Origin of the sequence: Paenibacillus pabuli NBRC 13638, from assembly GCF_001514495.1 — a bacterium.
Classification (GTDB): Bacteria; Bacillota; Bacilli; order Paenibacillales; family Paenibacillaceae; genus Paenibacillus; species Paenibacillus pabuli.
Window position 1 is genome coordinate 1 of sequence record NZ_BCNM01000017.1, and the last position, 57,671, is coordinate 57,671.

Annotated in this window: 59 protein-coding genes and 1 pseudogene (1 of these 60 running past the window's edge); 59 read left to right on the forward strand and 1 reads right to left on the reverse strand. The window is 45.7% G+C overall.

Going from position 1 to position 57,671, the window contains the following annotated elements; translation table 11 throughout:
* The 4 genes and pseudogenes from PPA03S_RS33395 to PPA03S_RS21485 form a co-directional block, all read left to right on the forward strand.
* A pseudogene (locus tag PPA03S_RS33395) lies at positions 1 to 743 on the forward strand (DNA ligase); the annotation flags it as partial.
* Entirely contained in the window at positions 740 to 1,048 is a 309-nt protein-coding gene (locus tag PPA03S_RS21475; RefSeq protein ID WP_062326034.1) for an EscU/YscU/HrcU family type III secretion system export apparatus switch protein, read from the forward strand. The pseudogene PPA03S_RS33395 and the gene PPA03S_RS21475, both read left to right, overlap by 4 nt.
* Positions 1,042 to 1,440: a YraN family protein gene (locus tag PPA03S_RS21480; RefSeq protein ID WP_062326035.1), complete on the forward strand. Its 399-nt coding sequence runs from the start codon at positions 1,042 to 1,044 to the stop codon at positions 1,438 to 1,440. The genes PPA03S_RS21475 and PPA03S_RS21480 overlap by 7 nt, the downstream gene beginning before the upstream one ends.
* A gap of 513 nt (positions 1,441 to 1,953) precedes the next feature.
* On the forward strand, positions 1,954 to 2,505 hold the full coding sequence (locus tag PPA03S_RS21485) for a nitroreductase family protein (RefSeq protein WP_062326036.1): 552 nt from the start codon (positions 1,954 to 1,956) through the stop codon (positions 2,503 to 2,505).
* A gap of 226 nt (positions 2,506 to 2,731) precedes the next feature.
* On the opposite strand, the gene PPA03S_RS21490 is transcribed toward PPA03S_RS21485, so the two are convergent.
* Positions 2,732 to 4,336 (reverse strand): YifB family Mg chelatase-like AAA ATPase, encoded by a 1,605-nt coding sequence (locus PPA03S_RS21490; RefSeq protein ID WP_062326037.1) that lies wholly within the window; start codon positions 4,334 to 4,336, stop codon positions 2,732 to 2,734.
* 525 nt (positions 4,337 to 4,861) lie between these two features.
* Here PPA03S_RS21490 and PPA03S_RS21495 point away from each other — a divergent pair.
* The 55 genes from PPA03S_RS21495 to PPA03S_RS21765 all read left to right on the forward strand — a co-directional run.
* Positions 4,862 to 5,317 carry a MarR family winged helix-turn-helix transcriptional regulator gene (locus tag PPA03S_RS21495; protein WP_062326038.1) on the forward strand — a complete coding sequence of 152 codons (456 nt, stop codon included), beginning with the start codon at positions 4,862 to 4,864 and terminating at the stop codon, positions 5,315 to 5,317.
* Positions 5,318 to 5,564: 247 nt separating this feature from the next.
* On the forward strand, positions 5,565 to 6,725 hold the full coding sequence (gene sucC, locus PPA03S_RS21500) for an ADP-forming succinate--CoA ligase subunit beta (RefSeq protein ID WP_053783785.1): 1,161 nt from the start codon (positions 5,565 to 5,567) through the stop codon (positions 6,723 to 6,725).
* 79 nt (positions 6,726 to 6,804) lie between these two features.
* Positions 6,805 to 7,734, forward strand: coding sequence for a succinate--CoA ligase subunit alpha (gene sucD, locus PPA03S_RS21505; RefSeq protein ID WP_024630202.1), 930 nt, complete (start codon positions 6,805 to 6,807; stop codon positions 7,732 to 7,734).
* A 244-nt stretch (positions 7,735 to 7,978) separates the two neighbouring features.
* The gene (dprA, locus tag PPA03S_RS21510; RefSeq protein WP_062326039.1) at positions 7,979 to 9,109 is read left to right on the forward strand and encodes a DNA-processing protein DprA; all 1,131 of its coding nucleotides are present in this window, start codon (positions 7,979 to 7,981) and stop codon (positions 9,107 to 9,109) included.
* 120 nt (positions 9,110 to 9,229) lie between these two features.
* Positions 9,230 to 11,320 carry a type I DNA topoisomerase gene (topA, locus tag PPA03S_RS21515; RefSeq protein ID WP_062326040.1) on the forward strand — a complete coding sequence of 697 codons (2,091 nt, stop codon included), beginning with the start codon at positions 9,230 to 9,232 and terminating at the stop codon, positions 11,318 to 11,320.
* Between the two features lie 32 nt (positions 11,321 to 11,352).
* Entirely contained in the window at positions 11,353 to 12,687 is a 1,335-nt protein-coding gene (gene trmFO / locus PPA03S_RS21520) for an FADH(2)-oxidizing methylenetetrahydrofolate--tRNA-(uracil(54)-C(5))-methyltransferase TrmFO (protein WP_062326041.1), read from the forward strand.
* A 27-nt stretch (positions 12,688 to 12,714) separates the two neighbouring features.
* A complete protein-coding gene (gene hslV, locus PPA03S_RS21525; protein WP_062326042.1) occupies positions 12,715 to 13,257 on the forward strand; it encodes an ATP-dependent protease subunit HslV in 543 nt (180 codons plus the stop codon).
* 138 nt (positions 13,258 to 13,395) lie between these two features.
* Positions 13,396 to 14,796: an ATP-dependent protease ATPase subunit HslU gene (gene hslU / locus PPA03S_RS21530; protein WP_062326043.1), complete on the forward strand. Its 1,401-nt coding sequence runs from the start codon at positions 13,396 to 13,398 to the stop codon at positions 14,794 to 14,796.
* 983 nt (positions 14,797 to 15,779) lie between these two features.
* Entirely contained in the window at positions 15,780 to 16,187 is a 408-nt protein-coding gene (gene flgB, locus PPA03S_RS21535) for a flagellar basal body rod protein FlgB (RefSeq protein ID WP_062326044.1), read from the forward strand.
* A 5-nt stretch (positions 16,188 to 16,192) separates the two neighbouring features.
* Positions 16,193 to 16,645, forward strand: coding sequence for a flagellar basal body rod protein FlgC (gene flgC, locus PPA03S_RS21540; RefSeq protein WP_062326045.1), 453 nt, complete (start codon positions 16,193 to 16,195; stop codon positions 16,643 to 16,645).
* 59 nt (positions 16,646 to 16,704) lie between these two features.
* Positions 16,705 to 17,016: a flagellar hook-basal body complex protein FliE gene (gene fliE, locus PPA03S_RS21545; RefSeq protein ID WP_062326046.1), complete on the forward strand. Its 312-nt coding sequence runs from the start codon at positions 16,705 to 16,707 to the stop codon at positions 17,014 to 17,016.
* Between the two features lie 136 nt (positions 17,017 to 17,152).
* Complete coding sequence (gene fliF / locus PPA03S_RS21550; protein ID WP_062326047.1) at positions 17,153 to 18,736, forward strand: flagellar basal-body MS-ring/collar protein FliF; 1,584 nt, start codon at positions 17,153 to 17,155, stop codon at positions 18,734 to 18,736.
* Positions 18,737 to 18,738: 2 nt separating this feature from the next.
* Positions 18,739 to 19,764 carry a flagellar motor switch protein FliG gene (gene fliG / locus PPA03S_RS21555; protein ID WP_411835243.1) on the forward strand — a complete coding sequence of 342 codons (1,026 nt, stop codon included), beginning with the start codon at positions 18,739 to 18,741 and terminating at the stop codon, positions 19,762 to 19,764.
* Positions 19,757 to 20,608, forward strand: coding sequence for a FliH/SctL family protein (locus PPA03S_RS21560; RefSeq protein WP_062326049.1), 852 nt, complete (start codon positions 19,757 to 19,759; stop codon positions 20,606 to 20,608). The genes fliG and PPA03S_RS21560 overlap by 8 nt, the downstream gene beginning before the upstream one ends.
* Positions 20,595 to 21,914 (forward strand): flagellar protein export ATPase FliI, encoded by a 1,320-nt coding sequence (gene fliI / locus PPA03S_RS21565; protein ID WP_062326050.1) that lies wholly within the window; start codon positions 20,595 to 20,597, stop codon positions 21,912 to 21,914. Before PPA03S_RS21560 ends, fliI begins: the two co-directional genes overlap by 14 nt.
* 11 nt (positions 21,915 to 21,925) lie before the next feature.
* The gene (fliJ, locus tag PPA03S_RS21570; RefSeq protein ID WP_062326051.1) at positions 21,926 to 22,378 is read left to right on the forward strand and encodes a flagellar export protein FliJ; all 453 of its coding nucleotides are present in this window, start codon (positions 21,926 to 21,928) and stop codon (positions 22,376 to 22,378) included.
* A gap of 41 nt (positions 22,379 to 22,419) precedes the next feature.
* Positions 22,420 to 23,358, forward strand: a complete 939-nt coding sequence (locus PPA03S_RS21575; RefSeq protein ID WP_062326052.1) for a MotE family protein — start codon at positions 22,420 to 22,422, stop codon at positions 23,356 to 23,358.
* Between the two features lie 41 nt (positions 23,359 to 23,399).
* On the forward strand, positions 23,400 to 24,782 hold the full coding sequence (locus PPA03S_RS21580; RefSeq protein ID WP_062326053.1) for a flagellar hook-length control protein FliK: 1,383 nt from the start codon (positions 23,400 to 23,402) through the stop codon (positions 24,780 to 24,782).
* Positions 24,783 to 24,802: 20 nt separating this feature from the next.
* Complete coding sequence (locus PPA03S_RS21585) at positions 24,803 to 25,360, forward strand: flagellar hook capping FlgD N-terminal domain-containing protein (RefSeq protein WP_062326054.1); 558 nt, start codon at positions 24,803 to 24,805, stop codon at positions 25,358 to 25,360.
* Positions 25,357 to 25,740, forward strand: coding sequence for a TIGR02530 family flagellar biosynthesis protein (locus PPA03S_RS21590; RefSeq protein ID WP_062326055.1), 384 nt, complete (start codon positions 25,357 to 25,359; stop codon positions 25,738 to 25,740). The genes PPA03S_RS21585 and PPA03S_RS21590 overlap by 4 nt, the downstream gene beginning before the upstream one ends.
* 81 nt (positions 25,741 to 25,821) lie before the next feature.
* A complete protein-coding gene (gene flgG / locus PPA03S_RS21595) occupies positions 25,822 to 26,640 on the forward strand; it encodes a flagellar basal body rod protein FlgG (RefSeq protein WP_062326056.1) in 819 nt (272 codons plus the stop codon).
* Between the two features lie 66 nt (positions 26,641 to 26,706).
* Positions 26,707 to 26,928, forward strand: coding sequence for a flagellar FlbD family protein (locus PPA03S_RS21600; RefSeq protein ID WP_056700597.1), 222 nt, complete (start codon positions 26,707 to 26,709; stop codon positions 26,926 to 26,928).
* The gene (locus PPA03S_RS21605; RefSeq protein WP_062326057.1) at positions 26,928 to 27,389 is read left to right on the forward strand and encodes a flagellar basal body-associated FliL family protein; all 462 of its coding nucleotides are present in this window, start codon (positions 26,928 to 26,930) and stop codon (positions 27,387 to 27,389) included. The genes PPA03S_RS21600 and PPA03S_RS21605 overlap by 1 nt, the downstream gene beginning before the upstream one ends.
* 39 nt (positions 27,390 to 27,428) lie before the next feature.
* Positions 27,429 to 28,427: a flagellar motor switch protein FliM gene (fliM, locus tag PPA03S_RS21610; protein ID WP_062326058.1), complete on the forward strand. Its 999-nt coding sequence runs from the start codon at positions 27,429 to 27,431 to the stop codon at positions 28,425 to 28,427.
* Positions 28,417 to 29,691 carry a flagellar motor switch phosphatase FliY gene (gene fliY, locus PPA03S_RS21615; protein WP_062326059.1) on the forward strand — a complete coding sequence of 425 codons (1,275 nt, stop codon included), beginning with the start codon at positions 28,417 to 28,419 and terminating at the stop codon, positions 29,689 to 29,691. Before fliM ends, fliY begins: the two co-directional genes overlap by 11 nt.
* A 28-nt stretch (positions 29,692 to 29,719) precedes the next feature.
* Positions 29,720 to 30,085 (forward strand): response regulator, encoded by a 366-nt coding sequence (locus tag PPA03S_RS21620; RefSeq protein ID WP_017689175.1) that lies wholly within the window; start codon positions 29,720 to 29,722, stop codon positions 30,083 to 30,085.
* An 11-nt stretch (positions 30,086 to 30,096) separates the two neighbouring features.
* Positions 30,097 to 30,633, forward strand: coding sequence for a flagellar biosynthetic protein FliO (locus tag PPA03S_RS21625; RefSeq protein WP_062326060.1), 537 nt, complete (start codon positions 30,097 to 30,099; stop codon positions 30,631 to 30,633).
* Positions 30,630 to 31,385 (forward strand): flagellar type III secretion system pore protein FliP, encoded by a 756-nt coding sequence (gene fliP, locus PPA03S_RS21630; protein WP_062326061.1) that lies wholly within the window; start codon positions 30,630 to 30,632, stop codon positions 31,383 to 31,385. The genes PPA03S_RS21625 and fliP overlap by 4 nt, the downstream gene beginning before the upstream one ends.
* Positions 31,386 to 31,410: 25 nt before the next feature.
* Positions 31,411 to 31,680 carry a flagellar biosynthesis protein FliQ gene (gene fliQ, locus PPA03S_RS21635; protein WP_024630226.1) on the forward strand — a complete coding sequence of 90 codons (270 nt, stop codon included), beginning with the start codon at positions 31,411 to 31,413 and terminating at the stop codon, positions 31,678 to 31,680.
* A gap of 10 nt (positions 31,681 to 31,690) precedes the next feature.
* Complete coding sequence (gene fliR, locus PPA03S_RS21640; protein WP_062326062.1) at positions 31,691 to 32,479, forward strand: flagellar biosynthetic protein FliR; 789 nt, start codon at positions 31,691 to 31,693, stop codon at positions 32,477 to 32,479.
* A gap of 23 nt (positions 32,480 to 32,502) precedes the next feature.
* The gene (gene flhB, locus PPA03S_RS21645) at positions 32,503 to 33,585 is read left to right on the forward strand and encodes a flagellar biosynthesis protein FlhB (RefSeq protein WP_062326063.1); all 1,083 of its coding nucleotides are present in this window, start codon (positions 32,503 to 32,505) and stop codon (positions 33,583 to 33,585) included.
* A 25-nt stretch (positions 33,586 to 33,610) separates the two neighbouring features.
* Positions 33,611 to 35,644 carry a flagellar biosynthesis protein FlhA gene (gene flhA / locus PPA03S_RS21650; protein ID WP_062326064.1) on the forward strand — a complete coding sequence of 678 codons (2,034 nt, stop codon included), beginning with the start codon at positions 33,611 to 33,613 and terminating at the stop codon, positions 35,642 to 35,644.
* A complete protein-coding gene (flhF, locus tag PPA03S_RS21655; protein WP_062326065.1) occupies positions 35,641 to 36,987 on the forward strand; it encodes a flagellar biosynthesis GTPase FlhF in 1,347 nt (448 codons plus the stop codon). The genes flhA and flhF overlap by 4 nt, the downstream gene beginning before the upstream one ends.
* Positions 36,984 to 37,871 (forward strand): MinD/ParA family protein, encoded by an 888-nt coding sequence (locus PPA03S_RS21660; RefSeq protein ID WP_062326066.1) that lies wholly within the window; start codon positions 36,984 to 36,986, stop codon positions 37,869 to 37,871. Before flhF ends, PPA03S_RS21660 begins: the two co-directional genes overlap by 4 nt.
* 33 nt (positions 37,872 to 37,904) lie before the next feature.
* A complete protein-coding gene (locus PPA03S_RS21665) occupies positions 37,905 to 39,344 on the forward strand; it encodes a protein-glutamate methylesterase/protein-glutamine glutaminase (RefSeq protein WP_062326067.1) in 1,440 nt (479 codons plus the stop codon).
* 33 nt (positions 39,345 to 39,377) lie between these two features.
* On the forward strand, positions 39,378 to 41,456 hold the full coding sequence (locus PPA03S_RS21670; RefSeq protein WP_062326068.1) for a chemotaxis protein CheA: 2,079 nt from the start codon (positions 39,378 to 39,380) through the stop codon (positions 41,454 to 41,456).
* A 42-nt stretch (positions 41,457 to 41,498) separates the two neighbouring features.
* The gene (locus PPA03S_RS21675; RefSeq protein WP_062326069.1) at positions 41,499 to 41,960 is read left to right on the forward strand and encodes a chemotaxis protein CheW; all 462 of its coding nucleotides are present in this window, start codon (positions 41,499 to 41,501) and stop codon (positions 41,958 to 41,960) included.
* A 37-nt stretch (positions 41,961 to 41,997) separates the two neighbouring features.
* A complete protein-coding gene (locus PPA03S_RS21680; RefSeq protein WP_157284312.1) occupies positions 41,998 to 42,591 on the forward strand; it encodes a chemotaxis protein CheC in 594 nt (197 codons plus the stop codon).
* Positions 42,584 to 43,081, forward strand: coding sequence for a chemotaxis protein CheD (locus PPA03S_RS21685; RefSeq protein ID WP_062326071.1), 498 nt, complete (start codon positions 42,584 to 42,586; stop codon positions 43,079 to 43,081). The genes PPA03S_RS21680 and PPA03S_RS21685 overlap by 8 nt, the downstream gene beginning before the upstream one ends.
* Positions 43,082 to 43,085: 4 nt before the next feature.
* A complete protein-coding gene (locus PPA03S_RS21690) occupies positions 43,086 to 43,529 on the forward strand; it encodes a hypothetical protein (protein WP_062326072.1) in 444 nt (147 codons plus the stop codon).
* Between the two features lie 15 nt (positions 43,530 to 43,544).
* Positions 43,545 to 44,333, forward strand: a complete 789-nt coding sequence (locus PPA03S_RS21695; protein WP_062326073.1) for a FliA/WhiG family RNA polymerase sigma factor — start codon at positions 43,545 to 43,547, stop codon at positions 44,331 to 44,333.
* Positions 44,334 to 44,400: 67 nt separating this feature from the next.
* Positions 44,401 to 45,804, forward strand: coding sequence for a flagellar assembly protein A (locus PPA03S_RS21700; RefSeq protein ID WP_062326074.1), 1,404 nt, complete (start codon positions 44,401 to 44,403; stop codon positions 45,802 to 45,804).
* Positions 45,805 to 45,856: 52 nt separating this feature from the next.
* The gene (locus PPA03S_RS21705) at positions 45,857 to 46,171 is read left to right on the forward strand and encodes a hypothetical protein (protein ID WP_062326075.1); all 315 of its coding nucleotides are present in this window, start codon (positions 45,857 to 45,859) and stop codon (positions 46,169 to 46,171) included.
* Between the two features lie 65 nt (positions 46,172 to 46,236).
* Positions 46,237 to 46,809: a hypothetical protein gene (locus tag PPA03S_RS21710; RefSeq protein ID WP_062326076.1), complete on the forward strand. Its 573-nt coding sequence runs from the start codon at positions 46,237 to 46,239 to the stop codon at positions 46,807 to 46,809.
* Positions 46,810 to 46,812: 3 nt separating this feature from the next.
* On the forward strand, positions 46,813 to 47,442 hold the full coding sequence (locus tag PPA03S_RS21715; RefSeq protein WP_062326077.1) for an endolytic transglycosylase MltG: 630 nt from the start codon (positions 46,813 to 46,815) through the stop codon (positions 47,440 to 47,442).
* Positions 47,443 to 47,717: 275 nt separating this feature from the next.
* Positions 47,718 to 48,416, forward strand: a complete 699-nt coding sequence (gene rpsB / locus PPA03S_RS21720) for a 30S ribosomal protein S2 (RefSeq protein ID WP_024630243.1) — start codon at positions 47,718 to 47,720, stop codon at positions 48,414 to 48,416.
* A gap of 116 nt (positions 48,417 to 48,532) precedes the next feature.
* Positions 48,533 to 49,183 carry a translation elongation factor Ts gene (tsf, locus tag PPA03S_RS21725; protein WP_062326078.1) on the forward strand — a complete coding sequence of 217 codons (651 nt, stop codon included), beginning with the start codon at positions 48,533 to 48,535 and terminating at the stop codon, positions 49,181 to 49,183.
* Between the two features lie 229 nt (positions 49,184 to 49,412).
* Positions 49,413 to 50,141 carry a UMP kinase gene (gene pyrH / locus PPA03S_RS21730; RefSeq protein ID WP_024630245.1) on the forward strand — a complete coding sequence of 243 codons (729 nt, stop codon included), beginning with the start codon at positions 49,413 to 49,415 and terminating at the stop codon, positions 50,139 to 50,141.
* Positions 50,141 to 50,695, forward strand: coding sequence for a ribosome recycling factor (frr, locus tag PPA03S_RS21735; RefSeq protein WP_062326079.1), 555 nt, complete (start codon positions 50,141 to 50,143; stop codon positions 50,693 to 50,695). Before pyrH ends, frr begins: the two co-directional genes overlap by 1 nt.
* A gap of 88 nt (positions 50,696 to 50,783) precedes the next feature.
* Positions 50,784 to 51,551 carry an undecaprenyl pyrophosphate synthase gene (gene uppS, locus PPA03S_RS21740; RefSeq protein WP_062326080.1) on the forward strand — a complete coding sequence of 256 codons (768 nt, stop codon included), beginning with the start codon at positions 50,784 to 50,786 and terminating at the stop codon, positions 51,549 to 51,551.
* Positions 51,552 to 51,567: 16 nt separating this feature from the next.
* Positions 51,568 to 52,362 (forward strand): phosphatidate cytidylyltransferase, encoded by a 795-nt coding sequence (locus PPA03S_RS21745; protein WP_062326081.1) that lies wholly within the window; start codon positions 51,568 to 51,570, stop codon positions 52,360 to 52,362.
* Positions 52,363 to 52,429: 67 nt separating this feature from the next.
* Positions 52,430 to 53,569 (forward strand): 1-deoxy-D-xylulose-5-phosphate reductoisomerase, encoded by a 1,140-nt coding sequence (locus PPA03S_RS21750; RefSeq protein WP_062326082.1) that lies wholly within the window; start codon positions 52,430 to 52,432, stop codon positions 53,567 to 53,569.
* A 113-nt stretch (positions 53,570 to 53,682) separates the two neighbouring features.
* The gene (rseP, locus tag PPA03S_RS21755) at positions 53,683 to 54,954 is read left to right on the forward strand and encodes an RIP metalloprotease RseP (protein ID WP_062326083.1); all 1,272 of its coding nucleotides are present in this window, start codon (positions 53,683 to 53,685) and stop codon (positions 54,952 to 54,954) included.
* A 62-nt stretch (positions 54,955 to 55,016) separates the two neighbouring features.
* Positions 55,017 to 56,471 carry a proline--tRNA ligase gene (gene proS / locus PPA03S_RS21760; protein ID WP_062326084.1) on the forward strand — a complete coding sequence of 485 codons (1,455 nt, stop codon included), beginning with the start codon at positions 55,017 to 55,019 and terminating at the stop codon, positions 56,469 to 56,471.
* Positions 56,472 to 56,623: 152 nt separating this feature from the next.
* Positions 56,624 to 57,671, forward strand: partial view of a PolC-type DNA polymerase III gene (locus PPA03S_RS21765; RefSeq protein WP_062326085.1) — the 5' end (the start) only. Its footprint extends 3,272 nt past the window's final position; the window shows 1,048 of its 4,320 coding nt (coding positions 1-1,048); it begins with the start codon at positions 56,624 to 56,626; its stop codon lies beyond the right edge, outside the window.

The window sequence follows — 57,671 nt, forward strand, 5'->3', positions numbered from 1 at the left end:
TGCCAGCCGGCGCGGATGCGCTGCCGGCTGGCGGTAGTGCCGCAGCTCCTGCAGGTGCTGCGGCGGTGCACGCGCCTGTCCCCCACGAGGGGGACCCGTGGGTGGGGCGCGTGCTGAAGCTGCTCGGTGCGGAGCACGAGCAGCAGGCGGTGCACGGCGCGGCTGCGCAGGCGCGCGTGGGGGATGTGGCGGGTCCGGGAACCGCGGACACGCTCAAGGGCTTGCTGCTGCAGCTTGCCAGCAGCGATGGTGCACCGGCGGCGCTCAAGGATGCCGCCGGGCAGGCCGTGCAATTTCTGACAGGTCAGCAGTTATTGCTGACAACCGACCGCAGTGCCACCTTTGCTCAGATGCACTGGTTTATCCCGATTACGGGACCTGACGGAGAAGAGACGGCTTCCGTCCAGATTCAGTCCCGCCGGGGACAACGTGGTGAATTGGATGCCTCCAACTGTCGTTTGTGGTTTGATCTGGATATGAAAAGTCTTGGTCCAACGCTAGTGGATGTGCATGTGGTTAATAATATCGTCAGTCTGCGCGTGCTGAATGACCGCGAAGGAATGGGACCGCTCCTGGAGAGTGGACGTGAAGAAATTCATCAAGCGCTGGACAAGTTGGGCTACCAGTTGCTGACCTTCAAGGCGGAACCATGGCCTGTTGGCCAGGAACCGGGAGCTGAACGGAAAATGACTGCCTCGGACTACAGTCCTGAACGTTACAAAGGGGTGGACATGCGGGTATGAAAGAGGATTCGCAACCGGACCTGGTGTCCAAAAAGGCTGTTGCCTTAAAATACGTCCCTGGTGAGAGTGAAGCGCCGGTTGTCGTAGCGAAAGGCCGCGGCAAAGTAGCAGAGGCTATTCTGGATAAAGCCAAAGAAAATGGTGTGCCTGTTCAGGAGGATGCTGCACTTGTCGAAGTGTTATCCAAGCTCGATTTGGACGAACAGATTCCATCGGAGCTGTATCAGCTGGTGGCTGAAGTGTTAACCTACATTTATCGTGCTGACCGTCTGGCTGCTGGACGAGAGGAAGATGAATCATGGTAGAGCGCAGATCAGAACAGGGTCCAGCTTCAAAACTGACACGTCAGCAAAAGGGACGATTGGGTGAAGAGGCTGCCTGTCACTGGTTACGGGAGCAGGATTATCGTATTGTGAAACGCAACTGGCGCTGCCGAAGCGGAGAGATTGATATCATTGCTTCCCGTGAAGGCATGATCATTTTTATTGAAGTCCGGAGTAGAAGCGGAACTGGGCAGTATGGAACACCCCAGGAGTCGGTGGATATCCGTAAAATGCAGCAGGTACGCGCAACCGCATCTGTATATTTGCAAATGATGGGAGAGACAAATCACCAGATCCGTTTCGATGTGATTGCTGTCATGCTGGACAATGCAGGGGATACTGTCTCGCTTGATCATATTATTAATGCCTTTTGAGTCCCTCTCATTAAGTATTTAGGGGAGGAACGACAGAGCCACAGGAAGGATACTTGTCTAAGTACATTTCTTGTGGTTCTTTTGTGTTCGGAAGAGAAACACCAGGCATGTTATTTCCTGATTTTTGTTGGGAAAACGCTACAAACTGCTGAGAGAACCCGCTTTGGCTGTGTCACACTTACTTGCTACGGACACGTCACGTCATGCTTTGGTTTCCGGACCGAGGTTTGAGGGACGACCTAGGAAACATATATGATTTACTCGTACATGGAGATAGAATATGAATCCTATAAAAAATAAAATCCCTATCGTAACTGTATATTTATAGGCATCCACCTACGTCAAAGATTCCTTTTGCGGGCATTCCTTTGAATCCGATGAACCGATCAGTGTATAATCAAGAGGGTAATCCAGTTTTGTTTGCATCATTGATATTTCATAAATGAGTTGATTCACATCGCAGGTTCTATATGCGGTCATGGATAATCTTTGTATAACCTGGGAGGCATGGTCATGAGTAAATCCACACAAACGGTTAATGCCGTAAGAGCGGCCATTCAAAATCGTCGTACCGTCAAAAAGTTTAAAAAAGAAGCTGTTCCTACACAACAAATTATTGATTTGCTGGACACGGCCGTATGGGCACCTAATCACAAATTGCGTGAGCCGTGGCGGTTTTTGTTGTTTAGCGGACTCGGACTGAACAAGCTGGCAGACGCCATTGATGCAGAGATGGGTGAGGATAACAAGTTCTCGGCAAATATCAAGCAGGTCCCTACCGTTATGCTTGTAGTGATGGAAGAAGATCCGCGCCAAAATATTTGGGATGAGGATTTTGCAGCAGCAAGTGCAATGGTACAGAACTTCCTGCTCGCGGCATGGAGTGAAGACATCGGCACGTTCTGGGTAACCAAGCCTTTCTTGTATGCACCGAAATTCCGTAAATCTCTGGGCATTCAGGCTGGGGAAAAAATTATAGGAATGGTCTACATGGGGTATCCAGATGTAATTCCTTCCGCCAAAGAGCGTACACCAGCCAAGGATAAGCTGACCATATTTGAATAATTGATTTCTTGTTCGCTATTCATTCGAACGTGTTGCTCTATGCAAAGCCCCTGCACGTATGCCTCTTCTTTTATAAAGAGGATGTATATGCAGGGGTATTTGATTTGTAAATCTATTTAACCATGAAATTTGAAATCTACAGATATCTCGCTTGTACCTTTCATGATGCTGAATGGCGAAGGCACGTATTTCACCTTATAGCCTTTATTTACTTGATGACCCTCTCTCAAAATAAATTCAAATCCAGTTGACGATACTGTATCGCCTCAGCCACATGGGCTGTCAATATTACCCCTTCATTATCCAGATCGGCAATTGTCTGGGCCATCTTAATAATTCGATCATGTGCACGCATGCTCAGGTTCAGTGCTTGCAGTGTCTGCTGGAGCAGCTGGTCTGCTTCTTCAGGCAGACGGATTGTTCGACGCAGAAGGGTTCCAGATAGCTGGCTATTCCAGCGAACTGAACTATTTGCATATCGTGCAGCCTGAATGTGGTGAGCATGAATGACTTTGGCCTGCATTTCTGCAGATGAAGGAGAAGCGCCAGCCTTACGCCACTCACCTGGGGATGGAACTTCGACCTGAAGGTCGATGCGATCCAGCAAAGGTCCAGAAATTTTGGCGCGGTACGCGGCCACGCGGGCAGGACTGCATATACAGCGCTGCTCCTCCGATTGGGCAGACGAATAGCCACAGGGACAGGGGTTCATCGAGCATGCAAGCATAAACTGGGCAGGAAAAGTGAATGCGGCTCTCGCCCGGCTAATGGTGACTTTGCGATCCTCCAATGGCTGTCTCAACACTTCTAGGACTTGCCGCTGAAACTCTGGCAGCTCATCTAGAAACAATATGCCTCGGTGAGCAAGGCTTACTTCACCTGGTTTGGGGATTCCACCACCTCCAATGAGACCTGATGTGGATATCGTATGGTGTGGAGAGCGAAAAGGTCTGTCTGCGATGAGACCATTAGATGTTTCCTTGAGCTTGCCTGCGGCACTTAGCACTTTGGTTACTTCCAACGCTTCCTCTTCGGACAAGGGTGGGAGAATCGTAGGAAGCCGTTTAATTAACATGGTTTTCCCTGTTCCTGGTGGTCCGACGAGCAAAATATTATGCATGCCCGCTGCGGCAATCATGAGTGCCCGTTTCACATGATGCTGTCCCAAAACATCACTATAATCATCGTCCAGGAATGAAGAGCGTATTGGGCGTTCAGAGTGCACCATTTTACCGGAATTGGGATTTAGAGCAGACAGATGAGCGTAATCTTTTAAAACAACAGGCCCCCTATTCTGCAGTAGTCCTTCCTTGTTCTTTGAATTCGTTTCCTGTTCAGGTACGATATCGTGCAAATGACGAATGCCATATACCTGAATGCCCCGAATTAGCGAAGCCTCTTCCAGATTATCCGCAGGCAGAAGAACAGAGGTAAAGCCTTGCCGTTTTGCCAAATCGACCATGGATAAAATGCCAGGCACGGATCTCACGGAACCGTCCAATGCCAACTCTCCCAGCACCAATGTTCGTTCCTGCACAGGAAGTACCAGCTGGGCACTTGTTGTAAGTAAGCCAATAGCAATGGCAAGATCAAAAGAAGAGCCTTCCTTACGCAGATCAGCAGGGGCCAGGTTAATCGTAATTCGCTGTAACGGGTACTGGTAGCCACAGTTTTTAATAGCAGCACGAACGCGTTCAACCGCTTCACGAATAGCTGAATCCGGCAATCCGATAATAGACGTCTGGGGTAGACCGTTCGACAAATCTGTTTCCACTTCAATCAAAACGCCATCAATGCCATACAAACAGGCACTATGCAGCTTTCCATACATACGAAAAGAAACACCTCACTTCGTCCTTGACGCGCATTATACGGGTCAGTTTACGAATTAAGGTGCTTCCTCATCTTCTAACAAGATTGTATATAAAAGGAATCAGGGCGTCAACCCGTCCTTGTCTAGCTGCTGTGTATCTCACCTGATTCCTGAATTGTTTCAAATTATCGCATTAAATGAAGTTTCCGTAGAATTAGACAATAGTTCTGCTTCAAATCAATATCAAGCTGTAGTGGGGGAGTATGTAAACGCTCGGTGATCTGTTCCACCGTATCAAACTTTTTTTGCAGCGTAGTCTTATGATTACATTATATTTAGTTCGCTATTATATTTTATAAAATTAAATTTAACACTATTAAATAGAAAAGTAAAATGATTTGTGCTCAATTATTCTGTTTTTTTTCTAATTTGTGATAAGATAGATGGAGAGTTCCTAATAATACGCATAATCTAACGGCAAAACAGGGGTGAAAACCTTTTTATTAGGAATTGAATGTATAAATAGGTAGGTGAGACAATCATATGCAGACTGACAGTTTGAAGCTGGATAACCAATTATGCTTTGCCATATACGCTTGTTCACGTGAAATTACGAAGATGTATCAGCCCTATCTTGAGGTGCTCGGCGTAACGTATTCCCAGTACCTGGTCTTAATGGTGTTGTGGGAACGTGAAGAATGTACGGTTAAGGAAATCGGAGAAGCGTTATATCTCGATTCGGGAACTTTAACGCCGCTTCTGAAACGATTGCAATCAGCAGGGCATATTCATCGCGAACGCTCAGCCCAGGATGAACGAAAAGTATTGATTACTCTCACTGAATCCGGGCGGGAACTACGTAATAAAGCCCTGTCCATCCCTGCAGCGATTCAGGATGATGCGTGCCTGAACAGCGCAGAGTTTGAGTCTTTACTGGGCCAGTTTAAGGACCTTTTGAAAAAGGTTCATGAGACCAATACCAAAGAATCCAGAAAATAAATCGGTATCGCATTATACACAAGAAACCTTGGCTATTTAGCTAGGGTTTTTTCCAATTATATCCAAGCATTCACAATATGGGATCATACTCATATCAAAATACTGTCTATTAACCATTACTTTTTTAAGGAAAGCGTTTTAAAAACGTGTTACAATGAATTGGGTTTAAGTGAAAATAGTCAACATTTGTCTTTTGTTAGTCTACCAACCCGCCTTGTTGCAGTCATGTTGATAGGAGGATTCGAGAATGAATATCCATGAATATCAAGGAAAAGAAGTACTGAAACAGTATGGAGTCACCGTTCCAAATGGAAAGGTTGCTTATACAGTCGATGAAGCGGTTGCGGCCGCAGAGGCACTGGGCAGTCCGGTGACTGTAGTCAAAGCGCAAATTCATGCGGGAGGCCGGGGGAAAGCCGGCGGCGTGAAAGTAGCGAAAAGTATCGACGAGGTTCGTGCTTACGCATCCGAAATTTTGGGAAAAGTACTGGTGACACACCAGACTGGACCAGAGGGTAAAGAAGTGAAGCGTCTTCTGATTGAAGAAGGATGCGATATTCGCAAAGAGTACTATGTGGGTGTTGTAGTGGATCGTGCCACAGGCCGTGTCGTTATGATGGCTTCCGAAGAAGGCGGCACCGAGATCGAAGAAGTAGCAGAAGCTACACCAGAGAAAATTTTTAAAGAAATTATTGACCCTGCAATTGGATTGCAAGTGTTCCAAGCGCGTAAACTGGCGTACAGCATTCGTATTCCGAATGAACTCGTGAACAAAGCGGTTAAGTTTATGCTTGCTTTGTACAAAGCATTTGTCGAAAAAGATTGCTCCATTGCCGAGATCAATCCACTCGTTGTTACCGGAGATGGAAACGTTATCGCTTTGGATGCCAAATTGAATTTTGATTCCAACGCCTTGTTCCGTCACAAAGACATTCTGGAACTGCGCGACCTGGATGAAGAAGACGAAAAAGAAATCGAAGCTTCCAAATACGACCTCAGCTACATAGCACTTGATGGCAACATCGGCTGTATGGTCAATGGTGCGGGACTTGCGATGGCGACGATGGATATCATCAAATACTATGGTGGCGACCCGGCCAACTTCCTTGACGTTGGGGGCGGTGCAACGACGGAGAAAGTAACTGAAGCTTTCAAAATTATTCTGTCCGACGCCAAAGTAGCGGGTATCTTCGTTAACATTTTTGGCGGCATTATGCGTTGTGATGTCATTGCCAATGGTGTTGTTGAAGCCGCGAAGCAGCTTGGCCTGACTAAGCCGCTGGTTGTTCGTCTTGAAGGAACTAACGTGGAGCTTGGTAAACGCATATTGGGTGAATCCGGCCTGAATATCGTTCCTGCTGATTCCATGGCCGATGGTGCACAGAAAATTGTTGCCCTCGTAAAATAAGTTCATTCCTGGGCAAATTGCTGCCTTAGTTCCGGAGCTGTCCGGCACTTGAAAAATAACCGTAAGGATGTGAAGCAACGTGAGTATTTTGATTGATAAAAATACAAAAGTCATTACGCAAGGCATTACGGGTTCAACGGGAATGTTCCACACGAAGGGCGCATTGGATTACGGAACCCAGATGGTAGGCGGCGTTACACCGGGTAAAGGCGGAACCAATGTGGATATTACACTGGAAGATGGCAAAGTCGTCAGTCTCCCAGTGTTCAATACGGTACAGGAAGCGAAGGAAGCTACTGGCGCAACAGCGAGCGTCATCTACGTTCCTCCGGCGTTTGCGGCGGATTCCATCATGGAAGCTGTTGACGCAGAGCTGGATCTCGTGATCTGTATTACCGAAGGTATCCCGGTACTTGATATGGTCAAGGTTGACCGTTTCATGGAAGGCAAAGATACCGTTCTGATCGGGCCTAACTGTCCCGGCGTTATTACACCAGGTGAATGCAAAATCGGCATCATGCCGGGTTATATTCATATGCCTGGCCACGTTGGTGTGGTTTCCCGAAGTGGAACGCTCACGTATGAAGCTGTTCATCAATTGTCTGCGCGTGGAATTGGACAATCTTCTGCTGTGGGAATCGGGGGCGACCCGGTTAAAGGCTCCGAGTTCATTGATATTCTGAAACGGTTCAATGAAGATCCACAGACGCATGCCGTCATCATGATCGGTGAAATTGGCGGTACGGCTGAAGAAGATGCTGCGGAGTGGGTACGGGATAATATGACCAAGCCCGTAGTAGGCTTTATCGGTGGTGTTACGGCGCCTCCAGGTAAACGCATGGGTCATGCGGGTGCTATTATCTCTGGTGGTAAAGGTACTGCCAAAGAAAAAATTGCAAAACTTGAATCTTGCGGAATCAAAGTTGCTCCAACACCGGCCGAAATGGGCTCAACGCTTGTGAGTGTACTTGAAGAACGCGGAATTCTGAATTTGTGCACGACACATTAATTCTTTTCCGTTATAATAGAAGAAACGGTTCAGAGAGCTAAGCTGTCTGGGAACCGACTATTGTTGATACGGAAAAGGTAAGCAACCTTTTGTCCATAACAGGGCGAAGGGTTGCTTTTTTGCGTTTTTTTACAGGTGGTAAATGAGAAGAATGATCCTCCTACAAAGTAAACGCTTGCATTCCGTTGTCACTTACCACACAATATGAGGGAAGATTTTCTTCCCGCTTCGGGAGGTTATGGATATGGAAGAAAGATGGATTTTGATTGGTTTACATGAGACAGAGGGCGTAGGTAAGAAAACAATCTCCAAGTTACTTTCAGGAAATCATCAACTGGCGGAACTAATGAGCTATGAAGAAGGGGACTGGACAGCGGCGGGTCTGCGTAAGGATCAGGCAGTGCGATTAGCGAAGCAGTTTAATGCGGACTGGATTGAACAGAGACAAGAATGTTTGTACAAACAGGGTATTGAGGTTATTACTTATCTGGACCATAACTATCCCATATTAATGAAGGAAACCGTTCAACCACCTTGGGTAATGTACGGGCGCGGCGATCTGAATTTGCTGCACAGCCAATCCATTGCAATGGTAGGGACCCGCATGCCTACCGTGTACGGACGTAAAATTGGTGAAAAACTGGCGGAGCAATTATGCCAGGCTGGGCTGACGGTTGTGAGTGGACTTGCAAGAGGAATAGATAGCGGGTGTCACGAGGCTGCGTTGCGTGCCAATGGCAGAACCATTGCGGTATTTGGAACAGGCATTGACAATATTTATCCTCCCGAAAATACAAGTCTCGCAGAACGGATAGCCCAAACAGGTCTGCTCTTGTCGGAATATCCCCCAGGTACACGTGCCCGTCAGGGCTTGTTTCCAGAGCGTAATCGGATCATCGCGGGATTAACCTTGGGTACGTTGGTTGTTGAGGCTGACATTCGAAGCGGCTCATTGATTACTGCGGATGCTGCCCTTGAAGCAGGAAGAGATGTATTTGCAGTCCCTGGTCCCATAACATCTCCCAAGAGTCGAGGTGCACACAACCTCATTCGTCAGGGGGCGAAATTGGTAACTTGCGCCGCGGATTTATTAGAAGAGTATCGATTGGACTTGCCAAATACGGAACAACTTCCTTACAATAGAGGACGTTCGACGCAAAGTAGTGAAACTTCCAAACAGGGAATATTTCCAGCGGTAAAACTATCTTCGGATGAACGATGTGTTATTCATTTACTGGAGCGGGAGGAGCATTCTCTGGATCAACTCGTTGAACAGCTTGATTGGGATTTTGGACATTTGCATTCAGTTCTGTTATCTTTAATCATAAAAAAGCAGATTAGCCAATTACCTGGAACCAAATACGCGAGGGTATGACACTGCTGCATTCAAGGCAGCATGTGAAAATAGATTATTAGCGGAAGTTAGTCCTGCTGCTAAGTGATGAATGAAACAAAAAAACAAGCAGCAGTTTCATGACTGAGAGGAGATGAACCTATGGCGGATGCACTCGTAATCGTGGAGTCGCCCTCAAAGGCGAAGACGATCGGCAAATATTTAGGCAGCAAGTTCATCGTAAAAGCTTCGATGGGACATGTGCGCGATTTGCCAAAGAGTCAGATCGGCGTTGAGGTGGAGAATGATTTTAATCCGAAATATATTACGATCCGCGGCAAAGGTTCTATTTTAAAAGAACTGAAGGATGCACGAAAGAAAGTAAAAAAAGTGTATCTCGCAGCTGACCCGGATCGCGAAGGCGAGGCAATTGCATGGCATTTGGCCCATGCGCTTGAACTGGATGAGACAGCAGACTGCCGGGTCGTATTTAATGAAATTACGAAACAGGCCGTCAAGGATGCGTTCAAAACGCCGCGCAAGATTAATATGGATCTGGTAAACGCGCAGCAGGCAAGACGTATTCTCGATCGACTTGTAGGCTATAAAATAAGCCCATTATTATGGAAGAAAGTCAAAAAAGGTTTGTCTGCTGGCCGTGTTCAGTCCGTAGCCGTCAAAATCATTTTGGATCGTGAAAATGAAATTAATGATTTTGAACCGGAAGAGTACTGGAGCATTACAGCTAAACTGACAGCAGACGGAAATCCGTTTGAAGCGAAGTTCCATCAATTGAACGGTACCAAAACTGAACTTGGCAGTGAAGCAGAAGTACAGGCAATTCTGAAACAGATCGAGGGCGCTTCGTTCACCGTCAAGGAAGTTAAAGAGAAGGAGCGCAGCCGTAACCCTTCTGCTCCGTTCACCACGAGTTCGCTGCAGCAGGAAGCCGCACGTAAATTGAATTTTAGAGCTTCCAAGACGATGTCTGTTGCCCAACAACTGTATGAAGGGGTAGACCTCGGAAAAGAAGGCACAGTGGGTCTCATTACGTATATGCGTACAGACTCCACACGGATTGCAGCATCAGCTCAGGAAGAAGCCAAGGAATACATTATAGGCAAGTACGGTGAGCCGTTTGCTCCCGAGACGCCTAGAAACTATTCCAAAAAGGCAGCCAATGCTCAGGATGCGCATGAAGCGATTCGTCCAACTTCTATTTTACGTGATCCGGATTCCATCAAATCGTTTATGAGTCGCGATCAATTCCGGTTGTACAAACTGGTTTGGGAACGTTTTATAGCGAGCCAGATGTCATCTGCCGTTCTGGATACGCTCTCCGTGGACATTGCTGCAGGAGATACAATTTTCCGGGCAGCGGGTTCGAAGGTTCGTTTCCAGGGATTCATGAAGGTATATGTCGAAGGTAATGATGACGGAACAACGGAAGAAGACCGCCTGCTGCCTCCGCTGAAAAGTGGAGATGTACTGGAGAATCGGGAGATCGAGCCAAAACAGCACTTTACACAGCCGCCCCCACGTTATACGGAAGCAAGGTTAGTTAAAACGCTTGAGGAACTGGGCATAGGGCGTCCGAGTACATATGCGCCTACGCTGGAGACCATTCAGAAGCGCGGATATGTTGCCATTGAAGAGAAAAAATTTATGCCAACCGAGCTGGGTGAACTGGTCATCGAGCAGATGGAAGAGTTTTTCCCGGAGATCCTGAATGTGGAATTCACCGCAAACATGGAAGGTGATCTTGACCATGTGGAGGAAGGTTCCGAGGATTGGGTCAAGGTACTCGCAGAATTTTATGAGTCTTTTGAGAAACGGCTTGAGTTTGCAGAAGAAGAAATGAAAGAAATTGAGATAGAAGATGAAGTTTCGGATGAAATATGTGAGAAGTGCGGTAAACCGCTCGTGTATAAACTGGGTCGTTTCGGCAAGTTTCTCGCGTGCTCCGGATTTCCGGATTGCCGGAATACCAAACCGATTATCAAGGACATCGGCGTAACTTGTCCGAAGTGTAAGGAAGGTCATGTTGTTGAACGCCGCAGTAAAAAGGGACGTATTTTTTACGGTTGCGATAAGTATCCTGAATGTGATTTTGTATCATGGGATAAACCTTCAGCAAAACCATGTCCAAGTTGCGGTTCACTAATGATCGAGAAACGAAACAAACAGGGAACGCGATTGCAGTGTACTTCATGTGATCATCAGGAGCCGGTGGAGGAACCGGAAGAAGAATGAATGGATTAGCATAATGGGGGTAAATGATTTCAATGAATGAACAACAAGTAACCGTTATTGGTGCCGGGTTGGCAGGAACTGAAGCGGCTTGGCAGATTGCAAGTCGTGGCGTACGTGTAAAATTATATGAGATGAGACCGGTTGTCAAAACGCCGGCTCACCATACGGATAAATTTGCAGAACTGGTATGCAGTAACTCGCTTCGTGCCAATGGTTTGACAAATGCAGTGGGCGTATTAAAAGAAGAAATGAGAATGCTTAATTCTCTGGTCTTGGGTGCTGCAGATCGTCATGCCGTTCCGGCAGGAGGAGCCCTTGCTGTTGACCGGGACGGATTCTCAGGTGAGATTACATCCACCCTTCATCAGCATCCCCTCATTGAAGTGGTCAATGAAGAGCTGACTTCTCTTCCGGAAGACGGTATCGTTGTTGTGGCAACAGGCCCATTGACTTCTCCGGCATTGTCGGAGCAAATCAAGGCACTTATGGGTGAGGAATACTTCTACTTCTATGATGCAGCTGCACCAATTATCGAAAAAGATTCCATTGATATGAATAAAGTTTATCTTGCTTCACGTTACGACAAGGGCGAAGCAGCATACCTGAACTGTCCGATGACAGAAGAGGAATTCGATGTGTTTTATGAAGCATTGATTACGGCTGAAGTTGCTCAATTGAAAGAATTTGAGAAAGAAATTTACTTTGAAGGCTGTATGCCGATCGAAGTCATGATGAAGCGTGGCAAACAAACGGCACTGTTTGGTCCGATGAAACCTGTAGGTCTCGTCAATCCGCATACCGGAGAGCTTCCGCATGCTGTTGTGCAGCTTAGACAGGACAATGCAGCTGGAACGCTGTACAATCTGGTTGGATTCCAGACACATCTGAAATGGGGAGAACAAAAGCGTGTCTTTTCTTTGATCCCTGGACTTGAGAATGCGGAATTCGTCCGTTATGGCGTAATGCACCGTAATACTTTTATCAATTCTCCCAAACTGCTACGTCCAACATATCAGTTCAAAGAGCGTCCGAATCTGTTCTTTGCAGGTCAAATGACTGGAGTAGAAGGTTATGTGGAATCGGCTGCATCCGGTTTAATCGCGGGTATGAATGCGGCCAAAGCAGCGCTTGGACAGGAACTGGTGGTATTGCCGGTGGAGACCACGCTGGGTAGTATGGCACAATATATTACAACAGCTGATTTCAAACACTTCCAGCCAATGAACGCAAACTTTGGATTGCTGCCGAAGCTGGAAACTAAAATACGCAATAAAAAAGAAAAAAATGAAGCACTTGCCAAGCGTGCACTGGATGGCATTGCCCGTTTTGCTGCAGCAGAAGGTCTAACCGTTCCGGAACGCGTATAAATTATTCGTGGGGGGGAGTGTGATAACATGGATATGTCATTTCATGCTACAACAATCTGTGCAGTACGTCATAATGGCAAGGCAGCGATTGCCGGAGATGGTCAGGTGACCATGGGGCAAAGTGTTGTGATGAAAAATACGGCCAAAAAGGTAAGACGTCTCTATCGTGGTCAGGTTGTAGCTGGTTTTGCTGGTTCCGTGGCGGATGCGATTACCTTGTTTGAGAAATTTGAAGGCAAGCTGGAGGAGCACCATGGTAATCTGCAGCGTGCTGCTGTAGAACTTGCCAAGGACTGGCGCCAGGATCGAATTTTGCGCAAACTGGAGGCACTCCTGATTGTTATGGATAAAACGGGAATGTTGCTCATTTCGGGTGGGGGCGAAATTATTGAGCCCGATGATGACGTTATCGCGATTGGATCGGGAGGAAACTTTGCCTTATCCGCTGCGCGTGCGTTAAAACGTCATGCGGTGAATCTGGAAGCGAAAGATATTGCTCGTGAATCGCTTCAGATTGCCTCAGAGTTATGCGTCTACACCAACAATAACATTATTGTTGAAGAGTTGTAAGCAAAAGCAATCTCCCGTAATGGAGCCTGATATTACGTCAGCTCAGTTCATTCGAGGAGATTCTTTGTCCTTGTAGGTAAGCCTTTATAAAGTGGTATCTCTAAAACAAAGTTCGCATACTGGTAGGAGGGAAGCTATATGCATACTCAAGCGTTAACACCCAGACAAATCGTTGCAGAGCTTGATAAATATATTGTAGGACAAAAAAAGGCTAAAAAATCGGTAGCAGTTGCCCTTCGCAATCGTTATCGCCGCAGCCTTTTGCCTGAACATACCCAAGATGACATTGTACCTAAAAATATCCTGATGATTGGACCTACTGGTGTTGGTAAAACGGAGATTGCACGCCGACTGGCCAAGTTGGTAGGAGCTCCGTTCGTAAAGGTAGAGGCTACGAAGTTCACAGAAGTGGGTTATGTTGGCCGAGACGTGGAATCGATGGTTCGTGATTTGATTGAAACATCGTTACGGATGGTCAAGCTGGAACGTACAGAAAAGGTCAAGGACAAAGCGGAAGAGGCTGCCAATGAACGGATCGTACATATTTTGGCCCCTTCACCATCCAAATCCAAAAATCAACGGAATCCGTTCGAAATGATTTTTGGGAATAATGGCAACAACACGCCAGAAACTGAAGAGCAAGAACCGGATACGGGAGTAGCTGAGCGGCGGCGCAAAATCAAATTCGACCTGTTATCTGGCAAGCTGGAAGATGACGTGATCGAGATTGATGTGGAAGATACGACGCCAAACATGATGGACATGTTCGCCGGTCAGGGAAATGATCAGATGGGGATGAACATGCAGGAGATGTTTGGCAGTTTATTGCCTCGTCGAACCAAAAAACGTAAACTGGCCATTAAGGAAGCTCGCAAGGTATTGATTCAGGAAGAAGCTGGAAAATTGATCGATATGGATGATGTTACGCAGGAGTCCATCCGCCGGGCGGAACAGACAGGTATCATATTCATTGACGAAATTGATAAAGTAGCCAGTCAGGGACGCGGTAGCGGCCCCGATGTATCACGGGAAGGGGTGCAACGTGACATTCTGCCCATCGTGGAAGGATCTACGGTAATGACCAAGTATGGTCCTGTCAAAACGGATTATATCCTGTTTATGGCGGCCGGAGCTTTTCACGTAGCAAAACCCTCGGATCTCATTCCAGAGCTCCAGGGGCGTTTCCCAATCCGTGTAGAACTGAGCAGCCTGACACTTGATGAATTTGTCTCGATCCTCACAGAACCTAAAAATGCGTTAACCAAGCAGTATGTGGATTTGCTGCGGACAGAGAATATTGAGATTGAGTTCTCGGATGACGCTATTCGTGAGATTGCCAAGCTCGCTGAGTCAGTGAATCAGAATACCGAAAATATCGGTGCACGTCGCCTGCATACTATTCTAGAGAAACTTCTTGAGGATTTATCCTTCGAGGCACCGGAGCTAACGCTGGAGCGCATGGTAATCACTCCGGAATATGTACGTGAGAAATTGAATGATATTGCATTGGATCGGGATCTAAGTCAATATATTTTGTAACTAACATTTATTGTTCTATTGAGCGCAGTTGAATGTGAATAACGGTATACAACGGATAGATGAAGATTTTGCAATTTCACGGGTAAGGACATTCGATCCTCATCGTTGTGGAATTGGCTTCATCCATTCAATGTATACCGTTTATTTTTTGCGAAGATCTAATATAATTTGGCCATATAGCCGATAAAAGAGTTGGAGTTGGCAAGAAAGTTGAGAGAATCTAGGACTTGTGCCGCATATATAGGTCTATTTGAAACAGAAGGCAAGAAGATAATACATATTTGATCATTCTAAAAATTCCAATAAAAGGATTTTTATTTTCCAAGTCTGGTTATCGGTTTAATCAGCAAGGAGAGAGAAGATTGCATAAATGCGCAAAATTTAATGAAATCGTATTATGGATGCGACAAAAACTTTCTCTGTTTTTAAAATCAGTTTACAAAGGTAGAAGTGTTAAGAAAGTGTTGCTTACAATTGGTGAATACTAGTAATTCAAGATACGCCTTTTGTCAATTATTAAATTAACAGCGTGGAAGAATAATACATTATTTTAGTTCAAAACCTTATTCTTACGGTAAGAATTACTAACTGGAACAAACATAAATGTTCTGGAATCTTCAGCGAACCACCAATTAAAAAAGCGATATGGAACAGAAACAGACTTTATAGATTTTAAGAATGTTTTAGCGAATATCAGAGGAGTGTAAGCTTCCATTTGTTTTGGGCCTCAACATTTACGAAAAAATTCATAATTTGCAGAAAATACACAAAAAGCCCTGTCTTTCAGAAAAGATAGGGCTTTTTTCTTATTGTAATATATCCCAATCTCGAAGAAACTTATGTTATACGACAACATCAGAGTTAATTCTACTTAAGTCCTAGAAAAACGTGTAAAAGCGAATGTTTTTGTCGAAAAAGCATAAGCAACTTGAAGGAAAAAGATTGAATCTTTTTCCATAATTTCTAAGGAGAGGAGGGAAAATATGAATCTTTTGAATGATATTAGTTTCCGAAGGTTACAAGGTGCACTCGATGCCTCCAACATCAGACAACGAACGATTGCTGACAACATCGCGAATGCCGACACCCCGTATTTCAAGCGCTCGGACGTTTCTTTCGAAGAAATGCTACAGGATCAAATGAATGGAGATATGCCTGCTCTTAAAGGGAAAGTAACGGATTCAAGGCATTTTGTCATAGGTCCTTCCTCTTCCATACCGACACCAGTAGTCAATATGGATCAGTCGACTTCCATGAATAACAACCAGAATAACGTCGATGTAGACAAGGAAATGAGTCTTCTGGCCGAGAACCAGTTGCGTTACAACGCTTATATCCAGCAAGTGAATGAACAGATCAAAATGATGCGTGTTGGAGTCGAAGGGAGATAGCTTAGGTGAACATCAGTAACAGTTTTAATATTAGTGCATCGGCTCTGACAGCTCAGCGCTTGCGAATGGACGTTATATCTTCCAACATTGCGAATGCGGAGACGACGCGCGCGAGCGTATCCAATGGTGAAGCCGTCCCTTATAAGCGGAAGATGGTCGTACTTGAACCGAATAAGACATCGTTCAACAGCTTGCTGCAAAATCAGATGAGAAGTAATGGTTCGGGAGACGGGGTTAGAGTATCAGAGATTCGTGAAGATCAATCCCCTTTGAAACCTGTCTATGACCCTTCTCATCCGGATGCCAACGCTGAAGGGTATGTGTACATGCCTAACGTTGACATTGCAAAAGAGATGGTAGACATGATCTCGGCATCGCGTTCATATGAGGCAAACGTCACAGCCTTAAATTCAACCAAGGCCATGATATCGAAAGCATTGGAGATTGGAAGGGCGTAGTTAACAGTATAAGGATGGTCCAATAAACCGAAGTACAGAGATGAATGGGAGGGACATTAATGATTCAGAACAACATGTTTAACACACAGGGGATTCAACCGCTTCAGATGCAAAGTACGGCACAAAGCAAGCCATCCACACCAGCCGAAACCATTCAGAGCTTCGGTACATACCTACAGGATGCGCTCGGGTCTGTAGCTGCACAGGAGTCCCAAGCGCATGAAATGTCAAACCAGTTCATGCTCGGAAAAGTAAACGTTGATCAGGTGATGATCGCTTCAGAACAGGCCCTGCTGAGTCTTCAACTTACGTCTCAAGTCCGAAACAAAGTGGTCGAAGCTTATCAAGAGATTATGCGTACGCAATTATAAAAAAAGGCATACTTGCGCTTCGATAGCAGCGCTGATCATTACAACAAGCAGCTGCGTGCTGCTCCTGACTTGATCTCTATGACCTAAAGAGATAACGGAAGGACAGACTAAGCTAAGTTTCGGATGGGGTGACAGAGTGAATGAGAGAATTGCCCAGTACAGGGACAAGGCATCCCAGTATTGGAATAGTTTTAGCAAAAAGCAAAAAGTATTATTTATATCGACCTTTCTGTTTTTGATTTTGGCTGCAGTCGTACTAACTATGCAATTGTCCAAAACGGAATATGAAGTTGCGTTTACGGATTTGAATGCAAGTGATTCTGCGGGCGTAATTAACTACCTGGATTCATCAAGTATTCCGTACAAATTAAGTGCAGATGGCAAGACCATATCCGTACCAAGCACGGATGTTGCGATTGCAAAAGTGAACATCGGGTCCCAAGGAATTATTCAGAATGGTTCATTAGGGTATAAGTCATTCGAGGAATCCTCATCACCAATCGGCATGACGGACAAAGAGTTTGATGTGAAGTATAACAACGCATTAAACGGAGAAGTGGAGCAATTGCTTCAACGGATGCAAGGGATACAAGATGCAAAAGTGCTGGTCAACATGCCAAAAGATAATATCTTTGCTGGCTTGGAAGAACAGGATAAAGCGTCAGCATCGGTGGCTCTCCAATTTAAACCCGGTTATCACCCAAATCAGGCAGCGGTAGATGGCTACTTTAATTTGGTTAAGACTGCCATTCCAAATCTACCTATTGAGAATATTACGATCACCAACACGGATGAAGCGGAACTGATTCCAACAGCACGTGGTGGCAGTGGCGGATTATCTACTGAAGTACAGGAAAACATGGCTTTACAGAAAAAATTTGAAAATGATGTTCGGAATAACGTGAAACAATTTCTTTCCCAGATTGTAGGGGATGAGAACGTTAACGTTTTGGTTGCTTCCAAACTGAATTTCGATAAGGAAACACGGAAAGAAAATCTGGTCACCCCGGTCGATGTAGATAATATGAAAGGCATCGAAATCAGTGTGCAAGAGATTCAAAAGAGCTACACTGGGGCTAGTAATCCAACAGGTGGTGTCGCGGGTACCGGTCAAGAGGAAGTTCCAGGGTATCCTTCATCAGATGCAGCTGGGAACTCCTCTTCAGAAGAAACATCAAGCACCAAAAATTACGATGTCAACCGTATTGTAAAAGATATCGTTTCTAGTCCATACACTGTAAAAGATTTAACCATTAATGTAGCGGTTGAACCACCTGCGGGAGAAACAGAATTGCAGGCACCTGTTCAGGATGCAATCCAAAACATTTTGGTTAACATTGTTCGTGCATCGTTAGCGGATTCAGGCACGGTAACCAGTGATGCGGATCTGGCCAAAAAAGTTTCAGTGATTTCCCAAGGATTCCAAACGGCTGCAGCAACAAATACTGGCTTCCAGCTTTCCACAGGAATGATGTGGGGCGCAGGAGCACTGGTGGCAGCGTTGATTGCAGCGGTAGTTATTTTGTTAGTACGCCGTCGTCGCAAACAAAACGAAATAGAAGAAGAGGAGATTCCTCTTCCAGTAGCAACAGAGTTTCCGTCCATTACGTTGGACAGTGTAACGAACGAAAGTCAAGTGCGCAAACAATTGGAGAGTTTGGCCAAGAAAAAGCCAGACGAATTCGTCAATCTGCTGCGTACATGGCTGGCTGACGAATAGAGGTGAACGCATTGGCGAAGGCAAGCAGTCAAGGTCTGACTGGAAGACAAAAAGCAGCAATTTTGTTGATTACATTAGGTCCGGAGGTATCTGCACAAATCTTCAAACATCTGCGTGATGAGGAGATCGAACAATTAACGTTAGAGATTGCCAATGTTCGCAAGGTGGATGCTTCCGAAAAAGATATGATTATGGCTGAGTTCCATCAGATCTGTCTCGCACAGGAATACATTTCTCAGGGCGGTATTACGTATGCAAGAGAAATTTTGGAGAAAGCACTCGGCTCGCAAAAAGCACTTGAAGTTATTAACCGTTTGACGGCTACGCTGCAAGTTAGACCATTTGACTTTGCACGCAAAGCAGATCCAAATCAGATTTTGAACTTCATTCAAAATGAAAGTCCTCAAACGATCGCACTGGTATTATCGTACTTGCAATTCGAGCAGGCGGCAGCCATCTTGTCCTCGCTACCACAAGAGAAGCAAGCGGACGTGGCACGCAGGGTCGCTGTGATGGACAGTACTTCTCCAGAAGTTATATCTCAAGTGGAGCGCGTACTGGAACAAAAGCTATCTTCTACTGTGACGCAGGACTACACGAATGCGGGTGGTATCGAATCCATCGTTCAGATCTTGAATGGAGTCGACCGGGGTACGGAACGTACCATTCTCGACTCACTGGAAATTCAGGATCCGGAACTTGCAGAAGAAATCAAGAAACGTATGTTTGTATTCGAGGATATCGTCAATGTGGATGATCGTTCAATTCAGCGCATTATCCGGGATATCGACAACGGAGATCTGCAATTGGCGCTCAAAGTGGCAAGCGAAGAAGTGCGGGATGCCGTATTCCGGAATATGTCGAAACGGATGTCGGAAACGTTCAAAGAAGAGATGGAATTCATGGGACCTGTGCGGTTGCGTGATGTTGAGGAAGCTCAAACTCGTATCGTAGGAACGATCCGTAGATTGGAAGAAGCCGGTGAGATCATTATCGCTCGCGGTGGAGGAGATGATATCATTGTCTAATTTGATTAAATCTTTCCAGTATGTACCGGTCGATGACCGCAAACGACTCGAAAATCACCATCATTATGGTGGAACTGAGTCTGAGACAGAATTAGATGGTGAAGGTTCTGAAGCTGAGGTGCTGCAGGCACGTGTAGACGAAGAAACACAACGTCTTACTGCGGAGATGCTGGAGGATGCCAAGGAGTTTGCAGAAAAGCAGGTACGTGAAGCTTCAGAGGAAGCGGAGCGAATGCTTCAAGAAGCCCGCGAACAAATCGATGCCTGGTGGCAGGAGCAGCGTCAGCAGGACGAACATCTGACTGAAGCGCTTCGTTCACAAGGTTTCCAGCAGGGTTTTGAAGAAGGCAAAGTACAGGCTGAACTGGATCTCCAGGTGCAGATCGAAGAGATGATGAAGGAAGCCCGTGAAGTCCTTGAGGAAGCATACGTAGCTAAAGATCAAATTATTCAGGAAGCAGAGCCGTTCCTTGTAGAGCTTGCATGCGGCATTGCTGAGAAAGTAATAGATAGACAACTTTCTGTTGAACCCGAACATACGTTAGAGCTGATTCGTCAGAACTTGCTACGCAAACGGGAGCAGGGGATGATCACATTATGTGTAGCACCTGATCAATTTGCTTTTGTACAAGCCGCGCGTGAGGAACTCGCTCTGGCGATTGACTCCCAGGCAGAATTGCAAATTCTGCCTGATGCTACGGTAAAAGATAAAGGATGTGTTATACGCTCGTCATTTGGAAGCGTAGATGCGAGAATCGATACACAACTTTCTGAAATCAAAAAAGAACTGGTCCGCATAGCACTTGAGGATGAGGAGCGAAAAAATCAACATGAAGGTTCTTAGTTCACAGCGTTATATGGAGCACTTGCGGCAGTTTGATCCCGTTCGCATTAACGGCAAAGTTACTCAGGTCATAGGTCTCATGGTTGAGTCTGAAGGTCCGGATGCGAGTATCGGTGATGTATGTTATATCTATCCAGGCAAATCCGCAAAGCCGCTTCAGGCAGAGGTCGTTGGATTTCGGGATAACAAAGTGCTGCTAATGCCGCTGGGTGAACTTCAATCCATTGGTCCAGGATGTGATGTGGTCGGAACGGGGAAACCGCTTGGGGTACAGGTTGGATCTGAATTGCTCGGTAAGGTATTAGATGGATTGGGAAAACCTTTGGACGGATCATTGCTACCGTCTAGAATGCCAATGTATTCTACGTCCAATACGCCAGTAAATCCGATGGACCGACCTCGGGTGCTCGAAACGATGGGTGTTGGTGTGAGAGCGATTGATGGTCTGTTGACGGTTGGGAAGGGACAGCGGGTCGGGATCTTTGCCGGATCAGGTGTAGGTAAAAGTACGCTGATGGGTATGATTGCCCGCAATACAGCAGCTGACGTCAACGTAATTGCTTTGGTTGGCGAACGGGGACGTGAGGTTCGTGATTTTATTGAGCGGGATTTGGGCCCGGAAGGTCTGGAACGATCCGTCGTTATTGTTGCTACGTCAGATCAGCCTGCATTGATTCGAATCAAGGGTGCTGTCATCGCAACCACCATTGCGGAATATTTCAGAGACAGAGGCATGAATGTGATGTTGATGATGGACTCCGTCACCCGTTACGCCATGGCTCAAAGGGAAGTGGGACTTGCCGTGGGAGAGCCACCTGCGATGAGAGGGTACACACCTTCTGTGTTTGCGAGTTTGCCCAAGTTGCTTGAGCGAGCAGGAACGGGGCCAACAGGTTCGATCACAGCTTTTTACACGGTCCTGGTGGACGGGGATGATATGAACGAACCCATCGCAGATGCGGTGAGGGGTATACTGGATGGTCATATTGTGCTGAATCGGTCCATTGCAAATAAAGGTCATTTTCCTGCCATTGATGTACTTGCCAGCATTAGTCGTGTCATGAAGGACATCGCTCCTGAAGAGCAGTTGGAAGCTGTTAATAATATGAAGAGACTAATGGCTGTATACAAAGAATCAGAGGATTTAATTAACATCGGGGCCTACCAAAGAGGTTCCAATGCAGCCATTGATGAGTCCATAGACCAGATTGATAGCATTTGGAACTTTACAAAACAGAAAGTCGATGAAAAAGTAACGCTAAGTGAAGTACAGGAACGTTTGATTCTTGAATTTGCAAGGAGATGAAAGGGTAAACGATGAAATTTCGATATCATTTCCAGAAGGTTGTTGACCTGAAAAGCAATGAAAAAACGCAAGCGGAGTGGATGTTATCCACAGCGATCGGAAAACTTCAGACGGAGGAAGAGCATCTTTTGCAACTTATGAATGATAAAAGGGAACTGATTGATGTCATTCAATCCGCTACGGAGAGCAAGGCTTCCGTATCCAGCATTCAGGAGATGCAGCGGTATGTCCATCACCTTGATGAGTGCATTTTACGAAAAAATAGTGATGTTCGACATGCTCAGGTCAATGTGCAACGGAATCAGACGTTTCTGAACGGCAAAATGATGGACGAAAAAGTGTGGCTTGGAGCGAGAGACAAGGCCAAAATCAAATTTCAGCAGGAGATGCTCCTCCGGGAACAGAACGATCTGGACGAGATGGCTACTGTACGCTTCGCTGCCAAAGCCGGACGCGCGAATTGAGTGGGCCGGCGCGAAGTTGTCTCGTGAAGGAGGAATGAACAATGGCTGTTAAAGACACGGATTTGGAAAAAGAGTCGAGCGGCGGTTGGGAAAAGTTTCTGATGATTTCAATCCCAATTGTGTTCACTGTGGTATTGCTGGGTGTAATGCTGACTCTATTTAATGTAGATATTCGCAACAACCTACTTGAAGTGGCTAACAAAGTTCCTGTCGTGAAGAACTGGTTACCCGATCCTGTTTTAGATCCAGAGAAAGAGAAACTGGAGAAAAGCGAGCAACAGGTCGAAAGTGCAGAAGCAACAATAGAAAAGCTGAAGGCACAAGTGAGCGCCAAAGAAACAGAGCTCAAAGAAGCGAAGAATGCTACAACGACAGAGACAAAAAAAGCCAGCGAACTGCAAAAGAAATTGGATGAGGCAGAAAAAGCTGCTGAAACTGCTGCATCGGTGACTCCGGAGACGGAGTCTGATTATCAGAAACAAATTAAAGATTTGGCAAAGATGTATGCGGACATGAGTCCCAGCAAGGCTGCGCCAATTTTGCAAAATATGACGAATGAAGAGATGGTACTGCTCTTAAGTGCGATGCAATCCGCAGCGCGGACCAAGGTGTTGGAGAAAATGGACCCCAAAACAGCGGCTGATGTCACGATGATGATGAAGGATGCCAAACCCTCCGGTGATCTGGCTTTGGATGCCATTCAATCTCGCTTAAAGAAAGAGACTGCAACCACATCAACGGCGTCAACGACCAACTCCAAAAATTTGGATAAAAATCAGCTTAGTCAAACGTTTGCTTCTATGTCGGCCTCGAGTGGCGCCAAGCTGCTGTTGGAGACTTATAAATTAAGTCCTGACAAAACCTTGACCATCCTGAATTCGGTGGACGATGCGACACGTTCTCAATTGCTTGAAAACATGTCGACAGAAAATTCAGTTGAAACTGCGAAAATCTTAAACAAATTAATGGGTAACAAGTAAGATCGTAGCTTCTGTTCACTATGGAGAGGAGGTGAAAACAAATGTCGATTGTATATCAAATGACATCTACGTCATCTGCCAAGACAACAGGTGCAACTCAGACGGCAGGAACTGGATCCAAAGGTGCAGCTGCTGGGACGAGTGGGGATTTTCTACAAACTCTGGCACAGTCTTTAAGTGGGGGTACAACAGAGGATAACAGCTCGGCTGCTGCAGGGAGCTTAACAGTGAATCCACTTATGTTTACATTTGCAACGAGTGAGGATGGCGAGCAAACGTCGATCACCGAAATGCTAAGTTCCCTATTCTCAGATTTGGATTCGCTTGACGAAGCTTTGGAGAACGATCCGTCACTACTAGGGGATATACAAACTCTGATTCAGCAGATGTACGCTCAATTAAATGCCAACACTGGAGTTCAAGCGGAAGGCTCTGATGAACCTACACTTGAAGCGGGAAATGCAGCCTCAACAATTGATCTGACGGAACATCCGGCAGCAGTGCGCTTTGTATTGCAGGATGTGCTTACACAGTTGATTTCGGGAATGAATGAGCCGGATAGTGCAGTTGCCAAAAATGCACCAGAATTCAAGCACTTGCTTCAATCTCTTCAAAGTCAGCTGCAGGATGCGGGTATTGACACCAGTCTTACTAAAGGTTGGACTGAGCTCAAATCCATTCTGGACACCTTAGCGGTGGCTAAAAATCAGGCTGTTCAAGTCGCTCCAACGAATTCAGGTCAATCGTCCAAGCAAGAATCGGTGGTACCGCAAGTTCTTGTTGCAACGGTTTCAAATGCTGGATCTAAAGGCACTGTAGAATCGGATGTAACAGCTTCTTCAAAGGAAGTCGGAGAAGTGGACCATTCAAGCATCATCACAGCAGGTGAGTTATCCTTGCGTTCATCAGGTACAGCGGCAGGTAAACCGGCTGAGCCTGTAATGCAGACATCTCAGTTTGCAAAAGAGATGACACAGTTTGTTGTGAACAAATTGGACATCGTGCAGCAAAAAGGATTTTCGGAGGCAACCATCTCGCTTCGTCCGGAACATCTGGGTAAGCTCGATGTGCAGATTACATTGCAAAATGGACAATTGGTTGCCCGTTTTATGACGGAACATTCAATGGCGAAAGACATGCTCGAACAGCAGATGATGCAGCTGCGTAGCTCGCTTCAAGCTCAGGGCATTCAAGTGGAACGGCTTGAGGTTACTCAAAACAGTTCACTAGGTTCACAGATGTATCAAGATGGGGGACGCCAGCCGGGAAGCAACTCTCAGCAGCAACGTCGTTCACGTGAACGTGAAGAACAATCGGATGATGCTGTAACTACAGCAAGTCTTCAGGAAGAATTACGCAACTGGCGCAGCGAGCATGAAGACGGAACCGACCTTCGAAGAGACACGTTTACAGCAGAAGCTTAAATCAGAAATGAGGTGAAAATATGGCTAATGAAGCTATTTCAACGAATAATACTTGGCCTAACTATTCGGCGGCGAATAAAGCCACAACAAGTGCTGCAACGAAGGAGCTGGGCAAGGATCAGTTTCTTAAAATACTGATTACTCAACTTCAGAACCAGGATCCTATGCAACCTATGGAAGATAAGGAATTTATCGCTCAGATGGCTCAGTTCAGTTCGGTAGAACAACTGGTGAATATCTCCACTCAGCTTAAGACGTTGAATCAATCTCTTGGGGCTGTATCTGGCATGATTGGCCGAGAGATCAGCTGGCTTTCTTCTAATAAAGAGGATAACGGAACCCTCCGTCAGGGTATTGTGGATTCCATCGTTGTAAGAGATGGTGTGCAGTATGCCAAAGTGGGCAAGGACGAAATCAAGTTGGATGAAATTATCCAGGTAACCAATCCGGCGCAGGCTGAAGGAAATGAGCCTCCGGTTCAGAATGTCGATGATGGAATTGAAGCTGAAGCGAACCAGGACCAGAGCAATCAGCCAGAATCCTCAGCGCAGCCTGAAGACAATGGAAACACACTATGAGTGATCGGATAACCGTAGGCCAATTGTATACAGGTCCAATTACGCCGAATTTGCTTAATCGCTCCAAAACAGGAGACACATCCAATGGACCGGAACGACCTTTTGCTCAGGTACTGGAAGACAATCTTCTGAAATTGAGTAATCATGCTGCCAAACGGTTGGAACAGCGTGGGATTGAACTCAAGACGGAGCAGATGCAGCAAATCGGAACTGCTCTGGATAAGGCTGCTGCCAAAGGTGCCAAGGAATCTTTGATTCTGTTGCAGGATATGGCCTTTATCGTAAATGTCAAAAACCGTACTGTCGTTACAGCTATGGATAGTGAAAGCATGAAGAACAATGTATTCACCCAGATTGATAGTGCTGTAATCATTTCTTGACCGGCTGGCCCTTCTCGGGAGCCGGAACGCCGCTGACCGACTGATGCGGCAACCAAATTAAGGCTGGGAGGCTTTTTAAACATGTTGAAATCAATGTACTCAGGCGTTTCCGGGATGCGGGGTTTTCAAACCAAACTCGATGTAATCGGTAATAATATTGCGAACGTAAATACGGTTGGATTCAAAGGTAGTCGTGTTATGTTCAAAGATATTATGAGTCAAACGACAGCAGGTGTAACTGCTCCGACGGAGGATCCGAGCGGTGGTGTGAATGCGAGGCAAATCGGATTGGGTGTATCTGTGGGATCTATAGATACGTTGCATCTTGCGGGAAGTCCTATGACAACAAACAATCCAACAGATTTACGTATTAATGGAGATGGGTTCTTTCTGGTTTCCATGGGAGGAGATCAGGAGGTTCCATTTCTAACGCGTGCTGGGGATTTTCACGTAGATGCGGCTCGTAATCTCGTTACATCTGACGGCCTCTTCGTATTAGACAGTGAAGGGGCACAAATCACAATTGGTGATGATGTTGTTTCCTTTACAATCGGCCAGAACGGTATGATTAACCAAACCATGGCAGATGGAACAGTTGAAGGTGAGACTCAACTGGGGATTGGGAAAGTGGTCAACCCTGAAGGTCTAGAAAAAATAGGGGGTAACCTTTACCGGATGACTGCCAATGCCAATCCTGACGGCGCACTTGTTTCTTTAACAGCAAATGATGCTGAGAATGGAACAGGCTCCATTATTGCAGGGCAACTTGAGATGTCCAATGTGGATCTGACAGGTGAATTTACAGAGATGATTGTAGCTCAACGTGGATTCCAGGCAAACTCGCGGATCATTACAACATCCGATGAAGTTCTTCAGGAAGTTGTTAACCTGAAACGTTAATAACTGAATTGTAATATTTAATGCGTGGGGGAGCCTGCTCCTCCACTCTGATCGAGGGGGCTTAGCATGATTTCGGTTACGCGGTTAAATGGTTCTCCCATGTGGTTAAATGCGCTGATGGTTGAGATTGTAGAAGAAACACCGGATACGTATATTACTCTGGTAACCGGAAAGAGACTCATTGTGCTTGAAAAAGCGGATGAAGTTATTTCCAAAATTAAAGAATACAACCGTGAAATCGGGGTTCAGGCAGCCACTATCAAAGTGCAGCAAACGGAGGAGTCCTGATGAAAAAGATGTTGCCCTGGCTTGCAACAAGCTTGCTAGCTATAACACTCATTGTGGTGGTTGTGTTTGTATTTATGCAAGGACAGAACGGGAATAAGTTGGATACAAATACGGCAGCTGCTGCGGAAGAGAAGAAAATGACAGCGGATGAGATTGTTGAAGTTTCTTCAGAGCTTGGTGAAATCAAAACTAACTTGGCTGATATAGACCATGTTGTCGTTGTAAGTTTTTCTTTTAAATTGTCTGACAAAAAGGCCAAAGAAGATTTTGAGAAAATCAAGGAAATCACGGTGAAACCTATTATCATCCAGACTTTTGCGGATACCAAGTCTGATGAGCTGGCTACAGCGAAAGGTCGTATTCAATTTAATAAGAAATTGACCGAGCTTATTAATGAAGCTTTGCCAGAAGGTAAGCTTGCCAGCACTAGCTTTTCTGCTTTTGTGATGGCGCCGATGTAATGAACAGAACACGCTGTAAATCTGTAAGGGGGTGAGAACATGGTGGATGTATTATCACAAAATGAGATTGACGCCCTATTAGCAGCCCTTTCCTCTGGTGAGATGGATGCTGAGGAATTGAAGAAGGAAGAAACTCAGAAGAAAATTAGATCGTACGATTTTAAGCGGGCCGTTCGATTTTCCAAAGATCATATTCGAAGCTTGACCCGTATTCACGAAAACTTTGCACGCTTTCTCACCACTTATTTTTCAGCCCAACTGCGGACGTTCGTTCAGATCAATGTCGTTCAGGTTGAACAGTTGCCTTATGACGAGTTTATCCGCTCTATTCCGAAGATGACGATATTGAACATATTTGAGGCGGAGCCATTACAGGGACGGATGGTGATGGAGGTTCATCCCAACGTGGGGTATGCAATGCTGGACCGCCTGTTAGGTGGAACAGGAAATGCACCAACAAAGATCGCATCGATGACGGAAATAGAGACGACGATTATGGAGCGGATTTTCAGCCGAGCGTTTGAGAGTTTGCAGGAAGCATGGAAGACCGTGTTGGATATTACTCCAAGGATGGAAGCGCTGGAGACCAATCCGCAATTTATGCAGATTGTATCACCCAATGAGACCATTGCTCTGATCTCGCTGAGTACCAAAATCGGTGACACCACAGGCATGATCAATTTGTGTATCCCGCATGTCGTTCTTGAACCTATTATGTCCCGCTTGTCGACTCATCAGTGGTTTGTTTCGGAGAAGAAGACAAGAGCTCCAGAAGAGTACGATGCTCTTAGAGAACGAGTGAACAAAGCCAAACTGCCTGTTGTTGCGGAATTGGGAGAATCCAGAATATCGATTGCTGAATTTTTGGGTCTGTCTGTTGGCGATGTCATTACGTTGAACAAACCGGTGGATGAGGGATTGTCCATTAAAGTGGGCGATAGGCTGAAGTATATGGGGAGCCCGGGAACGATTAAAGATCGTGTGGCTGTGCAAATAGACGAGATTGTCACCGAAGGAGTTGAAGAATTTGACGAGTAAGGATTATTTATCCCAGGAAGAAATCGATGCTTTGCTCCGGCAATCGGAATCGATGAATAGTACAGAACCAGCAGAGAAGACAGTTGATGATTTTTTGACTGAGCTGGAACAGGATGCTTTGGGGGAGATTGGTAACATTACATTTGGTAGCGCAGCGACAGCTTTGTCCACGCTATTGGGCCTAAAAGTAGATATTACAACCCCTAAAGTTTCCATTATCAGCCGGACACAGTTTGAAGAAGCTTTTCCCAAGCCTCATGTTGCAGTCCATGTGAATTATGTGGATGGATTCGAAGGGATTAACTCACTAGTAATCAAGAAGCGCGATGCTCAAGTTATAGCCGATCTGATGCTTGGTGGCGAAGGTAACCCGGTCGATGAAGAATTGAACGAAATCCATATTAGTGCAGTTCAGGAAGCAATGAATCAGATGATGGGTTCTTCTGCAACATCCATGTCTACGATCTTTAACCGTTTTGTGAACATCTCTCCTCCGGGAATTGATATTCTCAACATGGAAAGTGGTGAGGGAGTCAGTAACCTTCCAGAAGATGAGACGCTCATTCAAGTGTCGTTCCGTCTATTGATTGGTGATCTGATAGATTCTAATCTGATGCAGCTCCTTCCAGTGCATTTTGCCAAAGAAATGGTAGAGATGTTGATCGGGGGCGCCCAGGAGTCCACTGCGAATGCACCCGTTGCGTCAACACCTGAGCCAGCACCTGTAGCGCCACCAGCAGCACCACCGGTTGCACATGAGCAACCTCCGGTTCAGCAGCAGATGCCTCCACAACCGTCACAACCGCCAGCTCAGGACTATAACGGATATGGTCAGGCTCCGATGGGAATGCCTCAAGGGATGCCGCCACAACAGCCTTATGGCATGCCTCCGCAGCAACCCTATGGTGTACCACAGCATTACGGCGGTGTACCGAATAGGAATGTAAACGTACAACCGGTTCAGTTCGCCAATTTGCAAAATGGGGCGTTCGGTCAGGTGGACGAAAACAATTTGAATTTATTGATGGACATTCCCCTTAAAGTCACCGTAGAATTAGGGAGGACCCAGAAGCAAATTAAGGATATTTTAGAACTGTCACAAGGTTCAATTGTCGAACTCGACAAACTCGCTGGTGAACCTGTCGATATTTTGGTCAATAACAAGTTGATTGCCAAAGGTGAGGTTGTCGTAATCGACGAAAACTTTGGTGTTCGAGTTATAGATATCGTAAGCCAATGGGACCGAATTCAGAAATTACAATAAGCACAATTTAGGGAGGACTTGAATCAAGATGGCAAACCGAATTTTAGTCGTGGACGACGCTGCATTTATGAGAATGATGATCCGGGACATTTTGTCCAAAAACGGATACGAGGTCGTTGGCGAAGCACAGGATGGATCACAAGCAATTGAGAAGTTTAAGGAGCTTCGTCCTGATCTGATCACAATGGATATTACCATGCCTGAGATGGATGGTATTGCAGCACTGAAAGAAATTAAAAAAATTGATGCTAACGCTAAAGTAATTATGTGCTCTGCGATGGGCCAACAAGCGATGGTTATTGATGCAATCCAGGCTGGCGCTAAAGATTTCATCGTGAAGCCGTTCCAATCTGACCGGGTTATCGAAGCAATCAGCAAAACGCTGGGCGTTTAAGAGACATGATGATGGCTCAGGATAAGATTCCAGAAGGAGTAGGCACGGGAGTCAATTATTATTTTCAGCTTGTATGGGTGATTGTTGTCCTGGCCGTCATTCTGGTTCTTATAGTCTATCTGATTCGTTTTCTAAACAAACGGAATCAGCGATGGTTCCGGAACGGCACAATTCGTATTCTGGGTGGGGTCGGACTGGGACCAAACAAGTCGCTGCAAATTATAGAAATTGGCGGTAGCGTTTATCTACTCGGTGTGGGTGATGACATACAGCTGGTGGATAAGGTTTCGGATCTTGAAGAGGCACAGCGAATCATTGATTCATTTGAACGGGACGCGTCAGCGCAACAGGGGAGCCTTTCGCCTCTTATTGCAAAGCTGGCAGCCCGCTTGCGCAAAGATGAACCGCCTCGGGAAATGGAACTTGAGGATACAACCTCTTTTCATGAACTGTTTGAATCCAAGCTTCGGCAGATGCCTAACCGTAAAGAGAAGATGGAGAAGGTCTTGGAAGAAGACAATACTACAGATCGGTCGAGGGATTCATGAAGAAAAAGATTTGGTTAGCGTGTTTTTTCATAGGACTCATCAGTCTGGCATCCGTTACTGTTGCCTTTGCCGAACCGATTCCGAATATTGATATTCAAATTGGAAGCGGTGATGGGAGCACGCCAAGTACGAGTTCACTGTCCATCATCCTATTGATCACAGTACTTAGTATAGCGCCAGCTTTGCTGGTATTGATGACCAGTTTTACCCGGATTGTTATCGTTCTCGGCTTTGTGCGGACATCCTTGGGTACGCAGCAAATGCCACCCAATCAGGTACTGGTCGGATTGGCACTTTTTCTGACACTTTTTATTATGTCGCCAACATTGTCCTCCATTAATCAAGTAGCGCTTCAGCCCTACCTTAAAGGAGACATCACACAAACCGAAGCGTTGGAAAAAGCAGCAGATCCCATGAAGAAGTTTATGTTCTCTCACACCAGAGAAAAAGATCTAATGTTGTTTATGAAGTACAATCAGACTGAACAGCCCAAATCGTATCAGGATATTCCAATTACGGTTATGGTACCGGCATATGCAATCAGTGAGTTGAAGACAGCATTTCAGATGGGATTCATGATTTTTATTCCATTTCTGGTTATAGACATTGTGGTCGCGAGTACACTCATGGCTATGGGGATGATGATGCTTCCGCCAGTCATGATCTCATTACCTTTCAAAATACTACTATTTGTGCTTGTTGATGGCTGGTATCTGGTAGTGAAGTCACTGTTGCTGAGTTTTAACACTTGAGCCGGAATATTAAAGGAGGACGGTCATGACTTCGGAGTTTATTATCGGTCTGGCCGGGAAAGCAGTGTATACTTCACTGTTGGCCAGCGCACCCATGCTTATTCTAGCTCTGGTTGTAGGACTCATAATCAGTGTGTTTCAGGCAACAACTCAAATTCAGGAGCAAACACTGGCCTTTGTACCTAAAATCATTGCCGTACTTCTGGCAGTACTGTTGTTTGGGCCATGGATATTGAATATACTGGTCGATTTCACGTATAACATTCTCGATAATTTATACAGATACATAGGGTAGGCTTTTGCAGATGGAGACATTATTGCAAAGTTTTCCTGTCGCTCTGCTTATGTTTTGTCGAATTGCATCATTTTTTGTAACTGCACCTGTCTTCTCGGCTCGGAATGTGCCGAATTCTCTTAAAGTCGGTTTATCAGCATTTGTAACATTGACTGTATATATGGTATATGGCATAAACCAGGTCGTACCTACAGATCTGAGCTATGTCCTGCTCGTTATCCGGGAAATATTAATTGGTTTGCTGCTCGGCTTTGTTGCCTATCTGATTATGACCGCTGTTCAGACAGCTGGAACATTTATTGATCTTCAGATTGGGTTTGGTATGGCCAATGTATATGATCCGATGACTGGTGCCTCTGCACCGCTTACAGGTAACTTCAAATATGCCTTTGCTGTGCTGCTCTTCCTGACAATGAACGGACATCATTATCTGCTCGATGCCATTGTATACAGTTATCGCTGGATTCCGTTGTCGAATGCATTTTATCTGAGATTGGCGGATGGGAGTATTGCTGAATTTTTGGTGCGTACATTGGGGCAATCATTTATGTTGGCTTTTCAGATGTCTGCGCCGATTGTAGTGGCTTTATTTTTGACGGATGTGGGATTGGGATTTTTGGCGAAGACAGCTCCTCAATTTAATGTATTTGCTGTTGGAATGCCGCTGAAGGTACTTGTTGGGCTTGCTATATTGCTTTTGCTGGTTCCCAGTTTCGCCTTTGTGTTTAGTCAATTGTTCGAAGTGATGTTCAGATCCATGGAAAAATTGCTTGGGACCATTGGACAAAGGCCGGGCTGAGTGAAACGGAGGACAAGATTCACATGAAATATCAACTCGACCTCCAGATGTTCGCAGGGGAAAAGACAGAGAAGGCTACCCCGAAAAAGAGACAGGATACGCGAAAAAAAGGACAAGTTGTCAAAAGTATGGAACTGTCCGGTGCATCCATTCTCCTATTCACATTTGTGATTATGATGATGTTCAGTAACTTTTATAAAGAACGAATGGTTCGACTGTTTACAGATATCTTCATTAATCGGCTGAGTATGGAGGTCACCGGCGAGAATGTTGTGGCATTAATGATGCGTTATGGCATCGAAGTGATGCTGTTGCTGGCTCCTGTTTTGCTCGGTGCGGCACTTGTTGCATTAATCGTCAATTACATGCAGGTTGGCTTTCTGCTTGTGGGAGAGGGTTTGAAGCCAAAACTGGAAAAGTTGGATCCGATCAAAGGATTCAAAAACATTTTTTCTCTTCGTTCATTGGTGGAGTTTGCTAAATCCATTATGAAAATGTCGATCATCGGATACCTCGTTTACAGCACTATCCGAGGAGCCCAGTCTGATATTGCAGCTCTGTCTCATTTTTCGCTCGATGCCATTCTGCACTTTGCTGCTTCGCTGACATTGAATTTGGGCATCAAGATCGCGGTAGCTCTGTTGGTGCTTGCTGTACTTGATTATATGTATCAGAAGTACGATTACGAGAAAAACATCCGTATGTCGAAGCAAGATATCAAGGACGAATACAAGAAAATGGAAGGCGACCCGCTAATTAAGGGCAAAATTCGGGAACGCCAGCGTCGCATGGCTATGCAGCGGATGATGCAGGAAGTACCGAATGCGGATGTAATCATTACGAACCCGACACACTTTGCCGTTGCGCTTAAGTATGAAGGGTCTGAGATGGAAGCTCCGCAGATTGTTGCCAAAGGGCAGGATTATGTCGCCTTGCGTATTAAGGAAATTGCCAAAGAGCATGGTGTCATTACGATGGAAAACAAGCCGCTGGCACGGGCATTGTTCCAGAGAGCCGAGATTGGCGACGCCATACCGGCTGATTTGTTTCAAGCGGTAGCTGAAGTGCTGGCTTATGTATATAAATTAAAGGGCAGAACGAAATAACAAGGGATCGGAGGCCGTACATTCATTGAAAACAAAAGATATTGCTGTCCTTGCGGGTATCATCGGCATCGTGTTGATGATGATTCTCCCGATCCCAACCTGGTTGTTGGACATGCTGCTCGTCATCAATATTTCAATTGCACTGATGATACTGCTTGTTGCAATGAACAGCAAAGAAGCATTGCAATTTTCCATCTTTCCTGCTTTATTGCTTATCACGACGTTGTTCCGACTAGCGCTCAATATATCGACAACGAAACTGATTCTTGGAGAAGGAAACGCTGGATCGGTAGTAGCCACCTTTGGTAGCTGGATAGCCGGCGGACAGATTGCAATCGGTTTTATCGTGTTCCTGATTCTGGTCGTTGTTCAATTTATCGTAATTACAAAGGGTTCGGAGCGTGTAGCTGAAGTAGCCGCACGATTTACCCTTGATGCGATGCCTGGTAAACAGATGAGTATCGACGCCGATTTGAATGCTGGTCTAATTAATGAACAGCAGGCGCGTGAACGTCGTTCCAAAATTGAACGTGAAGCAGACTTCTACGGAGCCATGGATGGTGCGAGTAAGTTTGTAAAAGGAGACGCCATCGCAAGTATTATTATCCTCCTGATCAATCTGATTGGTGGGTTTATCATCGGGATGACGGTTCATGGTCTCTCCTTTGCGGATGCGTTGTCTACCTATTCCGTATTGACGATCGGGGATGGACTTGTAAGCCAGATTCCTGCTCTTCTTATTTCAACTGCTGCAGGTCTTATTGTAACAAGAGCATCATCGGAAGGGAATTTGGCTGATGATATTACGGGGCAGTTGTTTACATATCCGACGCTCCTTTATATTGTAGCTTTTGTAATAGCAATGCTCGGATTTTTCACTCCAATTCATGTCATTACAACGTTGCCCCTTGCAGGTGTGCTCGCCTTTTCTGGGTGGAGGATGCAAAACAATCTGAATCAGAAGCAAGTGGCAGAGGAACAGATGGAAGAGGAGCAGCAGATTGAAGAAGTGAGAAGTCCGGAGAGTGTAATCAATCTGCTTCAGGTTGACCCTATCGAGTTTGAATTTGGTTATGGTTTAATCCCTCTGGCTGACAATCAGCAGGGCGGTGACTTATTGGATCGGATCATTATGATACGCAGACAGTGCGCTCTGGAACTGGGGTTAGTTGTTCCAGTTATCCGAATTCGAGATAACATCCAATTAAGACCGAATGAATATGTCATCAAAATTAAGGGTAATGTTGTTGGCGGCGGGGAACTGTTGTTAAATCATTATTTGGCCATGAGCCCAGGATACGAAGAGGAGTCGGTTACAGGAATCGAAACGACAGAGCCAGCTTTTGGACTTCCTGCCTTATGGATTGATGAGGTAACCAAAGATCGAGCTGAACTCGCAGGATATACTGTTGTAGATCCGCCCTCCGTTGTAGCAACACATCTGACTGAATTGATTAAGAAGCATGCGCATGAGTTACTTGGCAGACAAGAAACCAAAGCACTTGTGGATAATCTCAGAGAGAATTATGCGGCGCTTGTGGATGAACTGATCCCTTCCGTTTTGTCCATCGGTGATATACAAAAAGTGCTGGCCAAGCTGTTGCGTGAGAAAGTTTCCATTCGTGATATGGTTACGATCTTCGAGACACTGGCTGACTACGGAACCTATACCAAGGATCCGGATGTACTGACGGAATATGTGAGACAATCCCTGTCTCGTCAGATTACCCAGCAGTTCTCCCAAAAAGGTGAGACACTAAGAGTGATTACTGTTGGACCAGGGCTGGAGAAGAAGATTGCTGAAAGTGTGCAGCAATCAGATCAAGGAAGTTATCTTGCACTGGACCCAGCTTCGACGCAAAGTTTATATCAAAAATTGACCGAACAGGTCAACCGACTGATTCAGTCGGGCCAACAGCCTGTTGTATTAACTTCTCCAACCATTCGTATGTATCTGCGTCAGGTGATTGAACGCACCATGCAGGATATACCAGTACTTTCCTATAGTGAGTTGGAGCCGAATGTTGAAATCCAAAGTGTCGGGGTGGTGAACTTATGAGAGTAAAACAATACGTTGTTGAGACCATGCCCGAAGCTATGCTTCAAATTCGTAAAGACCTGGGAAGTGATGCCGTCATTCTGTCCACTAAGGAAATTAAGGTGGGCGGCGTGTTGGGAATGTTCCGCAAAAAAAGGATTGAAGTTGTCGCTGCAGTGGACAAGGAAGAAAAGAAACAACCAACGAAGCAAGTTCAAAACCAATTTACATCGGTCCCTCGCGCTTTTGTTCCTGAAGCCTACCGACAAACGGCTCGTTCGTTTGTCGCTGCTTCTGACGATTCGACTGTGAATATCGCTGACCCAAAAGTGCAAGAGGAACCTAAGGATGCCTCAGCTGTGTCTGAATTAAGTAGAATTAGTTCAGACACGAGCAACGGCACATCTTCTTCGAGCTTCGAGCATAAACCGCGACCGCAAGGGGCGGATTTTTCGGGTTCATCTGCTCTGGGGCAGCAAGTGAACAATTCACAACAAGAGCAGTTGATGGCTGAACTTCAGGACCTCAAATCGATGATGACCAAGCTATCCAAACAAGGCGCTTCCACGGACCAATTACCCGAAGAGTTTCATGGGCTGAGACAACGGTTGACAGAACAGGACGTATGGCCAGTAGTGTGGGAATCCTGGTTTGATGCTGTCCAGTTGCAATTCTCTGAACAAGGGTTAAACGAAGTAGAGGCATATCAAGTAATGAAGCGCGAAATTTCACATTTTTTGGATCAGCGGATAGAGGCAGGCATTATGCCCACCACACGTATTGTATATGTTGCAGGTCCAACGGGGGTTGGTAAAACAACAACCATTGCCAAGCTGGCTGCTGAACAAATGTTCAGCAAGCAGCGGAAGGTAGGATTCATAACCTCAGATACGTATCGTATATCCGCGGTAGAACAACTCAGAACCTACGCATCCATTTTAAATGTGCCGCTTGAGGTTGTACAATCCCCCGGGGACACACAACGTGCAATTTCCCGGCTTCAGGAATGTGATCTGATCTTCATGGATACTGCGGGAAGAAATTACAGGAATGAATTGCTTGTTTCAGAGTTGCAGAGCTTGCTTGCCCCTGTGGAAAACAGTGAAACCTTTTTGGTCTTGAGCATGACCTCCAAGAGTGCCGATATGATTCAAATTACGGAGCATTTCAGCAAGTATGGACTGGATAAGGTAATTTTCACGAAGATGGATGAGACAGGAAGTTGTGGTCCGATGTTTAACTTATTACATCGCTTTCCACTCAAGCTTGCTTATGTGGCTAATGGACAAAATGTGCCGGATGATCTTCTTAAGCCTGATGCAGAATCGTTGACCAGACAGTTACTGGGAGAATGTGAACAATGAAGGACCAGGCAGCCTCACTCAGAAATATGGTCTCTATGCCTAACGCAGCGAATGAGATACAGCGTGATTCACGCTCTTCCAAGATCATAACCGTTGCCAGCGGAAAGGGCGGGGTTGGAAAATCCAATTTCACTCTGAATTTTGCACTGACTTTGCAGGCGCTGGGGCAAAAGGTACTTGTATTTGATGCGGATATAGGGATGGCTAATATCGATGTTCTTATGGGAACTTCTTCTTCCTATAATCTGTATCATTTGTTATACCGACAGAAATCCATACAGGAAATCATACAACTTGGTGCAAGTGGGTTGCCCTATATCGCCGGCGGTTCGGGGATGAAAGAATTGTTCTCATTGTCAGATCGTGATCTGGAATTCTTCGCGGAACAAGTGGAAGAGATTGCTCAGGAGATGGATTATGTCATTTTTGATACAGGAGCCGGACTTTCCAAAGAAAACATGAAATTTATCGGTGCAGCCGATGAGTGCCTGATCATAACCACACCTGAACCGACTTCAATAACCGATGCTTATGCTTTAGTCAAAGTTATGCATGGCCAGGAAAATGCTACACCCTTTCGAATGATCGTTAACCGGGTTGAAGACCAGCAGGAGGCGGAACGGGTGGCGGATAAAATAGCTGGAGTGGCAAAAAGGTTCTTGCAGACTGATATCCCGCTGCTTGGATATATTTCTGAAGATGCTCAGGTTGTAAAGGCAGTCAAAAGGCAAGTGCCATACAGTCTGGCCTATCCGAATGCCAAAGCGTCCAAGGATATAGAGAAACTCGCACTTCGCTATCTGGCTGCACCTTCTCCTACGGGATCCGAAACCTTAACAGGAATCAGAGGATTTATGAAAAAATGGCTAAAACGAACAACATGATTTCTGAATAAAGGAAACAGGGGTGGAAACAACATGGCGGTGTATCAAGTATTGGTTGTCGATGATTCCGCTTTTATGCGTAAAATCGTGTCAGATTTAATTGAAGCGGATTCGGAGTTTAAAGTTACGGCAACAGCATCAAACGGCAAGGAAGCGATTCAAAAAGTAATCGATTTGAAGCCTGATATTATAACAATGGATGTAGAAATGCCTGAAATGAACGGGTTGGACGCCTTGGAATCGATCATGAAACATTCTTTCGTTCCTGTAATTATGCTTTCGGGTATCAATGAACAGGGCATGAAAGAGACGATCATGGCACTTGAGGCCGGTGCTTTTGACTTCATTCGTAAGCCATCGATTGTGCATGATCAGGATATTGCACAAGTAGGTAAAGCGCTGGTAGAACGGATGCGGGCGGCTATGGATGAAATCAGGCGTAAAGCTGAGCGTGAAGCATCCATGAAGAAGCGGGATGAAACGCAAAGTAATTTGATGCATCCGTCCAAAGGAATACAGGCAGAGATACCAACACCAGACCGACAAATGAATAGGAAAAAAACGATGGAGCCGGGTCAGCTGAGCACACGACTTGGCAATGGCAAAACAGAACCTCTGCCAGCTAGAACGAAGCAAGTGAGTCCACCTCCGACGAGCCAGAGTGCGGGAAGTCTGGATAAGAAGCTGGAACCTTTGCGAAATGCAAAAAGAGCAGCGGATACTAATGCAGAGAAACTAGAAAAGTCAAGTAAACCTGTGCAACCTCCCAAAGAAAAAAGTTTTCCCAATATACCAAGATTGGCAGAACATGAGACAGCTGCAACTTCTGCATTACCATCCAAAGAGAATGCCAAAGCAAGTCCGTCTCATAAGGGAGCAGGAGGACCGGATGGATCATTTAACAAGCTTGTGGCCATTGGTTGTTCAACCGGAGGGCCTAGAGCGCTTAAGACTTTGCTTGAACAACTACCAGGTGATTTACCGGCGCCAGTCATTATAGTTCAGCATATGCCGCCCAATTTTACCCGATCGCTTGCGCAACGACTAAATACGTTCAGTGAATTGCATGTCGTAGAGGCTGAGGAAGGCATGGTTCTCCGAAAAGGAACGGCGTACATTGCACCTGGTGGTTTTCATATCAAAGTCAATAAAACAGCAGATGGTAGGTTTACCGTAAAGCTGACGGAAGAAGAACCGGTAAATGGGCACAGGCCTTCGGTGGATACGATGTTTGAGTCACTGTTGCCGTATACATCTTTGCAGAGACATCTGGTTTTGCTGACAGGTATGGGCAGTGATGGTGCTCGTATGATGAAAAAATTGTATGAAGCAGGTGTCACATCTACCTTTGCCGAGAATGAAGAAACTTGTGTCGTGTATGGTATGCCGCGCTCTGCTGTGGAATTGCAATGCGTGCGTCATCTTCTGCCACTGCAGGAGATTGCGCCTAAACTTGTTCAAGCTGTCAAATAAACAGAGTGTAACTCATGGAGGAGGTGCCTCACAATGGACATGAATCAGTATCTATCTATGTTTATTGATGAGTCTAATGATCATCTGCAGTCCCTTAACGAAAATATGCTTCAACTTGAAGGCAATCCGGAGGATCTGGGAATCGTTCAGGTCATTTTCCGCTCAGCTCATACGCTGAAAGGTATGGCTGCTACAATGGGCTTTGAGGATCTGGCCTCACTGACACACAAAATGGAAAATGTACTGGATCTAGTACGTAATGAAAAGTTGAAAATGCAGGATTTCATATTTGATACCCTGTTCAAGAGTTTGGATGCTTTGGAAACAATGGTTCAGGATATTACTCAAGGTGGAGAGGGTAAGGCGGATGTTTCCTCTATCGTTGCTTCGCTCCAAGCCATCGAGAGTGGTGAATGGACAGGAGGGAACGCTCCAGCAGCAGCTGCAAACCAATCATCAAACACATCAACCCCAAGCGCGGTTGAATTGGACGAGTTCCAATACTCCGTATTGGATCAATCCATAGCTGAAGGCCATCGTGTACTCTATATTGAGGTTCTTGTCAGTGAGCAGAGTCAATTGAAGGGTGTACGTGCATATATGGTCTTTGATCTGTTAGAACGATCAGGAGAAGTGGTCAAATCGTTCCCCACAGTTCAGGATATTGAGCAAGAGAAGTTCGAGCGCAGTTTTTCGTTGTATTACATAACGACCAAAGAGGCGCAGGAACTTGAAAAAGGCATTATGAGCATCTCTGAAATTGAAAGTGCCAAAGTTATTCAACTGGATCAAGAAACTTTACAGCAGATGACTAATCAGGCTGCTGCAGCAGTTGAAGTAGCAGATGCACCTGTCCCTGTTCCTGCACCAGAAGCTGTATCACTGGATACGAAAGATTCATCAAAAGATGAAGCAAAGCCGGCAGCTTCCAAACCAGCAGCAGCTAAACAAGCAGCAGCACCTTCACGAACTATTCGTGTGGATATTGAACGTTTGGATGTATTGATGAACTTGTTCAGCGAGCTGTTGATTGATCGTTCCCGTCTGGAGCAATTAGCGAGTGAGACAGGCAACAATGATTTATCGGATACGGTAGCTCATCTGAGCAGAGTCAGTACGGATTTGCAAAATATTGTATTGAAATTGCGGATGGTTCCAGTGGATACAGTATTCAACCGTTTCCCCCGCATGATTCGTGATCTGGCCAAAACCCTCGATAAAAAGATTGATCTGGTGATTACAGGTGCCGAAACGGAACTTGATCGTACTGTCATTGATGAGATTGGTGATCCACTGGTGCATTTACTGCGTAATGCCGTTGACCATGGTGTGGAATCGATCGCTGAGCGCGTGGAGGCAGGCAAACCAGAGATGGGAACAGTTAACCTTCGTGCTTTCCATAGCGGAAACCATGTATTTATCGAGATCGAAGATGACGGTAAAGGAATTTATCGGGAAAAACTTTTGAAGACAGCCGTCAAGCGTGGGGTTGTAACTGAGGAACAAGGTGCCAAGATGAGCGACGATGAAGTGAACCAACTGTTGTTCGCACCAGGCTTCAGTACTGCAGACAAAATCTCGGATATCTCTGGCCGTGGAGTAGGTCTGGATGTTGTAAAATCCAAAATTACATCCCTTGGTGGCAACGTAACCATTCATTCGACACCAGGTAAGGGCACCAACTTCTCGGTTCAGCTTCCATTGACGCTGTCTATTATTGCTGCGATGCTTGTTCGTCTTGGATCTGAAAAATACGCTGTTCCGTTGTCCTCCATCGTGGAGACAGCCATCGTTCAGCGTCAACAAGTGCGCAACATTCATGGAAACAAAATGATCACATTCCGTGAATCCCTAATTCCATACTTGTCCTTGAGTGAAGTTTTCGGAGTGCCTGATTTCAATGATGCAGATGAGCAAGAAACCGAAATTGTGGTCATTCGCAAAGGTGAACGCCTTGCAGCTGTTGCCGTTGAAGAATTTATTGGGCAGAGTGAGATCGTTCTTAAATCAATGGGTACTTATCTTCCTGCCATTGAGGGGATTTCTGGAGCAACCATTCTAGGAGATGGACAAGTCGCTCTGATTCTTGATCCTAATGCATTTATTAAATAAGCATGCAAGCGAAGACTTACATTTAATAGGGAGGTTTTTTACATGGAAGAAGAGTTGAAAGTCATTGTCTTTAAATTAGGTTCCGAAGAGTATGGTATTGAGGTAGACAAGGTTCAAACCATTGAACGCATGATGCCCATTACCCGTGTTCCGAAAACCCTCTCCTTTGTAAAAGGAGTTATTAATTTACGTGGTGTGGTTATCCCTGTAATTGATTTACGTGGTCGCTTCTCTTTGCCAGAATCAGAATACACGGATCAAACACGTATCGTCATTGTAGGTGTAGATGATATGCAGGTTGGCTTTATCGTTGACTCTGCCAATGATGTAATTGACATCAAGCGTAATGCGATTGATACACCTCCTGAAGTAGTTGGTGGAGTTAAAGCAAGATACCTGCGTGGGGTTGCCAAGCTGGAGGATTCACGCTTGCTGATTATGCTGAACCTGAACGAAGTATTAAATAAAAGCGAGATTGTACAGCTGGAAAGCATTGAGGGCTAACACCGTGGAACTGTTCAACCGATTTGAGGGATTCCAAATGGATGTGCTCAAAGAGGTCGGTAACATTGGGGCAGGCAACGCCGCAACGGCGTTGTCTCAGCTTCTCAATAGGCCGATTGATATGGGTGTACCAACAGTACAAATGCTCCCTTTTGAAGAAGTGGCTGAAACAGTCGGTGGAGATGAACGCATCGTTGTTACTGTATTTCTTCGTGTAGAAGGCGAAGCACCGGGTAATCTGTTCTTTATGATGACACCTGAGGCTGCCAGAATGCTGCTGAACCGCCTTGCTGGTTTTGATTTGAAGGAAGGCCTCACCTTCACTGATATGGAACAATCGGCTTTATCTGAAATCGGGAATATTTTGGCGGGATCGTACCTTTCTTCATTGGCTGATTTCACGAAGTTATCCATGTATCCGACCGTTCCTGGACTTGCCATCGATATGGCAGGTGCTATTCTCAGTTATGGCTTGCTGCAGTTTGGGGAAATGGGCGACGATGCATTATTGATTGACACTTCTTTCTTTGAAGGCGAAGATCAGGTAGAAGGTCAATTTTTCCTGATTCCAGATCCGCCGTCATTTGCAAAGATATTTGAATCTTTAGGGGTGCCACTAAATCATGATTGAGGACAAAAGCGTCGTTAAAGTCGGTATGGCGGATTTAAACATTGCTCATCTTCCCGGTGTAATCCGTACGACTGGCTTAGGCTCTTGTGTAGGATTAACAATGTATGATCCGCACTTAAAGCTTGCCGGAATGGCGCATGTGATGCTCCCCACTTCAGAGATTGCCCGGGAAGGGAATTTGAACAAAGCCAAATATGCAGATACGGCATTGCCGGAATTGTTACAAAGAATGATACATCTGGGTGCGTCTCGTTCACGTATTGTGTCCAAAATGGCTGGAGGTTCTCAGATGTTTGCCTTCTCGGGGGCAGGGGACACGATGCGTATCGGACCAAGGAATGCGGATTCTTGTCGTGAGTGGCTGGAAAAGCTGGGGATTCCTCTTCTTGCCGAAGATACGGGTGGGAATTATGGAAGAACTATTGAAATGGACTGTGAAACTGGACTTTTGACTATTCGAAGTGTCCAAATGGGTGTAAAGGAACTATAAGACAATGATAGGAAACTACCGCATTAATCTTGGAGCAGGCATAGTCGGATTTATTCTGACTTTTTTTGTAGCATACAGCAGCAATGTGTTGACGACCAGTTTAATTCGCGGGTTAATCGGATTCGCAGCCTGGTTTGTCCTTGCTTATGGTTTACGCTGGGGGCTGGGATTGCTGCTGAACCCTTCATCAGAGGGGAATGGATATGGTTATGATTCACCGGGCGCTCAAGAACTAAGAGGTTCACAGGTGGACATCAAACTCGAAGACGATGGACAAGAGCTGAACGACTTGCTCAAGAATGGACAGAACGCCTCCTCTGGGGATACGCTTCCACCATCTGAGACGAAAGCTCCAACGGGATTCGCCCCTTTGGATCCGCCTAAACTTGTCCGGACCAAAGATCCGGAGGAGTTGGCGCAGGCCGTTCGTCACCTGACAGACAAATAAGGAGGGTGAAAGCAATTGAACGAGCGTAAAGCTTCACATTTGAACCACGCCGATTTGTGGGAAAAGTGGAAAGAACATGGAGATCTTGAAGCCAAGAAAAGTTTGATTGAAAAGTATCTGCATATTGTAAATTATGTATCCGGACGTTTGGCTGTCGGTCTGCCCAAAAATGTTCCAAAAGATGATCTGGAGAGCAACGGAGTTATGGGCTTGATTGATGCTCTGGAGAAATTTGATTATGAGCGCGGTTTGCAATTTGAAACATATGCATCCTGGCGGGTTCGTGGTGCAATTCTTGATGGTTTGCGTCAGGGAGACTGGGTGCCTCGTTCCGTGCGGGAGAAAGCAAAACGAATTGAAGATGCGTATCAGCAGTTGGAGCAGACCTATTTACGCTCGGTTAGTGACGAAGAAATGAGTCAGTATCTGGATGTATCCACAAAAGATTTTCAACATATGCTTCAGGAAGTTGCTGTCATGTCACTGTGTTCTCTGGAAGACCCGATCCGGGAAGAAGAGTCCGAAACTCGACTCTCATTAATGATCGATGAGAAAGCCAAAAATCCGGATTATAAAGTGAATGAATTTTATTTGAAGGAAGCGTTGGTGCAGGGACTTGATAAATTGACGGTCAAAGAGAGAACAGTGGTTTCTCTTTTATATTATGAAGATCTGTCTCTTAGTGAAATCGCCGAGGTTATGTCCCTGTCTCCGTCACGTATTTCTCAATTGCACTCAAAGGCGATCTTGCGGTTACGTGGAACGCTGGATAAACAGAAAGACTTACTTATGCGTAAAGATTAATCAATGAATAGAGAGCTTTAATATACGGATTTTGGGGAGTGGAAAGTCTAAAGGAGGAAGAAATGCATTGACACAACAAACTGTTCTGGAACAGTGTTTGAGCATTGTTTTATCAGATGATAAAAGTACGGCCTACCTTGAATTTTCCAAACAGGAAGAAGATTTTGCCTGCACGCTGGATGAGCTCGAACAATATATGGCGAGTCAGGGGATTAAGTACGGTGTGCTGCGCGAAGCAATGCTCGCTTTTGTTAGTCACCCAGAAGCATATGTGAAGGATCAGTACAAAATTGCCGAAGGGATTAAACCAGTACAGGGAACGGATGGATTTATCAGGGTACTGGTAGGCATGGATAATGAAAGGCGTCCTTTGGAAGCGGAAGATGGAAAAGTCGACTACAAAGAAGTAACCCGCTTAAATAATGTTCGATCAGGTCAGATTATTGCAGAACGGATCCCTCCAATAGATGGTACGGTGGGCAGGGCTGTCACTGGAGAAGAGATTCCATTTCGTCCTGGGAAAGAAGCCCGGTTCAAGGTTGGGAAAAATGTTGTAGTTAATCCTGATGGATCTGCAATGTATGCCGCTCTGGATGGATTGGTTACCAAGACAGATGGAAACAAGTTGAATGTCTTTCCCGTATATGAAATCAATGGCGATGTCGATTATAACATTGGCAACATTGATTTTGTGGGTACGGTTGTCATACGTGGTAATGTACTTACCGGATTCAAGGTAAAAGCAGCAGGCGATATCCGCGTGGTCGGCGGTGTCGAGGGAGCGGAGCTGGAAGCAGGTGGCTCTGTCGAAATTTCCGGCGGCATTATTGGCTATAACAAAGGATTGGTACAAGCTGGACATAACGTGAAATGTACCTTTATTCAGGAAGGCAATGTCGATGCCTCTGAAAATGTTATGGTCTCCCAAAGCATCATGCATTCCACTATTCGTGCAGGAAATGCGGTGATCTGTGAAGGGACAAAAGGACTTATCGTCGGCGGGTCAATTCAGGCTGGGAAAAACGTCTCAGCACGTGTTATCGGCAACAGCATGTCTACAGTGACTTCCATTGAAGTAGGGGTGTTGCCAAGGCTCCGTAATGAGCTGACCGATTTGCGGAAGGAAGTCAGAGAGCAAATGGATGCCTTGGATAAAACGAAGAAAGCATTGACATTGCTGGATCAGTTAGCTGCAGCAGGGCAATTGAGTCCGGACAAAATGTCCATGCGCATCAAGCTGAGTGCTACACAAAAATCTGCGCTTCGTCTTAGTGAGGAGACGAAAACACGTATCTTTGAAATCGAGAAGATGCTTGAAGATACAAGCAGAGCTCGCGTTGATATTCATAAGATGATTTATGGTGGCTCTAAAATAGTTATCGGCAGATACACCAAATTTATTAAAGATCCGGTAAGTCGAATATCTTTTTATTATCATGATGGGGATATAACGATGGTTCCTTTCATTTAAGTACAGCATTCAAGCACATGAAGAAATCCATCCGATACCGTGAGGTGAGCGTATGAGTTTCAAAGCGGTTGAGTTGCAGATTGCAGTACCTAGAACAAGTGAGGCAGGGCGTTATCAGAGTGAATCCCAGCAGAGACCGGTTACGGACCAGAACTTGCTTGCGGAACAGACGGCCAAAGAAGCAAATGAGGCAAGGCAGCGAAGCGAGGCGCTGGATGAAACAGCGCACACCGATGTACGCGATGGTCAATCCAAAAACAAAGAGCAGCAGAATGGCTTCAACGAGCCTGAATCTGCTTTAGGGCAGGAGACCATCAAACCTGCCGAACATCCATACAAAGGAAAACATATTGATCTGTCGTTGTAATGGATGAATTGTGACTGACATGAAATCTGGAGCAATGATGGCTGCATTAAAGGAGAGAACCCAATTTGTCACCATGGATCATTATTGTCATATTAGGAGCCTGCGCAATCGCATATGCACTTATCATGCCCAAGAAAGACAAGGTGCAGGAGCCTGGGCATCAGCTGGTGCAAGAGATGGAGTCTACGCTTGAGCATTATATGGCTGAGATAGAAAACGACAATGATGCGCTTATCCAGCGCGTTGCTGAAATGAAGGGCGAGGCCGCAGCAGCAGATCAGCGAATGCAAAGCCAGCTTCAGGAATTACAGGAGAGGCTGGCTGAACTGGAAAATAGAAAAAGCATAGAAGCAGAAAAATATGTCAATGGCGCTTCTCTTCACAATGCAAGCGGGTTGCAAGCCCGAGCGCTTGTAGATAGTGTGAGATTTGAATCGGAAGCAGAGGTTTCAGAAGTAGATCTGCAGGTTGTTGAGCAAGAGTTTCCCCCTCTACGTGACTCTATTAAGGAACGTTATGCAGAGCTATTTAATTTATACGCCGAAGGCAAGTCTGTGGATGCCATTGCCAAGCAGACAGGTATACAACGTGGGGAAGTACAGCTGATCTTACAGCTGGCAGAACGGGAGGAGAGCTAACAGATGGACAAGCGCTCTCTATGGGTTGGACTTGGAAGTGGTATGATTGTTGGGGCAGTGCTGCTGCAGCTTGCTACGGTAGGGCAGAATGCATTGTCTGACAGTAATCTCGATCCGGAGCAAGTCCCAGCCAATCTGACGAAGGAACAACTTGAAATGGCTGCGAAGAGCATGGATATGAAGTTGGTAGGTACAGAAGATGAGCTGTATACCGAAACAGAGTGGGTAGAGAAGAAGAAGAAGGAAAGCAGCGAACTGCAGGGAAAAGCGGCTACAGTACCCGAGGCGGCAAAATCAGCTGAGAATCCAGAGCAACCGGAGAAGCCGCAGCAACCTGCCGCCAACGAAGGCGACAAACAGAGCCAAATCAGTCAACCCAAGACGACGGAGCCGGTGACACCAAGCAGTCCTCAAACAGAAACCGTGTCCTTTAAAGTCCGTTCAGGGAATAGTCTAGCCATAGTGGCAGGGAACTTGGAGAAAGCCGGTATTGTGGATAACGCTGAGGCTTTTATAAAGGCAGGCAGGGCAGAGCGAATTAACACTAAAATACAAGTAGGTACTTATGTGTTGGAAAAAGGTGAAAGCTTCCAATCCATTATCGCCAAGATTACAAAAGAACCGTCAAGCTGAGTGCGCTCAGGCAGGACGGTTTTTTATATCGTTCGGGACAAGTTTTGCGGGACTGCCAGGAACATGGATGTAGTCCTTATAGTTAACATTCAGGTGCATCTTATTTTAGTTTGAAAGACTGTTGCATCAGGCATTCACTTATGCTATATTAGATAACGGTGTTAAAACACACGCATGTGCTAATTTTGTTGAGGGTGCTTTCCTGATGGAGAGTCTTGGCGAAAAATGATGCCGGCGGAGGACACAATAAAAACCATATTAGGAGGTGTGTGAAGATGGCAGTAATCTCCATGAAGCAGCTTCTTGAAGCTGGGGTACACTTCGGTCACCAAACTCGTCGTTGGAACCCAAAAATGGATCGTTATATCTTCACTGAAAGAAACGGAATTTATATCATTGACTTGCAAAAGACAGTGAAAAAAGTCGAAGAGGCTTACAACTTCGTTAAAGGAATCGCAGGAGAGAATGGTACAATTCTTTTCGTGGGTACGAAAAAACAAGCTCAAGATTCCGTTAAAGAAGAAGCTGAACGCGCTGGTCAATTCTACATTAACCAACGTTGGCTCGGCGGTACCCTGACTAACTTCTCAACTATTCAAAAACGTATTGATCGTTTGAAACAGTTGGAAGCTTGGGAAGAAGACGGTACATTCGCTGTATTGCCTAAAAAAGAAGTAATCTTGCTTCGCAAAGAAAAAGATCGTCTGGAGAAATTCCTCGGCGGTATTAAAAATATGAAAGGCCTGCCAAGCGCCCTGTTCATCATCGATCCACGCAAAGAGCGTATCGCTGTTGCCGAAGCTCGCAAATTGGGTATCCCAATTGTAGGTATCGTTGATACTAACTGCGATCCGGACGAGATCGATTATGTTATCCCGGGTAATGACGACGCGATTCGCGCTGTTAAATTGCTGACAGGTAAAATGGCTGACGCTGTAATCGAAGCTAACCAAGGCGAAGAAACTTCCGCTTAATAGATTCGAACATAACGAATGAATTAAATGAAAAGGGTGGTTGGTAGGTGGATAACCTCTCACTGCCCTTTTTTTAGAGTGTACGTACAATTACTTATTTTTGGAGGGAATTAATAATGGCAGTTAATGCGAGTGCAGTAAAAGAACTCCGTGAAAAAACGGGCGCAGGTATGCTCGATTGCAAAAAAGCACTGGAAGAAGCAAACGGTGACATCACGAAAGCAGCTGAGTTGCTTCGTGAAAAAGGTCTGTCAGCAGCAGCAAGCAAAGCTGGCCGTGCAGCAACTGAAGGCGTTGTAGAATCTTACATCCACGCTGGTGGACGTATTGGTGTGTTGGTAGAAGTGAACTGCGAAACTGACTTCGTAGGTAAAACAGACCAATTCAAAGATTTCGTTAAGGATATTGCTATGCAAATCGCAGCAGCGAGCCCGAAATTTGTCACTCGTGAAGAAGTTCCTACAGAAGAGCTGGAAAAAGAGAAAGAAATCTTGAAAGCTCAAGCTCTGAACGAAGGCAAACCAGAAAAAATCGTTGAGAAAATGGTTGAAGGCCGTATCGGTAAATATTACGAAGAGTTCTGCCTGTTGGAGCAAACTTTTGTTAAAGACCCTGACAAAACAATCTCCCAACTGTTGAATGAAAAAATCAGCCAAATCGGTGAAAACATCTCCATCCGTCGTTTCGTTCGTTATGAACTGGGTGAAGGTCTTGAGAAAAAAGTAGACAACTTCGTAGAAGAAGTTATGTCCCAAGTAAACAAATAAGACGGTTTTTATACCGGCTAGCAGGAATGATTTTCGAAGATATAAGAATGATGAAACTTCGAAGCGCTACTCCCTTATATCCCAGGAAAACATTGCCTTACCGGTTGAACGTTTTTCCTAAAAGAGCGGAACACAACTGTGTTCCTTTCTTTTTAAGCAGGAGACCATGCGCGAGAAGTTTTGTTGGTTGGACGCCTAAGGTGTTCAATTCAAAGTGGAGGGTGAACAATTGGAACAGCCAGTATTTAAACGTGTTGTCTTGAAGGTCAGCGGAGAATCTCTATCCGGTCAAAACGGCTACGGTATTGATGCAGAGACGATCTCGTCGATTGCCCAGCAGGTAAAAGAAGTGGTTGAACTTGGTGTACAGGTTGCTATCGTATGTGGCGGCGGAAACATTTGGCGCGGTATTGCCGGTAGCGAAAACGGCATCGATAGAGCAACTGCGGATTATATGGGCATGCTGGCGACGGTAATGAACTCGCTCGCACTGCAAGATGCACTGGAACAGATCGAAGTGCCTACACGCGTACAGACATCGATTGCCATGCAACAAATTGCAGAGCCTTATATTCGTCGTAGAGCGATTCGTCATCTGGAGAAAGGCCGGGTCGTTATTTTTGCAGCAGGTACAGGTAATCCGTTCTTCTCCACGGATACAACAGCAGCACTGCGCGCAGCGGAGATCGAAGCAGAAGTCATTTTGATGGCTAAAAATAAAGTCGATGGTGTATACTCAGCGGATCCGTTTAAAGACAGTACAGCTGTCAAGTTTGATCAGTTGACGTACATGGATATACTTAACAAAGATCTTGGTGTAATGGACTCGACGGCGTCCTCTCTTTGTAAGGACAACAACATTCCGTTGATCGTATTTGCCATTACGGAACAAGGTAACATCAAGCGGGTTGTTCTTGGTGAGCGTATCGGGACAATCGTTAAAGGGAGTGTAGATTAATGCCACAAGCGGTTAAAAAACATGCCGAAGAACGTATGGAAAAAGCGATTCAAGCGTTGCGTCGTGACCTTGCCACTTTGCGTGCAGGTCGTGCAACCCCGGCTCTTCTCGACCGGATTCAAGTGGAGTATTATGGTGCAATGACACCGCTCAACCAGTTGGCTAATATCAGTACACCGGATTCCCGTACATTGATGATTCAGCCATGGGATAAATCCTCTATGGGAGACATAGAGCGTGCAATCATGAAATCGGATCTGGGTCTTACTCCAGCGAACGATGGCAGCATGATTCGTCTGTCCATTCCACCACTTACAGAGGAACGCAGAGCTGAACTCGTGAAGTTGACGAAAAAGTTCGGTGAAGAAGGTAAAGTAGCGATTCGTAATATTCGCCGTGATGCGAATGATGATATCAAAAAAATGGAGAAGTCTGACATTTCCGAGGATGAGTCCCGGAGACATCAGGATGATATCCAAAAATCGACCGATAAGTATATTGCTGAAGTCGACAAGGTACTCGCTGCCAAAGAAAAAGAAATTATGGAAGTGTAAGACAAGCGCAGCCCCTCCAATACGGTGGGGTTTTGTCTCTTTTTCAAGCTTCAGGTGAAGAAACTTCAGGGATTTTGGAGGAACAGGAATGATCAAACGGGTTCGGTCGTGGTGGAATGGGGCTGACAAGCAGGAAACGCTGACTATATCCGAAGATAATATCCCGCAGCACGTCGCCATCATCATGGACGGCAATGGACGATGGGCCAAACGTTTGGGTCTCCCACGAATAGCTGGTCACCAGAATGGGATGAAGGCGGTCAAACGTGCGACCATCGCGGCGGATGAACTGGGCATCAAATATCTGACGATGTACGCTTTTTCAACAGAAAACTGGACACGTCCAAAAGAAGAAGTGGATTTTCTGATGCGACTTCCGCAAGAATTTCTGGCGATAGAGCTGGATGAACTTATAGAAAAAAATGTACGTATCCGCATGATGGGACAAGAAGAGCATTTGCCTTCTCATACCGTTAATGCTTTGCGTGAAGCAATCCGTCTAACGGAACATAACACAGGACTTGTTTTGAATTTTGCAATGAATTATGGAAGTCGCCACGAAATGACAGACTGTGTCAAACAGATCGCTCTGCAGGTAAAGTCGGGGGAATTATCGGCAGAGGACATTACGCCTGAACTCATTGACAGACATATGTTGACTGCCAATATGCCTGATCCGGATTTGCTGATTCGGACGAGTGGAGAGTTAAGGTTGAGTAATTTCATGCTCTGGCAGCTTGCATACAGCGAATTATGGTTTACGGATATATACTGGCCCGAATTTGGCAAAAAGCATCTGCTTGAAGCAGTAGCCGAATATCAGCGCAGAACAAGGCGTTACGGCGGTTTGAAATAGATGGAGGATGAAGCCGTTGAAACAGCGATTAACGACAGGAATCATAGCAGGTGTGTTGTTTTTGGGTTTTTGCATGCTGGGCGGACCCTGGTACCACGGTCTGGTATTGCTTATGGCTCTCATCGGTTATTATGAATTTGTAAAAATGACCGGAGTACAGCCTTTTTCAGGTGTAGCTCTGATCGGATATGCAGGCATTTTTGCGATTGTGTTTCCCTGGGAAATGGTATGGGAAGCAAGGCCGTTAACGTTATTCCAGATCGGCTGGCTTGTGATGCTGGTATTGATGACGGCCTCTGTAATCACTAAAAATAAAATTCCTGTAAATACAGTTGCGATGCTGTTTCTAGGAGTATTGTATATAGGCATCGGTTTTTATTACATTGCAGAATCCAGACATTTGCATCACGGATTGTTCTGGACGTTTCTGTTACTGGGCTCCATATGGGCAAGCGATGCGGGTGCCTATTTTGTAGGGAAACTCATCGGGAAAAACAAGCTGTGGCCCTCAATCAGTCCGAACAAAACAGTGGAGGGTGCAATAGGTGGCATTGTCATCGCGATTGTGACCTCTGTTGTTTTTGCATGGGTGTCAGACGGCTTGTTAACTTGGCAAAGGGCCATATGGATTGGGCTTGCATGCGCCGTGATAGGACAGATGGGAGATCTGATTCAATCCGCTTACAAGCGTGTGTACAACATCAAGGATTCCGGTAACCTCCTCCCGGGGCATGGTGGCATTCTGGATCGGTGCGACAGCTGGATCGTTGTTTTTCCATTCGTACATATACTAATGCTTCTGCCCTATTGAAGATAAATGCAAGCCAATGACGAGTGATTTGTCACAGGCATTCGGATAAATAAAGATGAGGTGCAGCATGAAAAAAATTTCGATTCTCGGGTCAACCGGTTCCATTGGAACCCAGACACTGGATGTAGTCGATATGCATCCTGAACGCTTCCAAGTAGAAGGATTGGCTGCTGGTGGCAATATAGAGCTGCTGATTGAGCAAGCGAAGCGTTACAGACCCAAAAAGGTGTCCGTCGGCTCGAAAGAGCTGGCAGACACGGTGGCTCCGCACTTGCCTGCTGGAACACAACTTTTTTATGGCAAAGAAGGACTGGTGGAAGTTGCTGCCGGAACAGATGCCGATACAGTTGTTACTGCTGTAATGGGGAGTGTTGGACTCGAGTCGACCTTGGCTGCGATTGATGCGGGCAAACAGATCGGGTTGGCTAACAAGGAGACGCTGATTACAGCGGGCCATATTGTAACGGCGAGAGCCAGTGCAAAAGGAGTTCCCATTTTACCGGTAGATAGTGAGCACTCGGCTATTTTTCAATGTTTAAATGGAGAACCGCGTGAACGCTTGATGGGCATTACGCTTACAGCCTCTGGTGGATCATTTCGTGATCTGACTCGCGAACAGTTAAAGGAAGTTACGGTGGAAGACGCACTCAAACATCCCAACTGGTCGATGGGCTCCAAAATCACGATTGATTCAGCAACGATGGTGAACAAAGGTCTCGAAGTCATTGAAGCGCACTGGCTGTTCGGTCTCCAATATGATCAGATTAATGTGCTGCTTCATCCAGAAAGCATCATTCATTCCTACGTGGAATTCAACGATACAAGCATTATTGCGCAGCTGGGGAATCCGGACATGCGTGTTCCCATCCAGTATGCATTGACCTATCCGGACCGCTTGCCCTCCCCTGCACAACGTTTATCCTTGGCACAAGCAGGCAAATTACATTTCGGTGAAATGGATATGGAGCGGTTCCCTTGTTTAAGAATAGCATACGAGTGTGGTAAAATGGGGGGGACCGCAACAACGGCGTTTAATGCAGCCAACGAGGTTGCCGTAGCCCGTTTCTTGCGTAAAGAGATTTCGTTCCTTAAAATAGAGGATATTATTGCTTCTGTGCTGGAAGCACACCGCAATGTAGACGAGCCTGATTTGGCTGAAATAGCCAGATGTGATCAGGAGAGTCGTCAATTTGCGTCTCGTCTGTAATCTCTTTTTTCGAAACAAAATGGAAGAAGTGATTCTCTTGTGCGGCATCAGAGAATAATGATAATCTAAAGGGACAGACTGCGGTTCGTGCCGTGAAGGAGGATGGATAGGGATTGGAAACCATACAAGTGGTATTTCTAACGGTGCTCATGTTCTTTGTCATCGTGACGGTTCATGAATGGGGACATTATTATTTTGCCAAGCGCGCCGGTATTCTTGTACGGGAATTTGCGATCGGTTTTGGTCCCAAATTATTCTCATATAAAAGAAACGAGACCCAGTTCACACTGCGCTTGCTGCCGTTTGGCGGATATGCACGTATGGCAGGTGAAGATCCGGAACTCGTAGAGATTCAGGAAGGTCAGACCATTGCCGTAAGATCGGCTGATGACCAAGTGAAAATGATTTACCTTGATCAATTGGATAACCGTAAAAATGTAATTCGTGGTGAAGTGATCTCCATCGATATGGAGAATGCGTTAAAACTGCAACTGGATGTGGATGGCGAAGTTCAGCAGTATCGGATACATCCGCAGGCCATGCTGGTAAGTCGTGGCAAGCAAACCCAGATCGCACCGAAAGATCGCCAATTTGGCAGTAAAACGGTGGGGCAGCGGGCAATGGCCATTTTTGCTGGACCACTCATGAATTTTATCTTGGCATTTGTATTGTTTGCGGTGTATGCCCAAATGGCAGGAGTTCCGGTTGAAAATCCGAAAAACCTGGAAATTGGTGAAGTGCTCGAAGGTGGAGCTGCCTACCAGGCGAACCTGCAAAAGGGAGATATCATTGAAACCATTAATGGTACTGCTATTGGTACAGATTCGAAAAAAATGGTGACGATGATTGCTGATTCCAAAGACAAGCCGATGGAGTGGACATTGCGTCGGGGGGATGAAACGTTTAATATAACGATCACCCCTCGTGCCGTAGAAGGTCAAGAGGGCGGTAAGGTCGGAATTGTACCTACACTGCCAACCCGATCTGTTGGATTTGCGGAGACCTTTAAGGTTTCAGGAATAGCGATGGTCGATACCACCAAAGTCATTTTTGAAGGTTTCAAACATCTGATTAATCAGTTCAACATGGATGACATCGGTGGCCCGGTTCGTACATTTGAGGTCACAGGGCAAATCGCGAAGCAGGGGATTGAACAGTTGACAAGATGGGCAGCGATCTTGAGCCTTTATCTTGGTATTTTCAACCTGCTGCCGATTCCTGCACTGGATGGAAGCCGTCTCGTTTTCCTTGGAATCGAAGGGCTGCGGGGCAGACCGGTCGATCCGAATCGTGAAGGGATGGTTCATTTTGTCGGTTTTGCTATGTTGTTTGTGCTGATGCTGGCAGTAACGTATAATGATATATTACGTTTAATTAACGGATAATTATGGTTTGACTATGCTCTGGAAATTCAGAGATGGTCGTTATGGGAGGACGCTGGAGTCTTATGTCAAAGGAAAACGATAAACAGTTTGTGACCGAAATTACACCACAGGGTGAGGATTTCTCACGCTGGTATATTGATGTTATCAAAAAAGCTGATCTCATGGACTATGCACCTGTACGCGGTTGCATTGTGTTTAAACCAGACGGGTTTGAAATCTGGGAACACATTAAGGATGAGTTGGATCGTCGTTTCCGGGAAACGGGTCATCGCAATGCGTATTTCCCGATGTTCATTCCTGAGAGTTTCTTTCAAAAGGAAAAAGAACACGTGGAAGGCTTTAACCCTGAATTACCATGGGTTACAGAAGCTGGGGGAGAGAAGCTGGAAGAACGTCTGGCAATCCGTCCTACATCAGAAACGATTATTGGTCACATGTATTCCAAGTGGATTCAGTCTTATCGGGATCTACCGGTATTAATCAACCAGTGGGCTAACGTAGTCCGGTGGGAAAAAAGAACATTGCCTTTCCTTCGCACAAGTGAGTTCCTGTGGCAGGAAGGTCACACGGCGCACGAGACCGAAGAAGAAGCACGTGAAGAAACGATGAAAATGCTTGAGATTTATCGTAAAGTGGTTGAGGAGTATTTGGCAATTCCTGTCATTGTGGGTCAGAAAACCAAATCGGAGAAATTTGCCGGTGCAGTGGATACGTACTCAATCGAAGCCATGATGAAGGATGGACGTGCTGTACAAGCAGGTACATCACACTACATGGGAACGAACTTTGCAAAAGCATTTGAAATTCAGTATCTTAGCCGGAATAATGTGCTGGAGTTGGCTTACACCACTTCATGGGGGGTAAGCACACGTTTGATCGGCGCGTTAATTATGGTTCACGGAGATGACCGTGGTCTTGTGCTTCCTCCTAAAGTTGCACCAACACAAGTGGTCATGATTCCGATTGGCCCCCCGAAAACGCGTGATGCTGTTGTGGGGCGTGCGGACGAGTTGTTCGCTGAACTGAAACAAGCTGGAATCCGTGTGAAAATGGATGATCGCAGTGATGTTCGTCCAGGCTGGAAATTCAACGAATACGAGATGCGTGGTGTTCCGATTCGTCTCGAAATTGGTCCGCGTGATATGGAGAACGGTGTGTGTGTCCTCGTTTCCCGGATTACTGGAGAGAAAAAAGTTGTTGAACAAGCAAATTTGGTGGAAGAAATCCAGACTATGCTGACTCAAGTGCAGGCAGATATGCTGCAACGTGCTCGGACGTTTATGTCGGACAACTTCTATTCAGTGGATACCCTGGATGAGATGAAAGAACTGATGGAAAATAAACGCGGGTTCACACTGGCTGGATGGTGCGGTTCAGAAGCTTGCGAAGATAAAGTAAGAGAAGTAACAGGTGCAACAAGCCGGAACATTCCGTTCCAGCCTGCGGAAGAAAAGCATACGTGCCTGGCTTGTGGTGAAGATGCGAAACACACGGTAGTGTTTGCAAGAGCGTACTAAGTCAGGAAGACTTGACTAACAGCACTTATTCACCGTAAGAGTAAGGAATGGAGAGCTTCTGTCGGATAAAATGAGTCGGTGCGGGTTCGGATCGGGGACATTTTTGAATGCAGAGGCTTTTTCTGTTTGAAGGGGGTACAAGGAGGAACACGATGAGTGGATTCGAGGAGAAGAGAAAACGGTTTGAATTGTTGATGAAACAGACGGAGCTTCCGGCTGGCCTAGTAGAGCCCTACTTTTTGGATGGATGGATTGAACGGGTGGAGACAAGTCGCAGCAACCGTGACTGGACGATTGTGATTGCGAAGGATACTTTGGTTCCTGCTCCAATCTATCGTACATTTTGCCTGCACATCCAGGAGAAAATGAATCATATCTCCAAAATCACGTTTGGTTTTAAATATAGTGAGCAGGTTGAGATTGGTGACATTGTCAGTGAGTATTGGAACTTGTTCCTTGAATGGGTTACCCGGGAGATCCCATCCGTTAACGGTTGGATGAATCGAACGAAGTTTGAATGTGAAGCGGATCTGCTTCAATTGACCATGAGTGATGCCATGTCGATGGAGCTTGCAAAGAAGAAGCAGATCGATCAGGCTATAACCACTTTTTATGATAAGTATTTTCAATTGCCCTTGCGCGTCAAATTACTGGTTGGTGAGGTTGAAAGCAACAAAGAGGCGATGGAACAATTCCAGCTCAAGAAGCGGGAAGAAGAGCTCCAGGTTATCGAACAGATGATGAGTGAGGTCGACTCGGAAATGCCTGAAGAGGAAGAACAGGGCGATGTTCGTTTACAGATGGGCTATGATATCAAGGAACCACCTGTACCTATGCAGGAAATTCAGGATGAAGAGAAAAAGGTTACGTTACAGGGGACGGTCTTCGGGCTGGATCGCAAAGAATTGCGGAACGGGAATACCTTGTTTACTTTTTATCTGACGGATTTCACGGATTCCATGCAAATGAAGATGTTTGCCAAAACGAAAGAGGATGTCAAAATTCTGAGCTTGCTGGCCAATGGTAAATGGGTGAAAGTGCGTGGTCGTGTAGAGTACGATCGCTTCATGCAAATCCCGGAACTGGCCATGATTCCATCGGATTTGGTGGAAGTAAAAGCACCTCCATCCCGCAAGGATAATGCAGCTGAGAAACGGGTCGAATTCCATCTGCACTCCACCATGAGTACAATGGATGCTG

Coding starts and splice junctions, on each gene's coding strand:
- PPA03S_RS21475 (WP_062326034.1), top strand. CDS start 740: ATGAAAGAGGATTCGCAACCGGACCTGGTGTCCAAAAAGGCTGTTGCC.
- PPA03S_RS21480 (WP_062326035.1), top strand. CDS start 1,042: ATGGTAGAGCGCAGATCAGAACAGGGTCCAGCTTCAAAACTGACACGT.
- PPA03S_RS21485 (WP_062326036.1), top strand. CDS start 1,954: ATGAGTAAATCCACACAAACGGTTAATGCCGTAAGAGCGGCCATTCAA.
- PPA03S_RS21490 (WP_062326037.1), bottom strand. CDS start 4,336: ATGTATGGAAAGCTGCATAGTGCCTGTTTGTATGGCATTGATGGCGTT.
- PPA03S_RS21495 (WP_062326038.1), top strand. CDS start 4,862: ATGCAGACTGACAGTTTGAAGCTGGATAACCAATTATGCTTTGCCATA.
- sucC (WP_053783785.1), top strand. CDS start 5,565: ATGAATATCCATGAATATCAAGGAAAAGAAGTACTGAAACAGTATGGA.
- dprA (WP_062326039.1), top strand. CDS start 7,979: ATGGAAGAAAGATGGATTTTGATTGGTTTACATGAGACAGAGGGCGTA.
- topA (WP_062326040.1), top strand. CDS start 9,230: ATGGCGGATGCACTCGTAATCGTGGAGTCGCCCTCAAAGGCGAAGACG.
- trmFO (WP_062326041.1), top strand. CDS start 11,353: ATGAATGAACAACAAGTAACCGTTATTGGTGCCGGGTTGGCAGGAACT.
- hslV (WP_062326042.1), top strand. CDS start 12,715: ATGGATATGTCATTTCATGCTACAACAATCTGTGCAGTACGTCATAAT.
- hslU (WP_062326043.1), top strand. CDS start 13,396: ATGCATACTCAAGCGTTAACACCCAGACAAATCGTTGCAGAGCTTGAT.
- flgB (WP_062326044.1), top strand. CDS start 15,780: ATGAATCTTTTGAATGATATTAGTTTCCGAAGGTTACAAGGTGCACTC.
- fliE (WP_062326046.1), top strand. CDS start 16,705: ATGATTCAGAACAACATGTTTAACACACAGGGGATTCAACCGCTTCAG.
- fliI (WP_062326050.1), top strand. CDS start 20,595: ATGAAGGTTCTTAGTTCACAGCGTTATATGGAGCACTTGCGGCAGTTT.
- fliJ (WP_062326051.1), top strand. CDS start 21,926: ATGAAATTTCGATATCATTTCCAGAAGGTTGTTGACCTGAAAAGCAAT.
- PPA03S_RS21575 (WP_062326052.1), top strand. CDS start 22,420: ATGGCTGTTAAAGACACGGATTTGGAAAAAGAGTCGAGCGGCGGTTGG.
- PPA03S_RS21580 (WP_062326053.1), top strand. CDS start 23,400: ATGTCGATTGTATATCAAATGACATCTACGTCATCTGCCAAGACAACA.
- PPA03S_RS21585 (WP_062326054.1), top strand. CDS start 24,803: ATGGCTAATGAAGCTATTTCAACGAATAATACTTGGCCTAACTATTCG.
- PPA03S_RS21590 (WP_062326055.1), top strand. CDS start 25,357: ATGAGTGATCGGATAACCGTAGGCCAATTGTATACAGGTCCAATTACG.
- flgG (WP_062326056.1), top strand. CDS start 25,822: ATGTTGAAATCAATGTACTCAGGCGTTTCCGGGATGCGGGGTTTTCAA.
- PPA03S_RS21600 (WP_056700597.1), top strand. CDS start 26,707: ATGATTTCGGTTACGCGGTTAAATGGTTCTCCCATGTGGTTAAATGCG.
- PPA03S_RS21605 (WP_062326057.1), top strand. CDS start 26,928: ATGAAAAAGATGTTGCCCTGGCTTGCAACAAGCTTGCTAGCTATAACA.
- fliM (WP_062326058.1), top strand. CDS start 27,429: ATGGTGGATGTATTATCACAAAATGAGATTGACGCCCTATTAGCAGCC.
- PPA03S_RS21620 (WP_017689175.1), top strand. CDS start 29,720: ATGGCAAACCGAATTTTAGTCGTGGACGACGCTGCATTTATGAGAATG.
- PPA03S_RS21625 (WP_062326060.1), top strand. CDS start 30,097: ATGGCTCAGGATAAGATTCCAGAAGGAGTAGGCACGGGAGTCAATTAT.
- fliP (WP_062326061.1), top strand. CDS start 30,630: ATGAAGAAAAAGATTTGGTTAGCGTGTTTTTTCATAGGACTCATCAGT.
- fliQ (WP_024630226.1), top strand. CDS start 31,411: ATGACTTCGGAGTTTATTATCGGTCTGGCCGGGAAAGCAGTGTATACT.
- fliR (WP_062326062.1), top strand. CDS start 31,691: ATGGAGACATTATTGCAAAGTTTTCCTGTCGCTCTGCTTATGTTTTGT.
- flhB (WP_062326063.1), top strand. CDS start 32,503: ATGAAATATCAACTCGACCTCCAGATGTTCGCAGGGGAAAAGACAGAG.
- flhF (WP_062326065.1), top strand. CDS start 35,641: ATGAGAGTAAAACAATACGTTGTTGAGACCATGCCCGAAGCTATGCTT.
- PPA03S_RS21660 (WP_062326066.1), top strand. CDS start 36,984: ATGAAGGACCAGGCAGCCTCACTCAGAAATATGGTCTCTATGCCTAAC.
- PPA03S_RS21665 (WP_062326067.1), top strand. CDS start 37,905: ATGGCGGTGTATCAAGTATTGGTTGTCGATGATTCCGCTTTTATGCGT.
- PPA03S_RS21670 (WP_062326068.1), top strand. CDS start 39,378: ATGGACATGAATCAGTATCTATCTATGTTTATTGATGAGTCTAATGAT.
- PPA03S_RS21675 (WP_062326069.1), top strand. CDS start 41,499: ATGGAAGAAGAGTTGAAAGTCATTGTCTTTAAATTAGGTTCCGAAGAG.
- PPA03S_RS21680 (WP_157284312.1), top strand. CDS start 41,998: ATGGATGTGCTCAAAGAGGTCGGTAACATTGGGGCAGGCAACGCCGCA.
- PPA03S_RS21685 (WP_062326071.1), top strand. CDS start 42,584: ATGATTGAGGACAAAAGCGTCGTTAAAGTCGGTATGGCGGATTTAAAC.
- PPA03S_RS21690 (WP_062326072.1), top strand. CDS start 43,086: ATGATAGGAAACTACCGCATTAATCTTGGAGCAGGCATAGTCGGATTT.
- PPA03S_RS21705 (WP_062326075.1), top strand. CDS start 45,857: ATGAGTTTCAAAGCGGTTGAGTTGCAGATTGCAGTACCTAGAACAAGT.
- PPA03S_RS21715 (WP_062326077.1), top strand. CDS start 46,813: ATGGACAAGCGCTCTCTATGGGTTGGACTTGGAAGTGGTATGATTGTT.
- rpsB (WP_024630243.1), top strand. CDS start 47,718: ATGGCAGTAATCTCCATGAAGCAGCTTCTTGAAGCTGGGGTACACTTC.
- tsf (WP_062326078.1), top strand. CDS start 48,533: ATGGCAGTTAATGCGAGTGCAGTAAAAGAACTCCGTGAAAAAACGGGC.
- frr (WP_062326079.1), top strand. CDS start 50,141: ATGCCACAAGCGGTTAAAAAACATGCCGAAGAACGTATGGAAAAAGCG.
- uppS (WP_062326080.1), top strand. CDS start 50,784: ATGATCAAACGGGTTCGGTCGTGGTGGAATGGGGCTGACAAGCAGGAA.
- PPA03S_RS21750 (WP_062326082.1), top strand. CDS start 52,430: ATGAAAAAAATTTCGATTCTCGGGTCAACCGGTTCCATTGGAACCCAG.
- proS (WP_062326084.1), top strand. CDS start 55,017: ATGTCAAAGGAAAACGATAAACAGTTTGTGACCGAAATTACACCACAG.